Origin of the sequence: Herbaspirillum hiltneri N3, from assembly GCF_001267925.1 — a bacterium.
GTDB classification, from domain to species: domain Bacteria; phylum Pseudomonadota; class Gammaproteobacteria; order Burkholderiales; family Burkholderiaceae_D; genus Herbaspirillum; species Herbaspirillum hiltneri.
In genome coordinates this window covers 3,151,762-3,207,043 of the sequence record NZ_CP011409.1, presented here as the reverse complement: position 1 = coordinate 3,207,043, position 55,282 = coordinate 3,151,762, and the positions used below count along the sequence as shown (strand labels likewise).

The following is a 55,282-nucleotide window of genomic DNA, read 5'->3' as shown; positions in this document are numbered from 1 at the left end:
GCTGATCGACAGATGCATCGACAAATGCAGGAAAGGGTTGTGGCCTTGTTCGACCGAATAATCGGCGGCCAGCGCCTGCTCGACGTCCTTGAGCGCGTCGTCGTATTCGGGATGCTCGATGATCCAGTCGCGGGCGATGGCTTCGAGGGGAGTCAGGATCTCGTTGGCGCGATACTTGCGAAACGCTTCGCAAAAGAAGCGGCGGACATCATGCTGGGACGGGTTGAACATTGCGGCGGCTGGCGAAACGCGGAAAAAGAGTATTGTACGCCGTGTGGGGCAAATCGTCCGGGGCGGCCGGGCTGCCCGGTTCGGTGCAGGCGAAGTGAATTCCGGCCGTGCGCATGAAATTGTCATGCGGTAATATATCTCCGCAAGACGAGCAAACATCGTCACATCTCACGCAATGAGGGGACACCATTCATGAAACTCAGGCTCTGCAGGCGGCAGCTCGCGTTCCTGTTGCCGGCGCTGTCGTCGTCGCTGCTGTTGCTGTCCTTGTTTTCTCTCTCCTCGCACGCCTCGATCACCAAGACAAATCCGGAAGACGACGACGGCCGGATCGTGCTGATCGGCTACGCCGGGCCGTTAAGCGGGACCTCCGCCGCCGTTGGCAAAAGCATGGCCAACGCCGCGCAACTGGCGGTGGACGAAGCCAACAAGCGCGGCCTGCAAATCCAGGGCAAGCAGATGCAATTGAAGCTGCTGACCCAGGACGACCGCACCAATCCGCGCACTGCCGAATTCATCGCTCGCTACCTGGTGCGCAGCGGCGTGGTGGGCGTTATCGGACATTGGAACAGTGCGGCCAGCCTGGCCGCCGCGCCGATTTACAATGCGGGCGGCGTGATCCAGATCTCGCCGGCCAGCATGAGCAATCTCTATACGCAGCAAGGCAATCGTGCCGCCTTTCGCACCATTGGCAACAACGGCAGCGCCGGCAGCTACACCGCCGATTACGCGGTCAAGACCTTGCAGGCCAAACGCTTCCTCGTGGTGGATGACGGCACCCCGTTCGGGCGCGGCTTCGTCGAACAATTCAGCCGCACGGCGCGGGAGCTGGGCGCGCAGATTGTCGGTTCCCACAGTGTCAGCGACAAGACCTCGGATTTCAATGCGGTGCTGGCCGATGCCGCGCGGCTGCGTCCGGACGCGGTGATGTTCGGCGGTCTTGAGTTGCAGGCCTCGACGCTGGCGCGCAGCCTGAAACGGCGCAATCCGGATATTCGCTTCATCGGTTCCAGCGGGACGGTGGGGTTGCCGTTCCTGCGTGCGGCGGGCGCCGACGGCAACGGCAGCATCGTGCTGGAGCCGGGACTGCCGATGGGAAAAATGCCGGGCTGGAAGAATTTTGAAAAGAACTACATGCAGAAATTCGACAGCAACATCGAGCTGTTCGCACCGTTTGCCTATGACGCCACGCAGGTGCTGATCGCGGCGATGCGCCAGGCCAATTCGACGGAACCGAAAAAGATAGCCCAGGCGCTGCATGAAATCCGCTTCAACGGCATGACCGGCATGATCTCGTTCAACCAGGACGGCGATCTCAACAATCCCACCTTCACCATCTACGAGGTGGAGAACCAGAGCTGGGTGGTGAAGAAGGTCATCACCGGCAGCGCCAACTAAGACCCCGGGTCTTTATGAAACGGGTTCTTGGCGCTGTCCAGGCGGCTATACGCCTTTTTCGGGCAGCGGAGTTTTTTGCCTGAACTCGCACAGATCGGCGATGAGGCAGTTCCAGCATTGCGGTTTGCGTGCGATGCAGGTGTAGCGGCCGTGCAGGATCAGCCAGTGATGAGCGTCCTGCAGGAATTCGGGCGCGATGAATTTCATCAGCTTGCGTTCGACTTCGTCCACGTCCTTGCCCGGCGCAATGCCGGTGCGGTTGGAGACGCGGAAGATGTGCGTATCGACGGCGATGGTCGCATGACCGAAAGCCGTGTTCAACACCACATTGGCGGTCTTGCGGCCCACGCCCGGCAGGGCTTCGAGCTCTTCACGCGTTTGCGGCACCTCGCCGCCGTGCTGTTCCAGCAGGATGCGGCAGGTTTCAATGACGTTCTTGGCCTTGGTGCGGAACAGGCCGATGGTCTGGATGTAGGGGATCAGCCCGTCCACGCCCAGTTTATAGATCTTGGCCGGCGTGTTGGCGACCGGGTACAGCTTGCGCATGGCCTTGTTGACCGAGACGTCGGTGGCTTGCGCCGACAGCAGCACGGCGATCAGCAGCTCGAATGGCGTGGTGTATTCCAGTTCGGTGGTCGGCGTCGGATTGGCTTGCCGCAGGCGGTTGAATATCTCTCGGCGCTTTTCGCTGTTCATGGCTGGCGGATTGGCTTGGGGGTTGGTTGATCGTTGGCGAGGGCTTGTTCTTTTTTCAGGCGCGCGCGTTCGATTGCGGCCTGGATGATGGCTTTCTTGCGGTCCTGCTCGGCTTTCTCGGCCGGCGTCAGCGCGTCGGCGGCTTCCACCTCTTTCAACTTGGCTGCGGCTTTGGCGGCCAGACGGTCATCGTTTTCCTGCTTTTCGCGGCGCAGGCGGAAGTTGCGGAAGTCATGCCGTGCGCGGGCGGCGTCGGCCTGTTCCTGCGACCACGCCTGCCAGCCGGTCAGACCCGGCGTGACTTCGACCATGGCGATGCAGTCGACCGGGCAGGGCGCCACGCACAGGTCGCAGCCGGTGCACAGATCGGGCAGCACCGTGTGCATCTGCTTGGCGGCGCCGACGATGGCGTCGACCGGGCAGGCCTGGATGCATAGCGTGCAGCCGATGCAGGCGGCTTCGTCGATGACGGCGCGCGTGCGCGGACGTTCAAGACCGTTGGCCGGGTTCAGCGGCAGCAGCGGCTTGGCCAGCAATTGCGCCAGGCGCGCCACGCCCTCAGCGCCGCCCGGCGGACACTGGTTGTAGCCGGCGCTGCCGTCGGCGACCGCTTCCGCATAGGGCCGGCAGGCGGGATAGCCGCACTTGCCGCACTGGGTTTGCGGCAGCAGGTTTTCGATCTGGTCGGCGAGAGTGAGGACTGCTGAGGAAGACACGTTGGATGGCTGGTAAAAAATGGCTGAACGGCTGGATGGGCGTGTAGCCGTATTATCCCGGAAACCGACGCTGCGTGGAGAGGAGCCGCGGCGCGCAGGCAATAAAAAAGCCTTTGCCTTGTGACGGGCAAAGGCTTGCGGACCCCCGAGGGCAGACCGTTCAGGAATTCGCCTTGATGAATTCGCCGATTTTCGGACAGATCACTTCGCGCCAGCGGCGGCCCGAGAAGATGCCGTAGTGGCCGCATTTGGGGGCGGTGAAGTGTTGCTTGCGCGACTTCGGGATCGACGAGCACAGGTCCTGCGCCGCCTGGGTCTGGCCGGAGCCGGAGATGTCGTCCAGTTCGCCCTCGATGGTGAACAGCGCCACCGACTTGATGTCCTGCGGGCGCACCAGCTTGCCTTCGATATTCCAGGTGCCCTGCGGCAGATCGAAGTCCTGAAACACGATCTTGATGGTTTCCAGGTAGAACTCGGCAGGCATGTCGAGCACGGCATTGTATTCGTCGTAGAACTTGCGATGGCTTTCGGCCGATTCGTCGTCGCCGTCGCGCAGGTGCATGTAGAAGTCCCAATGGCTTTCGGCATGGCGACGCGGGTTCATGGCGACGAAACCGGCGTGCTGCAGGAAGCCGGGGTAGACCTTGCGGCCGAAGCCCGGATAGTTGGCCGGCACGCTGTAGATCACGGTATTTTCAAACCAGCTGAACGGCTTTTCGGTGGCCAGATCATTGACGGCGGTCGGCGATTTGCGCGCGTCGATCGGGCCGCCCATCATGGTCATGCTCTTGGGCAGCTTGGGATCGTTGGCGCTCGCCATCAGGGCGATCGCGGCCAGCACCGGCACGGTCGGCTGACACACGGAGATCACATGCACGTCCGGACCCAGGGTGCGGATGAAATCCTGGATGTAATAGACATAGTCGTGCAGGTGGAATGCGCCCTTTTCGAGCGGCACCATGCGTGCGTCGGTCCAGTCGGTGATGAACACGTCATGGTTCGGCAGCAAGCCGCGCACGGTGTCGCGCAGCAGCGTGGAGTGATGTCCCGACAGCGGCGCGACCAGCAGCACGGTGGGCTGCTTGAGCGCGGCGAATTGCTTGCTGTCGAGGTCCTTGCTGAAATGGATCAGGCGGCAGAAGGGCTTGGTTTCGGCGATTTTTTCGACGATTCCGACGGTCTTGCCGTTGATTTCGGTCGATTCGATCTGGAATTCGGGTTTTTCGTAGTCTTTGCCGAGCCGGTAGAGCAGTTCGTAACCGGCGGCGATACGTTGTGCGAACGGCGCGTGGGCCAGTGGGGAGACGGGGTCGGAAAACAGTTTTGCCGAGGTCTCTGCCCATTGCATCAAGGGGTTGAGAAAGGCGCGGTTTAATTCATGAAGTTGATAAAGCATGGCTGACCTTTACACATATTACGCATGAAGCTGGCTGATTAGTCCATAACGGCATTGTGTGCTGTCAAGACTACAATTCTTGCTATGTTGCAATGCAATATTTTAACACGGTTTGCTTGGCGCCGTAGTACGCCGGGCCATGATAAAAACACGGAATGTCGACAAAGAATTTTCAGGTTGTCGGATAAATTATGTCTTTTTATTCAACGATTTATAGCAACATTATCGGCGTCCGAATGTCGATCTTGAATGAATCTGCACGCCGGACCAAAAGAAAAAGCCCCTGTCCGCGAGGAGGGGGCTTTTTTCTGTGGCCTACGGTGATCGGGATCAATCGAAAACCGGTGTTTCCACGCCGAGGATCTTGTGCAGTTTCGGCGAGGTCGTCGTGTACTGCATGTGGATCTTCTTTTCCGGGAAGATATAAGGCGCTGCGCCGAAGGCGGCCAGCGCGGCTTCGTGGAAGCCCGACAGAATCAGCTTCTTCTTGCCCGGATAGGTGTTGATGTCGCCGACCGCAAAGATGCCCGGCACATTGGTTTCAAACTTCTCGGTGTCGACCACCTTCAGTTGCTTGCGCTCGATGTCCAGGCCCCATTCAGCAATCGGGCCCAGTTTTGGCGACAAACCGAAGAACACCAGCAGCATGTCCAGCGGCAGGCGGCGGGTAACGCCGTCGGCGCCGGTGACCTTGATTTCGGACAGCTTGCCGTCCTTGGCTTCAAAGCCGGTGGCCTGGCCGACGATGAATTGCATCTCGTACTGTTCGCACAGTTCCTTCATCTTGGCCACAGAGGCCGGCGCCGCGCGGAATTCTTCGCGACGGTGCAGCAGCACCACGGATTCGGCCTTGCCGACAAAGTTCAGCGCCCAGTCCAGCGCGGAGTCGCCGCCGCCGCAGATGACGATGTTCTTGCCTTCAAACTGGGCCGGGTCCTTGACGCGGTAGAACAGTTGCGAACCGTCGAAGGCCTCGATGCCGTCGACCTTCAGCGTGCGCGGCTGGAACGAACCGACGCCGGCGGCGATGAAGATGGTCTTGGTGATGAACTTGGTGCCCGCCGAGGTTTCCAGGTCGAAACGCCCGTCTTCGCGCTTTTGCACGACGGTGACTTCCTGGCCCAGATGGAAGGTCGGATCGAACGGTTCGATCTGCTTCAACAGGTTGTCGGTCAGTTCCTGGCCGGTGCAGACGGGCACGGCGGGAATGTCGTAGATCGGCTTGTCCGGATACAGCTCGACGCATTGGCCGCCGACGTTGGCGAGCGAGTCGATGACATGCGCCTTGATTTCCAGCAGGCCGAGTTCGAATACCTGGAACAGGCCGACCGGGCCGGCGCCGACGATGACGGCATCGGTTTCAATCGGCGTTGTCTTGCCGGCATCAGCAGCGGCAATCTTGAAGTTGTCCATAAAAAATCCAATTTCCGTTTCAGTTGAGGGTGTTTCCAGACTCAATTGGCTACCGGCCGGGGCGGGTTTGCATAGCGGCTTGCGCATGCATTCCCGGTCTCGGCTGTATGGCTAGAAGTGAAAGCTGTCTGTTGAAGGAGCGTGCCGGCTGCTTGCCGGCGCCGCTCCGTTGCGGCGCTGTCAGGCGGTGATGCTCAGCGCTGCAGGAACTCCAGCTTGTTCTTGGCGTCTTTCCATTCCTCGGCTTCGGCCAGCGGCGCCTTGGTTTTGGTGATGGAAGGCCAGAAGCGCGCCAGTTGCTCATTGAGCTTGATGAATTCCTGCTGATCGGCCGGGACGTCTTCTTCCGCATAGATCGCATTGACCGGGCACTCCGCCACGCACACGGCGCAATCGATGCACTCGTCGGGATCAATGGCGAGGAAATTCGGGCCTTCGCGGAAGCAATCAACCGGGCATACATCGACGCAGTCCGTATAACGGCAGCGGATGCAGGAGTCGGTCACAACGTGGGTCATAACAGTCCTATCTGTAAAATTTCTTTAAAACCTGGGCAAACTCAGCCGGAATTAGTGGCAATATGGCGCGGTTCAATCGAGGTAAATGACGATTGCCGCCTGAATTCCTGGTTGTTCCCTGATTGCAGCGCGCTTTGCAGGCAGATTTGAGGCAAATCAGCCGCTCGCGCGACAATTCCTATACAACCGGCTGGAAAGCCTTGTATTTTAAGGCAATTCAACTTTTCTCACAAATGAGGCTTATACAGATTACGTATAAGTAAATATGAAATATTCATTCGTCAAAGGACAAGATCAAAAGTGAATGACGAACAAGCAAAGACGGGTTTCATGAAGCACGCTCTGACCGGGCTGGCGGCGGTGCTCGTGCTGGGATTGGGACTTGGCCCGGCGGACGTTGCCGCCCAGGCCGGGAACATCCGCATCGGCGAAATCAACAGCTATACCGGCGTGGCGCAGTCGAGCCAGGCTTACCGCAACGGCGCCGACCTCGCCGTGGCCGAAATCAATGCCGCCGGCGGCTTGCTGGGGCGCAATCTCGAACTGATCTCGCGCGACGACAGCGGCAGTCCCGACGAAGCCGTGCGGCACGCCGAGGCATTGATCAAGACCGATCGCGTCGACGTGCTGACCGGCTCCATGCTGTCGAACGTGGCGCTGGCAGTGGCCAGGACCGCGGCGTCCGAGAAGAAGCTGTTCGTGGTCGGCGATGCCCTGTCGGACGCCATTACGCTGGACAAGGGCAATCGCTATACCTTCCGTCTGCGGCCCTCGACCTATACGCAGGCCGCCATGCTGGCGGAGGCGGCCGCCAAACTGCCGGCACGGCGCTGGGCCATCGTCGCGCCTAATTACGAATACGGACAAAGCGCCGTCGCCAACTTCAAGCTGTTGCTGAAAGAGCGCCGCCCCGACGTTGAGTTCGTCGCCGAGCAATGGCCGGCGCTGGGCAAGATGCGCGCGGAGGTGGTTGTCAAGGCCCTGCGCCAGGCACGTCCCGATGCAATCTTCAACGCCGCCTTCGGCAGCGATCTGCAGCAGTTCGCTGAAGAGGGGAGTCGCCAGGGCCTGTTCGCTGCCAGCACCGTCTTCTCGATGTCCGCCGGCCCGGCGCTGGGCGACGTGCTGGCGCAGTATGAAGGCACCAAAAACTGGGTGGTGCTGGGCTATCCGTCGGAGCAACTCGCCACCCCCGAGCATCAGCGCTTTCGAGAGGCCTACCTGAAGCGCTTCAATGAACGGCCGCTGCTGCAGGCGGTATTCGGCTACAGCACCGTGATGTCGATTGTTGCGGGGATCAAGAAGGCCGGCTCGGTCGATTCTGAAAAACTGGTGACGGCCATGCGCGGGCTGAACGTCGAGACGCCGGTCGGACCGATCACCTTCCGCGCCCACGACCAGCAGTCGAGCATGGGCGCATTCGTGGCGACGCTGGTATGCAAGGATGGCCGCAGCAACATGACCGAATGGCGCTACCTCGACGGTGCGCGCTACATGCCGGACGACGCCTACATCAAGGGACGCCGGCCGGCATCGGCGATGCGCTGAGCGGTTGCAAATCCTTGCGCTGCATGCAAGCGGTTTGCGCCGCCAAGTAACCCCCCACGCAGGCGGGGCACGATCTCCCTTATCCAAGGTAAGATAGTGCCCCTTGTCCTCTCCAGCACACGATCATTCCGAATCGTCAGGCGCCATGATTATTTCTTCCTTGCTCGACACCGACCTCTACAAGTTCACCATGATGCAAGTGGTGCTGCACCACTTTCCGGGGGCGCAGGTCGAGTACCGCTTCAAATGCCGCAACGACAATGTCGATCTGACGCCCTACATCGACGAGATCAAGGCCGAGATCGCTGCGTTGTGCCGCCTGCGTTTCCGCGAGTCGGAGCTGGCCTACCTGCGCAGCTTCCGTTTCATCAAGAGCGATTTCGTCGATTTCCTCGACCTGTTCCATCTCAATGAAAAGTACATCAGCGTTACGCCGTCGCCGGTCGGCAACGGTGAGATCGAGATCCAGGTCAAGGGCCCGTGGCTGCACACCATCCTGTTCGAAGTGCCGGTGCTGGCGATCGTCAATGAAGTGTATTTTCGCGCCACCCAGCGCGATCCGGATTACGAAACCGGCCGCGCGCGCCTGCGCGACAAGATCGCGCTGCTGACCGACAATCCGCTGCTGGACGGCTGCAAGATCGCCGACTACGGCACGCGCCGCCGCTTCTCGCGGAGCTGGCACGCGGAAGTGATCCTGGCGATGAAGGACCACATGGGCAGCCATTTCGCCGGCACTTCCAACGTCCAGTTCGCGATGCAGCACGATCTTACGCCGCTGGGCACGATGGCGCATGAGTATCTGCAAGCTTGTCAGGCGCTCGGTCCGCGCCTGCGCGATTCGCAGATTTACGGCTTTGAAATGTGGGCGCGCGAGTACCGTGGCGACCTCGGTATCGCCTTATCGGACGTGTACGGCATGGATGCTTTCCTGCGCGATTTCGACATGTACTTCTGCAAGCTGTTCGATGGCGCGCGCCATGATTCCGGCGATCCGTTCGAATGGGGCGAGCGCCTGCTGAAGCATTACGACAACAATCGAGTCGACTCCAAGAGCAAGGTGCTGGTGTTCTCCGACGGTCTCGATTTCGACAAGGTGGTGTCGCTATACCTGCGCTTCAAGGATCGCGCCAAGGTGGCTTTCGGCGTCGGCACCAACCTGACCAACGACCTCGGTTACACGCCCTTGCAGGTGGTCATGAAGATGGTGCGCTGCAATGGCCAGCCGGTGGCGAAACTGTCCGATACGCCGGCCAAGAACATGTGCGACGACGAAGCCTACGTCAAGTATTTGCGGCAGGTGTTCGAGATCCAGTAAGTCCTTGCGGCGCTGCTGCCGGCGAGAGGATTTTGCCGATTGAAATTCCGGGTTCGTATCCTTGCCTGAAATCTTTTAATGTGTTCGGATTCCGGCCGTCATGGCCGGTCTTGCTGGTATAGTGTGGCCTCGTTTGTTACGATTTTTTCGTCTTCACAAGGCCACACATTGCGCACAAAACTCCTCACGACATCGGGCTGTCTCGGCCTCGCTTTGATGCTTCCTCAACTGGCTCATGCAGCCGATCTTGACGGCGGCGCCTTGTCTGCGTTGTGGGGTATTCCTTTCATCGGCCTGCTGCTGTCGATTGCGCTGGGGCCGTTGCTGTTCGAGCACTTCTGGCATCACCATTTCGGCAAGATCGCGCTGGCGTGGGGAGCGGCATTCCTGCTGCCGTTTGCGGCGGCCTTCGGTATCCATACGGCCGCCGCCGGCACCGTGCATGCGTTGCTGGCCGAATATATCCCCTTCATCGCTCTGCTGACCGCCTTGTTCGTGGTGGCCGGCGGCATTTGCGTGCGCGGAAATCTGCATGGCACGCCGGCGCTCAATACCGGCCTCCTGGCGCTGGGCACGGTGCTGGCCAGCATCATGGGCACCACCGGCGCATCGATGCTGCTGATTCGTCCGCTGATCCGCGCCAACGACAACCGCAAGCATGCGGTGCACATCGTGGTGTTCTTCATTTTCCTGGTCGCCAATGCTGGCGGCTCGCTGACGCCGCTGGGCGATCCGCCGCTGTTCCTCGGTTTCCTCAAGGGCGTAGACTTTTTCTGGACCATGAAAAACATCTTCCCGGAGACCTTGTTTGTCTGCGTGTCGCTGCTGGCGATCTTTTACCTGCTCGATCGTCACTACTATAAGAACAAGGAAGAAGCCTTGCCGCCGGAGCGCGATCCGACGCCCGACTCCGGTATCAGCTTCGAGGGAAAATTCAATTTCGTGCTGTTGCTGGCGGTGATCGCGCTGGTCCTCATGAGCGGCTTCTGGAAGTCGGGCGTGGCGTTCGACGTGATGGGCACGCCGGTCGAACTGCAGAACCTGCTGCGCGACCTCGCGCTGGTCGCGATCATCGTGATTTCGCTGTGGAGCACGCCGAAATCCGCACGCGCCGGCAATGATTTTTCATGGGGGCCGATTGTCGAAGTGGCCAAGCTGTTCGCCGGCATCTTCATCACCATCATTCCCGTGATCGCGATGCTGCGCGCAGGAGAAGCGGGCGCGTTCGGCGCGGTCGTGCGCGCCGTGACCGGACCGGATGGCCAGCCGGTCGACGCGATGTATTTCTGGATTACCGGGCTGCTGTCGTCCTTCCTCGACAACGCGCCGACGTATCTGGTGTTCTTCAATACCGCGTCGGGGGATGCGCATACGCTGATGACCACGCTGAGCTCGACGCTGGCGGCGATTTCAGCCGGCGCCGTGTTCATGGGCGCCAACAGCTATATCGGCAATGCACCGAACATGATGGTCAAGGCCATCGCTGAAGAGCGCGGCATCAGGATGCCGTCCTTCTTCGGCTACATGGCCTGGTCGCTGGCCATCCTGGTTCCCCTGTTCATCATCATGACCTTCCTGTTTTTTGTTTAACGATAAAAGAGACAAGCATGAAACCAAAGATCTTCGTTGCACGCGCCGTTTTCCCCGAAGTGCTGGAACGCCTGGCGCAGCATTTCGATGTCGAGTCCAATCAGGAAGACCGCATCTTCACGGCCGACGAACTGATTGCCAAGGTGCAGGGCAAGGCCGGTCTGTTCTCGACGCCGAGCGAACCGGTCAGCGCCGCCTTGTTCGCCGCCAATCCGCAATTGAAAGCGGTGTGCAACATGGCGGTCGGCTACAACAACATCGACGTCGCCGCAGCGACCAAGGCCGGGGTGCAAGCCACCAACACGCCTGACGTGCTCAACGAAACCACCGCCGACTTCGGCTGGGCGCTGCTGATGGCGACCGCGCGCCGCGTCACCGAATCGGAACACTGGCTGCGCGCCGGGCATTGGAAAAAGTGGAGCTACGACAGTTTCACCGGACCGGACGTGCATGGTTCGACGCTGGGCATCATCGGCATGGGCCGCATCGGCCAGGCGATCGCGCGGCGTTCGCTGGGCTTCGACATGAACGTGCTGTATCACAACCGCTCGCAACTCGCGCCGGAACTGGAAGCACGCGCCAACAATGCAAAGTATGTCGGCAAGGAAGAACTCCTGCGCACCGCCGATCACGTCATCCTGGTGTTGCCGTATTCGAAAGAATCGCATCACACGATCAAGGCTGCCGACCTGGCCTTGATGAAGCCGCAGGCCACGCTGATCAACCTGGCGCGCGGCGGGATTGTCGACGATGCCGCGCTGATCGCTGCTTTGCGCGACAAGAAGATTGCGGCTGCGGGTCTCGATGTGTTCGAGAACGAGCCGGCCTTCAATCCGGATTTCCTCGGCTTGTCGAACGTCGTGCTGACGCCGCACATTGCAAGCGCCTCGACGCCGACGCGCCTGGCGATGGCCAATTGCGCGGCCGACAACCTGATCGCGGCGCTCTCGGGAAAGACGCCGCCGAACCTGCTCAACCGCGACGTTCAGCCGAAGCCGTAATCGTGCCGGCAGCCGTACGGACATTGTCCTGGAGGCAATAAAAAACCCGCCGAGGCGGGTTTTTTATTTTCCGGATGCCGCCTGCGCGGAAGGGGTCAGCCCTTCAGCTCGGCGATCAGGTCGATGTACTGCTGCTGCGCTTCTTCTTGCGGCAAGCCCTTGAGGGCTTCCCAGGCATCCCATTTGGCGCGGCCGACAAAGTCGGTCATGCCGGGACGATCGCCTTGCACGTCGCCGCTGCTGCCTTGCTTGTACAGGCCGTACATCTTCAGCAAGGTCATGTTGTCGGGACGTTCCGAGAGGTTCTTGGACTCGGCGACGGTCTGTTCAAATTGTTCCTGCAAACTCATGTTTCCTCCTGGGGCCTCAAAACGGCTTAAACAGCCAGCAGTTCGACTTCGAAAATCAGCGTTGCATTCGGTGGAATCACGCCACCGGCGCCGCGTGCGCCATAGCCCAGCGCAGCAGGGATGATCAGCTTGCGGACGCCGCCGACCTTCATGCCCTGGACGCCTTCGTCCCAGCCCTTGATCACATGACCTGCACCCAAAGGGAACGCAAATGGATCGTTGCGGTCTTTACTCGAGTCAAATTTGCTGCCGGCGCTGCCATCCGGGTTTTGCAACCAGCCGGTGTAATGCACGCTGACATGGTTTCCTGCCTTGGCTTCGTCGCCGGCGCCAACCTGGATTTCTTCATATTGCAGTCCAGAGGAGGTAGCGATAGTAGACATTTGGTTCCTTTCAAAGAGTATGTATGTGCCGTGTTTTTAGCCGCGCGTCCGGAAGAAAAAGGCCCTCAAAGGCCCGTCCTCCCTGCGTTTTGCGCATGTATTTCGACATGTCTGTGCTGCGTTGCTGAACGGGTTGGTCGCAGTGTAAACCAAAACACCGGGATCAACATCACTCGTGTCAGCCAAATAGGCATCAGAAGCGTTAGGTACCGTGGGGCGTGCTTTTGTTACGGATTTCATGCACGATAAGATCGCATTTTTTAAAGTAAAGTTCTTCATGCTGCATAGTTTTGCCCGGTTTTCCCGGCTTTCTCTTCTGGCGCTGTGCGCTCTGTCCGCTGTCATCGCTGTGCCGGCATCTGCGAACGTGGTGGTGGTTCTCAATTCCGGCGACGCCACGGTGACTTTGCTGGATCAGTCGACTTACAAGGAAATCAACACCTTCTCGGTCGGCAAGGAGCCGCATCACCTGATGGCGACGCCCGACAACAAGTCGCTCATCGTCGCCAGCGCCACCGGCAACCAACTGATCTTCTTGGACCCGAAGACCGGCGAAGTGCAGCGCCAGCTGCGCGGCATCATCGATCCGTATCAGATCGGCTTCTCCCCCGACCAAAAGTGGTTCATCGCCAACGGCTTGCGCCTGGACCGGGTCGACGTGTATCGCTACGACGGCCATAACCTCGACCTCGCCAAGCGCGTGCGCCTGGCCAAGACGCCCAGCCACATCGCCTTCGACGCCGCCAGCACCACGGCTTTCATCACCCAGCAGGGCAGCAACGAGATCAGCGCCATCGACCTGGCCACCCAGCAAGTCAAATGGACAATGCCGGTCGGCAAGTTGCCTGCCGGCATTTTCATGACGCCGGACAACAAATACCTGCTGGTCGGCATCATGGGCAAGGATTACGTGCAGGTGATCGACTGGCGCACGCAGAAGACCGTCAAGACCATCCGCACCGGCGAAGGCGCGCACAACTTCCGCGCCCACGGTGACAAGCGCTACGTCTATGTCTCCAACCGCGTCTCCAACACCATCAACATCATCGACCTGCAAACACTGGAAAGCGTCGGCGTCATTTCCGTGCCGGGCGGCCCGGACTGCATGGAAGTGACCGAGGACGGCAAGACCATGTGGGTCACGCTGCGCTGGGTCAAGAAGGTTGCCGTGATCGATCTCGCCAGCAAGAAGATCATGAAAATCATCCCGGTCGGTCGTTCGCCGCACGGCATTTACTTCATCAATCGGGCTGCCGACCTCTGATGCGCAGCTTGTCGCAAGCTGGTTCGTCCCGGCTCGGCAGGATCGCCGCCATGAGCGCCATCGCGGCCGTGGCGGCTGCGATCTGGCCGGCGCAGGCGGCGACCGGCGAGAATCCATCGTGCAAGGGCACGATCTATCTCAGCTTCGATACCGGCAGCCAGTCGCAGGCGGAGTTCATCGCCCGGACGCTCAACAAGCATCACATCAAGGCGACGTTCTTCCTCGCCAACGAAAAAACCGTCAACGGCGATTACACGCTTGATCCGGCCTGGGCGCCGTACTGGAAAGCGCGTGTCGCCGAAGGCCATGCGTTCGGCACGCACACCTTCGACCATGTCTACGTGCAGCGCGATTTGCCTGACGGCCGCATTGAAGTGAAGCCGCAATTCGGCGCACACGCCGGCCAGAAACAGGTCTGGAGCCCGGCCCAGTATTGCGGCGAGCTGCAACGCGTGGCTGAGCGTTTCAAGGAACTGACCGGCGCCAGCCTCGATCACCTGTGGCGCGCGCCGGGCGGCAAGCTGACGCCGCAGTTGCTGGCGGCAGGGCGCGCTTGCGGTTATTCTCACGTGGCATGGGCCGAGGCCGGTTTTTCGGGTGACGAGTTGCCCAGCGAGAAATGGCCCAACGCCATGCTGCTGCAACAGTCCTTGCGTAAGCTGAAGGACGGCGACATCGTCATGGCGCATCTGGGCATCTGGTCGCGCAAGGATCCGTGGGCGCCGGCCGTGCTGGAGCCGCTGATTTCAGGACTGGAGCAGAAGGGCTTCTGCTTCGCCACCTTGCGCGAACACCCGGCTTACAAGGCCGCACTCGAGAAGCATCAAACCGCAGTCATCAAATAAGTACTCACCGGCAATCACCAGGCATTCACCAGGCAATCATCATGATGCACATGATCCAGGCATTTTCCGACTTGTTCGCGACCGTCCAGGGATGGCTGTTCGAAACCACCGTCCAGCCGATGGTGTTCAACCTCGGCCTGGGCGAATTCGTCGAAGAAGCCTTCACCGGGACCGAATGGTTCCTGGTCGGCGTGTGCGAGCTGGCGGTGCTGTTCGTCATCCTGCGTCCGCTGGAAGCGTGGATTCCGGTGCACGCCTTCACCGACCGGCGCGCGCGCTGGAACGATTTCATCTATACCGCCCTGCATCGTCTCGGCGCGTTTTCGATCCTGGTATTTTTTCTGCTCGATCCGGCGTTGTCCTATCTCAGCGAACTCCTGCATTGGGAAGGCTGGGGCACCTTCAATCTCGACGACGTCTGGCCCGGCGTGACCGACCAGGCCCTGGTGAGTTTCCTGCTCTACCTGATCGTGCTCGATTTCTGCGACTACTGGTACCACCGCGCGCAACACGGCGTGCGCTGGCTGTGGGCTTTGCACAGCCTGCACCATAGCCAGGAAAACATGAACCTGTGGAGCGACGACCGCAACCACCTGCTCGACGACCTGGTGCGCGACGTCCTGATGGGCGTGGTGGCGCTGGCCATCGGCGTGCAGCCGGGGCAATACATCCTGCTGGTGTCGGCGTCGCGCATGTTGCAAAGCTTGCAACATGCCAATGTGCGCATTCATTTCGGCCGCATCGGCGAGTGGTTGCTGGTGTCGCCGCGCTTTCATCGCCTGCATCACGCGATCGGCATCGGCCATGAGAGCCGCGGCAAGAATTCGCTGGGCGGTCATAACTTCGCGGTCCTGTTCCCGATCTGGGACGTGCTGTTCCGCACCCGCCATGTCGCAGCCGGCTTCGCCATGACCGGCGTGCGGGATCAACTGCCGCCGCCGGCCGGCAAAGGCCGCAACTACGGTCGCGGCTTCTGGGCGCAGCAATGGCTGGGCTTGAAGCGCGTGGTCGAATTTTCCCGCAAGGCGGCGCGCTGATGCGCCTGATGACCGTCTCCTTCGGCCGTGCGCTGCTGTCGCAGCTGCACATCCGCATGCTGCTGCTGACGGTGCTGCCGTTCGTGGTGTCCATCGTTCTCTGGGGCGTGGCGCTGTGGCTGGGCCTGCAGCCGATGATCGACTGGCTGCAGGATTACTTCGTCGGCCACAACGGCTTCGGCGTGGCCGGCTCCATCCTTGGCTGGTTCAACATGGGCGCGCTCAAGACCGTCATCGTGCCGCTGATCGCCATGTGGGCCTTGCTGCCGCTGATGATCCTGACGGCGCTGGTGTTCGTCGGCCTGTGGGCGGTGCCGGCCATCGCCCGCCACGTCGGCGGCCGTCACTATGCTCACCTTGAGCAGCGTCACGGCGGTTCGGTGGCGGGTAGCCTGTGGACCTCGCTATGGTGTTTTGCAGTGTTCGTGTTCGGCTGGATCGTGACGTTGCCGCTGTCGATTTTTCCGCCGCTGGCGTTCGTGATCCATCCCTTGCTGTGGGGCTGGCTGACTTATCGCGTGATGGCTTATGACACGCTGGCCGACTACGCCACGGCGGAGGAGCGCCGCGCCATCCTGCATGCGCATCGCTGGCCGCTGCTGCTGGTCGGCGCCATCGCCGGCACCATGGGCGCCGCGCCGACATTGCTGTGGCTGGGTGGGGCGCTGTCGGTGATTTTCTTTCCGATATTGGCGGCAGGAGCGATCTGGCTGTACGTGCTGGTGTTCGTCTTCACCGGCCTGTGGTTCCAATACTATTGCCTCGAAGCGCTCAGCAGCCTGCGCGCCGCGGCCGGGACTGACACGGTTTCCGTGTCTTCCTCCGCCAACTGACCGGGCGCAGCCGGATTGTCCGGATCAGGGCATAATTCCGGGTTACCACCTGCAGAAGCGAACGGATATTTATGGCTATCGGACTCATCATCATCGGCGACGAAATCCTTTCCGGAAAACGCGTCGACAAACATTTCCCCAAAGTACTTGAACTGCTCTCCGCACGCGGTCTGCAACTGTCCTGGGCGGAGTACGTAGGCGACGATCCCGAACGCATCACCAACACGCTCAGGCGCACCTTCGCCAGCGAAGACATCGTGTTTTGCACCGGCGGCATCGGCGCCACGCCAGACGATCACACGCGCCAGTGCGCAGCGGCGGCGCTGGGTGTCGGACTCGCCCTGCATCCCGACGCCAAGGTCAAAATCCAGGAACGCATCGCCGATACTGCGCGAGAAGCCGGCATCACGCCGGTGTACGACGCGCCGGAAAACCTGCATCGTCTGAAGATGGGCGAGTTTCCGGTCGGCTCCTCGATCATTCCCAATCCGTTCAACAAGATCCCCGGCTTCTTTGTGCCGAACGTCAGCGGCGAGGGCGCGCATTATTTCGCGCCGGGCTTCCCGGTGATGGCGTGGCCGATGTTCGAATGGGTGCTCGATACGCGCTATGCGCATTTGTTCCATCGCGTCGCGCGCGCGGAAAAATCGGTGCTGGTGTTCGAGATGCCGGAGTCGACGCTGACGCCGCTGATGGAAGCCATCGAAGCCGAATTCCCGCTGGTGAAGGTATTCAGCCTGCCGCATGTGGGCGACGACAAGACCCGCCGCCACATCGACCTGGGCGTCAAGGGTGAGCCGTCGCAGGTGGAAGATGCTTTCCGCAAGATGGAAGAAGGCTTGCGCCAGTTGAAGGCAGACTACCAGCACGCCAACTGAACAGGTTCCGGACGAACTGAATCGGAGATGACTGACTCGAAGATGAATCCCGCGGGCAAAAAAATGCCCCGGCTCACCGAGGCATCAGAAACGGTATCTTAGGAGGAAATCAGATACCGAGGAGACAAAGATTGCTCTGAGGCGCTACGGGTAGAACGGGGATACGCCTCATTGCTGAATAACGGGTATTGCACAAGCACTACTTGCAACCACTTGCAGAAAATCTTGCAGCGTTACAACTGTGTCAACAAACCTGTAAAGCAAACCGGGCAGAACAGTCATCATAACGAATATTGTCTGTCCGGGTGTTGTTCAGGTTCGAATTATTCGTTGGGTTTATTTCTTGCTGCCGCGCGTTGTTGCTTTTACGGTCGCTTGCGACAACTGATCGACGGCGCTCGAGACGTTGGCTTCCAGCGCATCGGTCGCCTGCTTGGCGCTCTTGGTGAATTGCTCGTAGCCGGCGTTGAAGTTGCCGATGGTCGTCTTGACAAAGGAAATGGCGTTTTCGGAACCGGCCGGGGCGTTCTTGGAGGCTTCGTCGATCAGCGAAATCACTTTGCGGTTGACTTCAGCCAGTTGCGCTTCGGCGGTCTTGGTCAGTTCGGCTTGCGTGGTCGAGACGATGCCGGCCAGATGGCGGCCGTACGCCAGGCTCTTTTCGACGGTAGGCTGGGCTTGCGCACTCGACAGCGAAAAGAACTCCTGGACATCTTTGGCTGTCAGCAATTTCTGCGTTGCTTCGCGCGTTTCTTCCAGGGACGACTTGGTGGCTTTCAGGTTCAGGTCCACCAGCTTTTCGACGCCCTCGAAGGTCTTGTTGGCGAACTGGGAAAACAGTGCGATTTGCGCTTCGAAGTTCGCTTTGGTTGCGGCGGAGAATTGTTCGGTGAGAGTCGTCATTTTGCGTAGTCCTTTGGTCCGATATCAAGATTGAAGGGAATGGGGCAGGGAAATGCACGCTATTGTTGGACACTCTTTTGTGCGGTGCACAATTCTGATTTTAGGTGAAAACAACGCCATGTCAATAGGGGTGCCGACGATTTTCAAAAAGATTGTGGTCTATTTCCCGCAGACGATACACATACTTCCGAGTCGGTTTTTTTGGGCGTGCCAAGCTGATATTCCAAACTGGTATTTCGCTGTTGAACGCATATTGAAAGTCAGTTGTTGAGAGCTTATTACAGCGACCATTTCGTCTTGCCGCTGCCGGCCGGACATCGTTTTCCGATGATCAAGTATCGTCTCATCCGCGAGGGGGCGGCGCGCGCAGTGGCGGATCTCGAATTCCACGAGGCCCAGGCCGCCAGCGACGGCGTGCTGGCGCTGGCGCATCATCCGCGCTATGTCGATGAGGTCTCGCGCGGCGCATTGCCGGAACAGGTGCAAAAGGACATCGGCTTTCCGTGGTCGCCGGAAATGGTCGAGCGCTCGCGCCGTTCCGCCGGCGCCACCATCGCCGCTTGCCGCAGCGCCATGGAGCAGGGCGTCGCCGTCAATCTGGCCGGCGGCACGCATCACGCCCATGCCGATCGCGGCGCCGGCTTTTGCGTGTTCAACGACGCTGCCGTCGCCGCGCGCCTGATGCAGGCCGAACGGCGCGCCGCACGCGTGGCGATCGTCGACCTTGACGTCCATCAGGGTAACGGCACCGCATCGATTCTGGCCAGCGATGATTCGGTGTTCACCTTGTCGCTGCACGGCGCACGCAACTACCCGTTTGAAAAAGAGCAAGGCGATCTCGATGTCGCCTTGCCCGACGGCGTCGGCGACGCCGACTATCTGGCCGCATTGGAGACCGCGCTGGCGCAACTGATGTCTCGCTTCGATCCGCAACTCATCATCTACCTGGCCGGCGCCGATCCGCACGAAGGCGATCGCCTTGGACGCATGAAGCTGAGCATGGCGGGCCTCGCGGCGCGCGACAGGATGGTGTTCGAGCTGGGCCGTCAGCAAAGAATTCCGATCGCGGTTACGATGGCGGGCGGTTACGGAAAAAACATCGAAGACACCGTCGCCGTCCACATACAAACAATTACGCTTGCCAGTCGATACGCTGCCGACTGGAACTGAGCCTCCGGAGCCAAGACGTTCACCGCACTCCGGCGCAGACTTCCGCAGTGTGTTTTGGATAATTATGACTCGCATCGCCGCCGGCGCCGCCCAGGACCAACGCTCCTGGCATCCCATGCTGCTCAAGCTCGTTCCGCTGGCCTTTGTGCTGATCTGGAGCACCGGTTTCATCGTCGCCAAGTTCGGCCTGCCGTATGCGCCGCCGCTGACCTTCCTGATCCTGCGCTTCGCCGGCGTGCTGATGGTCCTGGTGCCGCTGGTGCTGATCTTGCGCGCGCCGTGGCCGCGAGGACGGCAGGTGGCGCATATTTCCGTGGCCGGCGTGCTGTTGCATGCGGGTTATCTGGCGGGCGTGTGGAGCGCCATCAAGATGGGCATGCCGGCCGGGCTGACCGCGTTGATCGTCGGCATGCAGCCGGTGCTCACCGCATTCGCGGCGCCTTTCGTCGGCGAGCGCGTCAAGGGGCGCCAATGGCTGGGACTGGGCTTGGGGTTGTGCGGCGTCGGGCTGGTCGTGGCCAACAAGATTTCGCTGATCGGCCTGTCGTGGGAGGCGATTTCCCTGTGCCTCGTCGCGCTGGTGGCAATCACCATCGGCACGCTATATCAGAAGCGTTTTTGCCCGCACTTCGACCTGCGCACCGGCACCATCGTGCAGTTCGTGGCGTCATTGCTGGCAGTGCTGCCGTTCGCGATTTTTTTGGAAGGCTTCGATCTGAGTTTGCAGGCGGTCGCGTGGACGCCGCAGTTCATCGGCGCCTTGCTGTGGTCGGTGCTGGCCTTGTCGATCGGGGCCATCTTCCTGCTGTTCGCACTGATCCGGCGTAGCGCGGCCACGGCCGTCACCGGCCTGCTGTACCTGACGCCGCCGACCACCGCCGTGATGGCCTGGCTGATGTTCGGCGAAGTCTTCAGCCTGGTCGGTGTCATCGGCATGGTGGTGGCCGTGATCGGTGTGGCTTTCGTGGTGCGCAAGTAATTCCGCTCAGGCCGGCATCAAAGTGATCAGCTTCAGATCCGGCCGGTTCGCCACGCGGAAATTCACCTGCTGGTAAGTCAGTTCGCCTTGCACCGGATGGCGGAACAGGCGCTTGCCGCCCTCGCGTTCGACCACATCCTGCAGGCTCCAGGTGCGCTTGAACAGCGCACTGCGCGCCGATAATTCTTCCACCATCGCCTTGATTTGCGGGTCGTCCAGGTATTGGCCGCAATCGGCGCGGAATTCCGCGACCAGGCGGCGTGCGCGCTGTTCCCAGTCGGTGATCAGTTCTTGCGAAGCCGCCGTGCAGAACGTGAAAAACAGCAGGTTGTCGTATTCGCTGCCGGCCGTGAGCCAGCCCGTGAACAGCTTGCGCGCCGGTGCGTTGCAGGCCAGCGCATTCCAGTAGCGATCCAGCACGTAGGCCGGCTGGCGGATGCTGCGCACGACCTCGAGGATTTCCGGCGCAATGTTCTCGGTGTGATCGTCCTGATGCACCGGATCCTTTTTTTCCGCCAGTTCAAACAAATAGGTGCGTTTGGCGCGCGGCAGGTGCAGCGCATCGGCGATGCGCGCCAGCGCTTGCGGAGAAATCGAATCGGTGCGGCCCTGTTCTATCCAGGTGTACCAAGTCACGCTGATGCCGCACAGCTGCGCCACTTCTTCGCGCCGCAGTCCCGGCGTACGGCGGCGCGTGCCGCGCGACAGATGGCCAAGCCCGGCCAGCGTCGGCGAGATCTGCTCGCGCTGCGATTTGATGAACTCGCCCAAGGCCTTGCGCTTGATGTCGGGCCTGAGGTTTTTATCCTGTCTGGTGTCGTCTGAGGGCATGGTGGAAAAAGGGCAGGCTGTTGGTATGGGTAATAGTATAAATGGTGAACTTGTACCAGGATACAGAACAACTACACTTGCGTCTCCAGTCACATCAGCCGCTTACAACACGCCGCCGGCAGCGTTGCTGCTTGCCATCGGAATTTTGTCAGCGGCTCTCAACCACATCAACTCAGGGAGCCAGGAATGCGTAGCCACAATGAAGTGATTTCTGAACAATTCGGCACTACCGCCGCCTCGTATCTGACCAGCGCCGTCCATGCGCAGGGGGCGGATCTGCAAGACCTCGCGGCCTATGCCGCAGCTTATCCGCAGGCCCGCGTGCTGGATCTCGGCTGCGGCGGCGGTCACGCCAGTTTCGCGACGGCGCCGGTCGCCGCGCAAGTGGTCGCCTACGACTTGTCGGCGCAGATGCTGGAGGTGGTGCGCGCCGCCGCCGTCGAACGCAAGTTGTCCAATATTGAAGTGCAGCAGGGCAGCGCAGACCGGCTGCCATTCGCCGACGCCTCGTTCGACGTGGTCTGTACCCGCTTCAGCGCGCATCACTGGCGCAATCTGCCGCAAGCCTTGCGGGAAGCCGCGCGTGTGCTGAAGCAGGGCGGCCGCTTTGTGGTCATCGACACCGCAGCGCCGGCCGATGTGCTGGCCGACACCTACGTGCAGGGTATCGAGCTGTTGCGCGACACCTCGCACGTGCGCAACGTCAGCCTGTCCTCGTGGAAAAAACTGATTGCGCAGACCGGCCTGCAGATCGAGTTTTCCAAGAGCTGGAAACTGACGCTGGAGTTTTCCTCCTGGGTCGCACGCATGCGCACCTCGCCGGAACACATCGCCGCCATCAAGTCGCTGTGGCGTGCGGCGCCGGCAGAAGTGCGCACCTACTTCAACGTGGCCGAGGATTACTCCTTCGACATCGATACCGTGCTGGTGGAGGCGATCAAGAAGTGACAGGCAGGCCCGTGTTTCATGAGAGGCACGGGCGTGCCCTGATTGTTTGCATTGACTTTGCCGAGGCTCGTCAACGGGAGCGGGCATACGTTCGTTATACCGCTCAACCAACGCCGTGCGATCAATGTTTTTCAGCAGGGCATCGCAATGCGTTCAACTGGTCCGGGTATTGGCTTCTGTTATCGCGATGGCCTGGATGGGGGAGACGTTACACTGGTATCATGCTGTGGGTTTTATTTTCGTACTGGCGGGTCTGTTTGTAGTAAATCAGAGGTATCGCGACCATTAAAAAAGTCGCACGGGGTTTCCAACAATTAAAAAAGCGCCTTTTTCAAGAAAGTTGTTTAAAAAGTTGCGCTAACTACCTAATTATCTTGCGATTTTCCCTCGGTTTGCTACACTGCCAACAGTTTCTTGTATGTATCAATCAGGGGGAGGTTCACCAATGCTCAAATCTGCGCTAGCTGCCGTCGCTACGGCACTTCTGGTCCTGGTCGGCATATCCTCGGTGCAAGCGCAAACTTCACCTAATTCCAAGAAAACAGTCGTTAAAAAGACCGTAATCAAGAAGAACGTCGTCCATCGTCGTCCAGCTGCCGCGCCTAAGCGCGCCACTCAGGCTTCTCTGGACCGCCGTGAAAAACTGGTCAAGAAGGTCGCCGTCGTCCACGGCAAGCGCCGCGTCGTGTACCAGCGCGTTGCCGCCATGCCGACAGTGCCGGTGGTGCCGCCCGTCATGACCGCCGGCGACATGGCCGGCCTCAACCTGACGCAAGATCCGTTGGCCCTGCGTTCCAACGTCGCTTTGGTGATCGACCAGGCGAGTTCGCAAGTCCTGTTTGAAAAGAATTCCTCCGTCGCCTTGCCGATCGCCTCCGTCACCAAGCTGATGACGTCGCTGGTGGTGGTCGAAGCGCGCCAGAACATGGAAGAAATCCTGACCGTCAGCGATGACGACGTCGATCGCCAGAAGCACAGCAGCTCGCGCCTGCGCGTCGGCGCGCAACTGTCGCGCGACGACATGCTGCACATTGCGCTGATGAGCTCCGAAAATCGTGCCGCATCGGCGCTGGGTCGCAACTATCCGGGCGGCTTGCCGGCTTTCGTCGCGGCGATGAATGCCAAGGCGCGTTCGCTGGGCATGATGGATACGCACTACGTTGATTCGACCGGCCTGTCCAGCAACAACGTCGCCAGCGCGCGCGACCTCGCCAAACTGGTGGTCGCCGCCTATAACTACCCGATCATTCGCCAATACTCGACCGACGCCAAGTACATGGTCGAACCAAGCGGCCACGCCCTGCAATACGCCAGCTCCAACCGCCTGGTCGCCAGCAAGGACTGGGACATCGGCCTGCAAAAGACCGGCTACATCAATGAAGCAGGCCATTGCCTGGTCATGCTGACCAAGATCGAAGGCCGTTCGGTGGTGATGGTGTTCCTTGATTCCAAGGGCAAGCTGTCGCACGTCGGCGATGCCGCACGCATGCGCAAATGGCTGTCCGAGCAGGGTCCGCAAAACCTGACGCGCGTGAACCTGCGCGCACGCGCCGACGAAGGCTGAGCCGGATTCAGTAAATTCCGGATACAAAAAAGGCGAACTTCGGTTCGCCTTTTTTATTGCCCTCTGCCCTATTCGCGGCGTCCGCAAGTTTGCTACGCCACGCCGTCCTGCAGATTCTGCTGGCTTACAAAGCCCAGCGCCGACGAGATCTGCGCCGCCGTCGTGACCAGGTCTTCCACCCAGTCTTCCTGCAGGCGATCAGCCGGCGCCGAAATCGACAGTCCCGCGACCAGCTTGCCGGAGTCGTCGCGGATGCCCGCAGCCATGCAGCGTACACCCAGCTCCAGTTCTTCATTGTCGCGCGCATAGCCGAGCGCCCGCACCATGCTCAGTTCGCGTTCCAGCTTGCTCAGGTCGGTAATCGAATTCTTGTTGTGGCCGGCCAGCCCGGTGCGCGTGGCATACGCGCGCACGGCCTTGGGGTCGTCGATGGAGAGGAACAGCTTACCGGTCGAGGTCAGATGCAGCGGAGCACGGCCGCCGATGGCGCGTACCACCTGCATGCCCGAGCGTTCAGAGAAAGAGCGGTCGATATAGACGATTTCATCGCTCTGGCGCACCGACAGGTTGATGGTCTGATGGGTCTTGCGATGCAGGGCGCGCATGAAGTCGAGCGCGGCTTCGCGTACGCTCAGGCGGCTCTTCACGATGTTGCCGAGTTCCAGCAGGCGCATGCCGAGGCGGTAGGTGCCGGGCTCCGAGCGATCGACGAAACGCTTCACCACCAGATCGTTGAGGATGCGGTGGGCGGTCGACGGATGCAGCTTGGTGGCGGCCGACAATTCCTTCAGGCTGACCGGATCCGGATACATTGCCAGCGCGTCCAGCAGGGACACCATGCGCTCAATGACCTGAATCGATATCGCGCCGGTCTCGTCGTGGGCTTCTTTTTTCATCTCGATGTTTGATGCATTGCAATAGCTTGTTTATACCACATTGTGAAAAGAAGCAGGTGCCACTGTGCCGGAACGAGGCGCTTTCCTGACCCGATGGTAGTTTTACGAGGACCAAAATGAAACGCGTCAGCAGCTCCGGAGCTGCACTTGCATGGTCGCTGACAGTGCTGGCTGCGCCGGCTACGTCATTCCGTCGCAACGGCCGATATTACGATTTCGTAGTCATTCCGGTCCCGTCCATATCTCCAGGCTATATTGCCGCCGGTGATTCCCTTATGCGTATTTGATATGAACAACGCCTGTTCATATTTGGCAGCCTTGTCCTTGCTTATCTGTTTTCTGCATATTGAGAGAAGAAAGTATTCGTTCGTTTTTCCTTGCCGCCTCATTAACCTGTGCTCTCCAGAACAAATCTGAAAACTGAACACAGAGGGATGCAGATCATGTTGAAAAAGCTTATCAAGTCGGTTGCCGTGGCAGCCTTGTTCTCCCAGGTCGTGCCGCTGGCGCACGCGGCGGATATCTCCCTGCTGAACGTCTCCTACGACCCGACCCGCGAACTCTACGCCGACTATAACAAGGCCTTCGCCAAGTACTGGAAAGCCAAGACCGGCGACAACGTGACCATCAAGGCATCCCACGGCGGTTCGGGCAAACAGGGACGCTCCGTCATCGACGGCATCGACGCCGACGTGGTCACGCTGGCGCTGGCTTACGACATCGACGAAATCTCCGAAAAGGCCAAACTGCTGCCGCCCGACTGGCAAAAGCGCCTCGACCACAACAGCTCGCCGTACACCTCGACCATCGTGTTCCTGGTGCGCAAGGGCAATCCGAAGCACATCAAGGATTGGGACGACCTGATCAAGCCGGGCGTGTCCGTGATCACGCCGAATCCGAAGACTTCCGGCGGCGCACGCTGGAACTACCTGGCGGCATGGGCGTACGCGCTGAAGAAGGGCGGCACTGACGCCGCTGCACGCGACTACATCTCGAAGCTGTTCAAGAACGTGCCGGTGCTGGACTCCGGCGCACGCGGCGCCACCATCAGCTTCGTCGAGCGCGGCCTGGGCGACGTCTTGCTGGCATGGGAAAACGAAGCGCTGATTTCGCTCAAGGAATGGGGCCCGGACAAGTTCGACGTCATCACGCCATCGATCTCCATCCTGGCTGAACCGCCGGTCGCACTGGTCGACAAGGTCGCAGATCGCCGCGGCACCCGCAAGGTCGCCGAAGAATACCTCAAGCATCTGTATTCCGACGAAGGCCAGGAAATCATCGCCAAGAACTACTACCGTCCGATCAATCCGAAGATCGCCGCGAAGTACGCATCGCAATATCCCAAGGTCAACCTGATCACCGTCGACAATACGTTCGGCGGCTGGCAGAAGGCCCAGAAGGATCACTTCTCCGACGGCGGCAGCTTCGACCAGTTGTACGTGCCGAACAAGAAGTAAGCCCGTACCCCGGCATCGAACTCCGGAAACCATGCATCATGGCTTCCGGAATCACCACCAGATTCATCTTTTGAGTTGACCATGACGATTCTCTTGCTGGCCGGAAGTCCTTCCGCACCGTCCCGTTCCACCCGCCTGCTGCATCACGTCGGCGAAAAGCTGGCCGCGCTCGGGCACCGTTATTCCAGACTGGACGTACGCGATTTGCCGGGACAAGCGCTGATCCGCGCCGACTTCAATAACCCCGAGATCAAGGCCGCACTGGCCCGCGTCGAAGAGGCCTCGGCCGTGATCGTGGCCACCCCGGTTTACAAGGCGGCCTACAGTGGGGCGCTCAAGGCTTTCCTCGATCTGTTGCCGCAATTCGGCCTGACCGGAAAGCTGGTGTTGCCGCTGGCGACCGGCGGCAGCCAGTCGCACATGCTGGCGCTTGACTACGCATTGCGTCCGGTGCTGTCGTCGCTGGGACCGAAGCATGTCTTGCCGAGCATTTACGCCACCGAAGCACAGGTGATCTGGTCCGAACAGGATGGACTGGTGCTCGACGCCCCCATCGTGGCGCGCGTGCAGGAAGGCGTCGATCAATTGTCGGGCAGTCTGCTGGCCTTGCACAAGGCAGCGCCTGGCGTATTCACCGACGTACCGTTTTCGCAGATCCGATGTAGCGTTTAAACGCAGTTCCGGCTTCGATTCCGATTGATTATCCACGCAAGATCCACGATCCGCTGCAGGAGCGGAGGGGTCCTGCTACGCCAAATTACACAAAACAACCGTTACGGGAAAACAGATGAGTGCACCACAACGCTTCACCAGACGCCGTACCCTCGGACTGCTGTCCGCGCTAACCACGTTTAGTATTGCCGTCGCCGGCCTCGGCCTCGGCAATTTCGCTGCCGCGCAATCCAAGCCGGTGCTGCGCATCGGCTATCAGAAAGCCGCCAGCACGCTGGTGCTGCTCAAGGCGCACGGTGCGCTGGAAAAACGCCTGCAAGCGCAAGGCGTGGAAGTTAAATGGGCGGAATTCGCCGCCGGTCCGCAACTGCTGGAAGCGCTCAATGTCGGCTCGGTCGACTTCGGTTATGTCGGTGAAGCACCGCCGGTGTTTGCCCAGGCCGCAGGCGCAGACTTTGTCTACACCGCGTATGAAATCCCGACGCCGGACGCCGAAGGCCTGCTGGTGAAAAAGGACTCGCCGATCAGGAGCGTGGCCGAACTGAAAGGCAAGAAAATCGCCTTCAACAAGGGTTCCGACGTGCACTGGCTGGTGGTCGCCCTGCTCAAGAAAGCAGGCCTCGATTACAGCGACATCCAGCCGGTCTACCTGGCCCCGGCCGACGCGCGCGCGGCATTTGAAAAAGGCGCCATCGATGCGTGGGCCATCTGGGATCCGTTCCAGGCCGCCGCTGAAAAGCAGATCGGCGCACGTCGCCTGGCTACTGGTGTAGGCGCAGTCAGCCATCACCAGTTCTTCCTGAGCGCGCGTCCGTTCGCGGAAAAGAACGCCGCCGTCCTCAAGGTATTGCTGGAAGAAATCACCAAGGAAGGCCAATGGATCCGCGCCAACACCAAGGAAGCCGCCGCCCAGCTCGCGCCTATCCAGGGGCTGGACACCGACGTCATCGAAGTCAGCCTCAAGCGCTATGAACACATCTTCCGGCCGATCGACGTCAAGGTGCTGGAAGAGCAGCAACGCATCGCCGACGCCTTCTTCGAGCTCAAATTGATCCCGAAAAAACTCAGCGTCAAGGACGCGGTGCTGAAGTAAATACGCAAGAAGGATGCGCCGGCTTTCAACAGACCGGCGCACCGCCGGTCTTGCCTGATACCGATATCGATTGGAGTTTGCAATGAATGTTTTCTGGTTTATCCCCACGCACGGCGACAGCCGCTACCTCGGCACCGCAGAAGGCGGCCGCCTGGTCAGCCATGACTACATGAAGCAGGTCGCGGTCGCCGCCGACACCCTGGGATACGATGGCGTGCTGTTGCCGACCGGACGTTCCTGTGAAGACGCCTGGGTCACCGCCGCCAGCCTGATCGGTGAAACCAGGCAATTGAAATTCCTGATCGCGGTGCGTCCCGGCCTGAGCGCACCGACGCTGTCGGCGCGCATGGCGGCAACCTTCGACCGCCTGTCCGGCGGCCGCCTGCTGGTCAACGTCGTCACCGGCGGCGATCCTGCCGAGCAGGAAAGCGACGGCATCTTCGGCACCCACAAGGAGCGCTATGAAATCTCCGACGAGTTCCTCAAGATCTGGCGCGATGTCCTCGGCAAGACGCACACCGGCGGCGAAACCAATTTCGAAGGCAAGCACCTCAGCGTCAAGGGCGCCAAGGCGCTCTATCCGCCGGTGCAGGCGCCATACCCGCCGCTGTATTTCGGCGGTTCCTCGGACGAGGCGATCGACCTTGCAGCAGAGCAGGTCGACGTCTACCTGACCTGGGGCGAGCCGCCTGCAGCCGTGGCGGAAAAGATCGCCACCGTGCGTGCACGCGCAGCCAAAGCCGGCCGCACCTTGCGTTTCGGCATCCGCCTGCACGTGATCGTGCGCGAAACCACAGAAGCGGCCTGGCGCGCCGCCGACGAGCTCATCAGCAAGCTCGACGACGACACCATCGAAAAGGCGCAGAAGACTTTCGCCAGGATGGATTCCGAAGGACAGCGTCGCATGGCCGCGCTGCATGGCGGCAAACGCGACAAGCTGGAAGTCAGCCCGAATCTCTGGGCCGGCGTCGGCCTGGTCCGTGGCGGCGCCGGCACCGCGCTGGTCGGCGACGGTCCGACCGTGGCGGCACGCCTGAAGGAATACGCCGACCTCGGCATCGACACCTTCATCCTGTCCGGCTACCCGCATCTGGAAGAATCGTATCGCTTCGCCGAACTGGTGTTTCCGCTGTTGCCGCGCAAGCAGAACGAAACGCTGCCCGGTTTCAACCTGACCGGTCCGTTCGGCGAGATCGTCGGCAACACCCACGTGCCGCCGCCGGCCGCCAAGCCGGCCCAGCAGGTTTCGGAGAGTTAAGGAGCCCTCATGAGTGCAAGCATCGCCAGCTCTACCGCCGATACGCCGCGCAAGATCGCTGCCTCAAAGCGCAATGGCAATGGCAACGGCTTCGGCGCCACCCAATTATTGTCCTGGGCCTTGCCGGTCGGCCTGATCGTCGTATGGCAAATCGCCGCGCAACTCGGCTGGTTGTCCAGCCGCATCCTTCCCGAGCCTTGGGCGGTGTTGCGCGCGGCCTGGAACCTGGCGCGGTCGGGCGAGCTGTGGACGCATCTGGGCGTGAGCACCGGACGTGCCGCCTCGGGCTTCGCCGTCGGCGGCGGACTGGGCCTGTTGCTGGGCCTGTTGACCGGCACCTTCCGCCAGGCCGAAGTGCTGCTCGACACCACGCTGCAAATGGTGCGCAACATCCCGGCGCTGGCGCTGATTCCGCTTGTGATCCTGTGGTTCGGCATCGATGAAACCTCCAAGCTGTTCCTGGTGTCGGTCGGCGTGTTCTTCCCGATCTACCTCAATACTTTTCACGGCATCCGCTCGGTCGACAAGGGGCTGCTCGAGATGGCGAAGAGCTACGGCTTGTCAGGCTGGCCGCTGTATCGCGACGTGATCCTGCCCGGCGCATTGCCGTCGATCCTGGTCGGCGTGCGTTTTGCCCTCGGCCTGGTGTGGGTGCTGCTGATCGTGGCGGAAACCATTTCGGCGCAGGCCGGCATCGGCTACATGACCATGAACGCCCGCGAATTCCTGCAAACGGACGTGGTGCTGGTCGGCATCCTGCTGTACGCGCTGCTCGGCAAACTGGCTGACGTGCTCGCGCGCAGCCTGGAAAAATTCTGGTTGCGCTGGCATCCGGGCTATCAATGAACAAGGGCATTGCGATGCAAAACAATCCTGCCGAGAACACGCAAGTGAAGAATGCCGCCGAACGCCGGTCCGCGACGCCGACCCGCGGCGTGCGCGTCGCCATCAACGGCCTGTCGAAATCCTATGCCGGCCGCGAAGTGCTGAAAGCCGTCGCGCTCGACGTCAGGCCGGGTGAATTCGTCGCCATCGTCGGTCGCAGCGGTTGCGGCAAGAGCACTTTGCTGCGCCTGATCGCCAAGCTGGAAACAGCGACCCACGGCGAAGTCGTATTCGGCAAGGACGCCGGCGGACGCCAACCTGGCTTCGCGCCGGAGACCCGCATCATGTTCCAGGATTCGCGCCTGCTGCCGTGGAAGCGCGTGCTCAGCAACGTCGCGCTGGGCCTGCCCAAGGCGGCGTTGCCCTCGGCATCGCAAGCCTTGCGCCAGGTCGGCCTGGAAGAGCGCGCCGGCGAATGGCCGGCCGTGTTGTCCGGCGGCCAGCGGCAACGCGTGGCGTTGGCGCGCGCCTTGGTGCACGACCCCGAACTGCTGCTGCTGGATGAACCGCTGGGCGCGCTTGATGCGTTGACCCGTATCGAGATGCAGCAGCTGATCGAATCGCTGTGGCAAAAGCGCGGCTTCACCGCTGTGCTGGTTACGCATGACGTACAGGAAGCGATCGCGCTGGCCGATCGCGTGGTGCTGATCGAAGACGGCAACATCACACTCGACCAGATCATCGACCTGCCGCGTCCGCGTGCACGCGGCAACCCTGCGTTTGCGCAGATGGAAGAGTACATCCTGTCGCGCGTGCTGCAACATCCGGCCAATGCGCCGGACAGCGCGCTCGGCGATGTCTCGCTGCAGAAGACCGTCAATCAGGTGCAGTGGGCAATTTGATTTTTTTAACGCAGTCCCTTTAGGAGCTCAGCATGACCATTCAAGCCATCAACGTCCGCAATCAATTCAAGGGCAAAGTCAAAGCCATCATCGAAGGCTCCGTCGTCTCCGAAGTCGATGTCGAAACACCTGCCGGTATCGTCACATCGGTCATCACCACACGCTCGGTCAAGGACCTGGGCCTGGTCATCGGCAGCGAAGTCGTCGCATTGGTCAAGGCGACCGAAGTGTCGATCGCCAAGCTCTGATCCGATTGCATTGCGGAGCCATCGATGAAGTATCAAGCCCTGGAAAAATATCTTGCCCGCCTCAATGGGGCTGTGAAGGAGGAGTCCAGGGTCTGGCTGGATGCGGAAGGGCGGGCGCAGGGAAAATATTTCAATACCACGCTCACTTCCGCGTTCCAGCCGATACGCGTATTCGGCAGCGCCGGCACGCCGGACGCCGCCATCGTCGCGCATGAAGGTTTTGCGCGCAGTTATTCCGAAGACGACAGCGGCCTGCATCTGTGGCGCCTGCTTGACCAGGCCGCCAGCGATGACGAGTCGGTCGAATTGGACCGCCTGTGCCGCATGTTGCACTCGATCAATTTCTATCGCCAGGTGGAGGATGACGTCAATCTGCATCTGAGCGTGCATGCACGTTTGCTGGCAGCGGTCGACAGCAATCACGGCATCGCTTTCCGCCGCATCCTCAATCTGCTGGAGCTGCCGCACGACAAGATCGTGCTGCAGATGCCGGTGGTGACGCAGAACCAGGGCTGGCTGCTCAACTACGTGCTGGACAATTACCGGCGCAACGGCTTCCGGCTCGGGATCAGCGCCGCCGACGCGCGCGACGCGCTGGCCTTGCTGGAGAAGGTCAAGCCCGACATGATCAAGGTCGACGCCCGCGAGCTGGCGGATGAAGAGGCCACTGAAACGCTGTTGCGCCAGGCCGGCGCCCACGGTATCCGCGTCGTGTTCAAACGCGTCGAGAATCCGGAAGTATTCGCGCGGCTGCAGGAGTTCGGCGGCAAGCTGGGTACGCCGGTGTATGCTCAGGGTTATCTGTGGGATACGCCGAAATCGAGTTTGGCGCTCCCGCTTCCTGACTCCGAAAGCAAGGTGGCCTGACATGGGCAAGACGACCGCAAAAACTCAAGGCAGCACGGTTGTTGCACGCATCGCGGATTTTCGCGTGCTGGTGGCGCCGGGACTTGACGGCAGCGGTCCCGAGCATTGGCAGTCGCGCTGGCAGCGGCTGTATCCGGCCTTTGAGCGGGTCGGGCAGGATCGCTGGGATGTTGCCGATTTGCCGGTGTGGTCGGCGCGCTTGCAGGAAGTGCTGGCGCAGGACGCCCGGCCAACCGTGATCGTCGCGCATAGCTTCGGTTGCCTGACTACCGTGCATCGTGCGGGCATTGATGCCGGCCATATCGTCGGTGCGCTGCTGGTGGCGCCGGCGGATCCCGAAAAATTCAAGGTGGCTGATGTTGTGCAGGTGCGGCTGCCGTTTCCTTCGGTGGTTGTCGGCAGCACTGACGATCCCTGGATGTCGGCGGAACGTGCGGAACATTGGGCGGGCGTGTGGGGTAGCGAGTTTGTCAATGCGGGTGCGGTGGGGCATATCAATACTGCGTCCGGGTTGGGGGATTGGCTGGCGGGGCAGGAGGTGTTGGCTGAGCTGGTTAGGCGGGTTGGTAACACCAATTCTGTGGCTTCTGCTTAGGCTTGATTGTTAATTTTCTCGTAACTGAATCTTTTCGCTCTTCGGACGACCGTGGTTGCCGGGGGCGGCCCGGCAGCCGCTCACTTTTCTTGCTTCGCCAAGAAAAGTAAGCAAAAGAAGGCGACCGCGATTCGCCGCCCCGCTGCGCGGGGTTCCCGTTGATGCCACGCACAAATCGGGAAGGGAAACAAACTCGCTTCGCTCAGACAAGTTTCCCTTCTTTATCCGATTTATGCGTGGCATCAACGGCAGCTCATAAGCGGAACTTCTTTTTCGGCTCGCTTCGCATTGCCTTGGGTGGCTCGCCTCCGGCATCGCGATTGCTTAAATTCCTTGTCCGCCGGACACTTCAATTCTTTGTGCCGTCACCCAGCGATTGTCCTTCGACAGCAGGCTGGCGATCATCGGGCCGATGTCGTCCGGTACGCCTACGCGGCCTAGTGCTGTCATTCCTGCAAACAGTTTGTTGATGTCCGGGTTGTCGCGTACCGCGCCGCCGCCGAAGTCGGTTTCGATGGCGCCGGGTGCGACCGTGTTGACTGCGATGCCGCGTGCGCCCAGTTCCTTTGCCATGTAGCGCGTGAGCACTTCCACCGCGCCTTTGGCGGCGGCATAGACCGCGTAGCCGGGGAACGAGGTGCGCGTCAGTCCCGACGACAAATTGACGATGCGGCCGCCGTCGGCGATCAGGGGGAGCAGGGTTTGCGTCAGGAAATACACGCCTTTGAAATGTACATTCACCAACCCGTCGAACTGCGCTTCGGTGGTGTCGCCGATCAGGGCATAGTCGCCGTGGCCGGCGTTGTTGACCAAGTGATCAAAGGTGTCGCGTGACCACGTGTCGCGCAAGGCTGCGCGCAGGCGTTCGGCGAAGGCGGCGAAGGCGGCGACGTTGCCGGTGTCCAGTTGCAGGGCGACGGCTTTGCGGCCCAGCGACTGGATTTCGGCGACCACGGCTTGCGCTTCGTCGCTGCGGCTGTGATAGGTGACGACGACGTCGCCGCCGTGGCGGGCGATGCTGAGGGCGGTGTTGCGGCCGAGTCCGCGGCTGGCGCCGGTAACGAGGGTGATGCTGGTCATGAGGTGGCTCCTGTGCTGATGCGTTGATGGAAGCCGCAGTATCGAACGCAGGGGACGGGCCCGGTTACCCGAAACTCGACGTTCCTTGCCTGATCCTCCAGGCCGCGCGCAAGTCGCGTGCAAGACTATCGCCGGCGAGGTAGGCTTGCACCATGACGACCTTGCTCAATACCGTACAGCGCTACGCCGACGCCCATGCCGACCGGGAGGGATTGGCGCGCACCTCCATCGCCGGGCTCACCATCGTGCGGGCGACGGAGGTCAGCGACCTGCTGTATGCGATTTCGCGGCCGCTGGTTTGCCTGGTCTTGCAGGGGAGCAAGCATGTCGCCATGGGGGCGCAGGCCTTCGCGTTCTCGGCCGGCGATTCGCTGCTGATCACGGCCGACGTGCCGACGGTCAGCCAGATCACGCGCGCGAGCCTGGCTGCGCCCTATCTGTCGCTGGTGCTGGAACTCGATCCTGCGGTGATCGCCGATCTGGCGATGCAGATGGAGGCCGCGCCTGCGGCTGCACAGGCTCCCGTGCGCGTCGATCCGACCGATGCCGAAGTCGCCGACGCCGCGCTGCGCCTGATGCGCTTGCTCGATCGTCCGGCCGCGTTGCCGGTGTTGCAGGCACAATTGACGCGCGAGCTGCATTACTGGCTGCTGGCCGGCAAGCATGGCGCCGCGATTCGGAATCTGGGATGGCCGGACAGTCAGGCGCGGCGCGTGGCGCGGGCGGTGGAAGTGTTGCGAAGCGACTTTGCGCAGGCCTTGCCGATAGAGCGCCTGGCGGCGGTGGCGGGCATGAGTCCGTCGTCGTTCCATCAGCATTTCCGCAGCGTGACCTCGTTGTCGCCGCTGCAATTCCAGAAGCAGTTGCGCCTGATCGAGGCCCGGAGGTTGATGCTGGCCGACGGCGTCAGCGCCAGCAGCGCGGCGTTTGCAGTCGGCTATGAGAGCGTGCCGCAGTTTACGCGCGAATACGGCAGGATGTTCGGCCTGCCGCCGGCGAAGGATACCGAAGAGGCGAAGAGCAAGGTGCGCGCTTCCGCTGCCGTCTGATCGCTACACGCCGATTTCTTGCAGCGCCTTCAGCACGCCTTGTTCTTCGATGTCGCGCAGGCATGTCTTCACTGCGGCAACAAATTCCACCCGTTTGGCAAGATCATTACCGAACACGGCTTCCATCGCCAGCAAGGCGTCCACGCACGCGTCAACATCGGCGATGCGTGCCGCCGCCTGCAGGGATTCCGCCAGCGGATCAGAGACCGGATACGCCAGCCCGGCTTCATCCTGTCCGCGCAGGTAACGCATCCATCCCGCTACGGCAAAACACAGTCGCGCGCAAGGCAGTCCCGCATCGAGGCGTGCGCGGATGGTGCCGAGCAGGCGCTGCGGCAATTTTTGCGAACCGTCCATGGCGATCTGCTGCAGGCGATGTTTCAGCGCCGGATTGCGGAAGCGCGCCACCAGTTCGTCGCGATATTCATCCAGGCCGGGGCGTTGCAGCGTCGGCGCGATTTCCTGCGTCATCATCCGTTCGAGGAAGCCGCGCAGGTCATCGTCGCGGATCGCCTGGTCGACGGTTATAAAGCCTGCCAGCGAACCCAGGTAAGCGAGGCTGGAGTGGCTGCCGTTGAGCATGCGCAGCTTGGCGTGCTCGTAGGGTTCGGCTTGCTCCACCAGGGTTGCGCCGGCAGTTTCCCAGGCGGGTCGCGGACCGGCGAAACGGTCTTCGATCACCCACTGAGAGAACGGCTCCGTCACCACCGGCCAGGCGTCGTCGACGCCCAGGCGCGCGGCGATGGCGACGCGATCTTCTTCGGTGGTCTTGGGCACGATGCGGTCCACCATGGAGTTGGGGAAGGCGCCATGCAGGGAAATCCATTTCGACAAGTCCGCATCGACACGCTCGGCAAACGCCAGCACCAGTGCGCGCGAGGTGTTGCCGTTGGATGGCAGGTTGTCGCAGGACAGTACCGTGAACGGCGGCAAGCCTGCGTCGCGTCGCTGGTCGAGCGCACGCACGATGAAGCCGACCGCCGAGCGCGGCGCATCGGCGTGCGCCAGATCGTGGACGATGTCGGGATGATCGAAGCGCAAGGTATTGGACGCCGGATCGTGGCAATAGCCTTTTTCCGTCACGGTCAGGCTGACGACGTGGCAATGCGGATGGCGCATCGCCGCCAGCACGGCGGCAGGCGATTCCGGCGCCACCAGGCTGTCGACCAGCGAGCCGATGACGCGCAATTGTTCGCCTTCCGTGCCCCTGATGGCGAGCGTATAGAGATGGTCCTGCGGCGCCAGCGCATCGCGCGTTTCAGCGCTGCGCAGCGAGACGCCGACGATGCCCCAGCGCAGATCGCCTTGCGCCAGCACCGTGTCGGTGTAGACCGCCTGGTGCGCGCGATGGAAGGCCCCCAGCCCGAGGTGCACGATGCCCGGCAGCAGGGCGGCGCTGTCATACGCTGGCAGCGCTGCCTGCTTGCCTGTCTGCGGCAGTGTTTGCTTGTTCAGCTTCATTGTTTTCCTGCGTCAGGTTTGCGGATGTTCTTTGACGCGCGACACCAGTTGCGTCGGGCTGACAAAACGCATGGCGATCAGCAGCCAGATCAATGTGACGATCATGTACACCATCGCCATCGCATCGATCGATTGCGAAGCGCGCACGCCCGCCGCGAACACCGAGTAGTACAGCGCCACCACCAGCGTCTGCGTATCCGCGCCGGCGGTCAGGAAGGTCAGTTCGAACATCGCAATCGTGCGCACCAGCACCAGCAGCGAAGCGGCCAGGATGCCCGGCGCCAGCAGCGGCACCAGGACATGGCGGAACATCGTGAAGGTGCGCGCACCGAACACGCGTGCGGCCGACTCCAGGTTCGGATCGATCTGCTCGATGAACGGCGTCATCACCAGGATCACGAACGGCAGCGCCGGCAGCAGGTTGGCGATGATCACGCCGGGCAGGGTGCCGGCCAGGTGCAATTCATACATCAGCGTCGCCAGCGGGATGCCGTAGGTGATCGGCGGGATCATCAGCGGCAGCAGGAACAGCCCGGTCAGCAGTTTCTTGCCGCGGAAATTGCGCCGCGCCAGCGTATAAGCGGCCGGCACCCCGATCAGTATCGACAGCACCACCACCGACAGCACCACCTGCACCGTCACCAGCAGTACGTCGCCGAGCTGGAATTCCTGCCAGGCGGCGGAATACCATTCCAGCGTCCAGCCATTCGGCAGCCAGGTCCCGAGCCAGCGCTTTGCCACCGAATTGGTGGCGACCGAAGCGATCATCAGGCCGACATTGATCAGGAAGAAGGTCATCAGGCCGACCACCAGCCCGCTCCAGGCGCGGCTGGCCCAGTGTGTGCGGCGTTTCGGCGCCGGCTGTCGCGAGATCGATTGCGAAGTCATCATGGGAGAAGTAGTTGTAGCTTGTGTCATGGTTAGCCTTTGCCGCCGGTGACCGGTCCGCGATAGAACAGATTGCGCGCGCCGAGCACGATCACCACCACGCCCAGTTGCACCGCACCCATGATCATCGCCACTGCCGACGCCATGGAATAGTCATAGTTTTCAAACGCTGCTTCATACGCCGCAATCGAAATCACGCGCGTCGCCCCGGCCGGCGATCCCAGCAGTACCGCCGACGGGAACACCGAGAACGCCTGCACGAACGACAGGCAGAACGCCATCGCCAGGCCCGGCAGGATCAGCGGCAAGATCACGTAACGGAACTGGTTGAACGGATTGGCGCCCAGCGTCGCCGCCGCGCGCGGCAGCACCGGATCGATGCCGGTGATGTAGGACAGGATCAGCAGGAAGGCGAACGGGAAGCCCGAGATCACCAGCGAGATCAGCACGCCCGCATAATTGTGCGTCAGGCGGATCGCGCCTTCATAGATATGCAGCGTCTGCAGGATCTGCGCGAACCAGCCCTTGGGGCCGAAGTAGGTCAGCATGCCTTCGGCGATCAGCACCGTGCCCAGCGTGATCGGGATCACCAGGATGGTGGTGGCGATCTTTTGATACGGCGTCTTGTGGCGCAAGCGATAGGCCACGGGAACGGCGATGAGAATATTGATCAGCGTCGCCGGCAAGGCCAGCTTGAGCGTCACGCCGATGGTCATCCACAGGTTGTCGGTGTTGAAGAACTTGATGTAGTTCGACAGCATGCCGCCGCCTTCGAGCGGCTGGAACGACAGGATCAGGCCGTGGATAAACGGATAGACGAACACCGCCAGCATGAAGATCACCGCCGGCGCCGCCATCCACATGGCCGGGTCGCGCCAGCGCGCACCGGCAGTTTGCGAGGACGTCAGCATCATGCCACCTGTTCGGAAGGATAGGCCAGCACGCGATCGGCTGCGACCGCGACGCGAATGGTTTCGCCTGGAGAGGCTTTGCCTTCGGCGCGCACATAGAGGCGCGTATTGTCCTGTGTGCGCAGCATGAACAGCGACTCGCGGCCGTAGTATTCAACAGACTCCACGCGCGCGCTGATGCTGTTGGAAGGATTGCTGCCGTCGGCGCAGATGCTGAATTCTTCCGGGCGGATCGATACCGCGGCGCGGGCGTTCAGGCGCATTTTCGGAATGCCGACCAGATTGATGCCGGGGCCGGCCAAAGACACTGCCTGCCCATCCTGCGCAACCACGTCCAGAATCAACTCGTTGCGATAGCCCATGAAGCGCGCTACGGCGAGATTCGACGGCTGGCCGTAGACTTCCGGCGGCGTGCCGATCTGCTGGACCTTGCCGTCCTTCATGACGACGATGCGATCGGCCAGCGACAGGGCTTCATCCTGGTCATGCGTGACGTACAGTGTGGTGCGGCCGAGTTCGCCGTGGATGCGGCGGATCTCGGAGCGCATTTCCAGGCGCAGTTTGGCGTCGAGATTGGACAGCGGCTCATCCATCAGGATCAGCGGCGGTTCGATGACGATGGCGCGGGCAATCGCCACGCGTTGTTGCTGGCCGCCGGACAACTGGCCGGGCAGCTTGTTCATGTGTTGGGCCAGTTGCACCAGGTCGAGCGCACGCTTGACGCGGGTCTGGATCTCGGCGGCAGGCGTGCCGCGCATGAGCAGGCCGAAACCGACGTTCCTGGCGACCGTCATGTGCGGGAACAGGGCGTAATTCTGGAACACCATGCCGAAGCCGCGCTGTTCGGGCGGCAAGGTGTCGATGCGGTGATCGTCAAGATAGATGCCGCCGTCCGACAAGGGCAGCAGGCCGGCGATGCAGTTCAGTGCGGTCGACTTGCCGCAGCCGGAAGGGCCGAGCAGGGCGATGAACTCGCCGCGCGCAATATCCATCTGCAAACCGTCCAGCGCGGCGATCTGCGGCGCATCGGTAGTTTTAGCCGGGCCGCCAAAGCGACGTGTCACGCGATCCAGTCGCAATGTCTTGAAGTCAGGTTTCATGCTTGCCTCTAATTGATCGTAATGAGCCGGGCGGCGCGGAACTGCTGGTCGCCGCCCGGCTTGTCTCTGCTTTTGTTCTGCTGCGGTTGCGTTTCCAAACCTGTTCATGACCTCGCAGTAAGATCATGAGCAGGTTTTATTTAAACTTCTGTGCGCCGACTTGCTCATCCCAGATACGGAATGCCTTCACCATCACCTGTGCATCCAGCGGTTGCACGTGCGGGAATTTGGCGATCCAGTCGGCGTACTCGGCGCGGCCGAATTCCTTGAGCGTGTCCTGACTGGCCTGCGGCGCCATCGTCACCGGCACGTTCTTGATTGCTGGGCCGGGATAGAAGTAGCCCTTGTCATAGGTCTGCGCCTGTTGCTTCGGTTGCAGCAGGTAGGCCATCACGTCCAGCACCACGGCTTGCTTGGCCGGAGCCAGGCCCTTCGGCACGATCATGTAATGAGTGTCGTTGACCCAGGTCATGTTCTTGAAGGCGCCGACCTTGAATTCCTTTGGCACCACACCCAGTGCGCGCGGGTTGATGTCCCAGCCGGTCACGGTGACCGTCATGTCGCGCGAACCTTCGCCGAGTTCCTTCATCACGGCGCCGGTGCCGCCGGGGTAGTACTCGATGCAGGTGTTGAGTTCCTTCAGGTAAGCCCAGGTCTTGTCCCAGCCCTTGACCGGATCTTTCGGATCCTTGTCGCCGAGCAGGTAAGGCAGGCCCATCAGGAAGGTGCGGCCGGGGCCGGAATTGGCCGGGCGGGCGTAAATCAGCTTGTTCGGATTCGCCTTGCACCATGCCAGCAGTTCCTGCGGCGTACCCGGCACTTGCTTGACCTTGTCGGGGTTGTATTCCAGCAGCGGACCGGCCGGCATGAAGGCGACGGCCAGGCCCTGGTTATGCGCCAGCTCCTGCATCTTCTTCACTTCCGGCAGGTAGTTCTCGGTCAGCGGCGCGAACTTGGCGTTGTTCTCGGGCAGCAGCGTGACCCACAGATTCTGTTCGATGCCGGCAGCGAGAATATCGGTGCCGCCGAGGACCAGGTCGATGTCGCTGCGCTTGGCGTTTTGCATCGCCTTCAGCTTGCTCGGCAGTTCCGGCGCCGGTGCTTTGGTGAAAGTGAATTTGACGTTGGGATGCGTGGTCTTGTAAGACTCGATGGCCTCCTGCAGCAGCGCGAGCGAACCGGCGACGTCGACCACGTTGATGGTGACCGCAGCCTGTGCGTGCGCAGCCGGGCTGCCGGCCATGGCAGCCATGCCGAAGCCGATGGCGGCGGCCAGGACGGTGCGGCGCGTCGCCTTGTGCAGGGTATTCAAAACCTGTTTCATTGTTGTCTCCTCCTAAAAGTTATCTGTGGGGTATCGGGATAAAGCTGACGTCTTGTGACGCTCTGATGAATCTTCAAACCGTACTGCTATTGCGATGGCTCTCTTTCAAAAACGGTGTTCGGAACTTGGCGGCGAATGCGTTGAATGCGTTACAAGCGGTAGGCCCGCTTGGCCAGCCGGTAAGTCAGGTCATGGGCCAGCTCGAGCGCTTCGTCTTCCTGCAGCCGATGTTCGGCGACGAGCCGCGCCAGGTAGCCGCAATCGATGCGGCGGCTGACGTCGTGGCGAGCCGGGATCGACAGGAAGGCGCGGGTGTCGTCGTTGAAGCCGACCGTGTTGGCGAAGCCGGCGGTCTCGGTGGTCAGCTCGCGGAAGCGGCGCATGCCTTCCGGCGCATCGAAGAACCACCATGCCGGACCCAGCTTCAAGGCCGGATACACGCCGGCCAGCGGCGCCAGTTCGCGCGAATAACTGGTTTCGTCGAGCGTGAACAGAATCACCGACAGGCGCGAATCGAGGCCGAAGCGATCCAGCAGCGGCTTGAGTGCGCCGACGTATTCGGTCTGCATCGGGATGTCGAAACCCTTGTCGCGGCCGAAGCGCGCCAGCATCGCCGGACTATGGCTGCGCCAGCAGCCGGGGTGTATCTGCAGGACCAGGCCGTCGTCGATGCTCATCGCCGCCATCTCGGTCAGCATCTGGGCGCGGAACAGCTCGGCTTCGTCGCGGCTGATCTTGCCCGAGAGCGCCTTGTCGAACAGCGCCTTGCATTCGGCCAGAGGCAGGTCGGCGGTGCGTGCGCTCGGATGGCCATGGTCGGTCGAGGTGGCGCCGTGCTCCTTGAAGAAGGCGCGGCGCACGCGATGCGCTTGCAGGTAGCCTTCCCAGGTGCGGGTGTTTTCGCCGGTCAGTGCGCCGAAGCGTTCGACGTTGGCGGTGAAACCTTCAAATTCCGGATCAACCACCGGATCGGGACGGTAGGCCGTCACGACGCGGGCGCGGCCCTTGGCCGTCTGCCAGGGATCATTCTTCAGCTTGCCGTGATGCGCCAGCGGGTCGAGCGGCGACTCGGTGGTGGCGATGACGTCGATGTTGAAACGCTCGAACAGGGCGCGCGGACGAAACTCGGGACGCTGCAGGCAGGCGTCGATGTGATCATAGAGACGGTCGGCATTGGCCTCGGTCAGGCCTTCTTCGAGGCCGAACACTTCCTCGAACACGTGATCGAGCCACATGCGCGACGGCGTACCGCGAAACAGCGGCCAGTGTCTGGCCAGGATGCGCCAGATGCGGCGCGGATCGGCTTCGACCGCGCTGCCGTCTCGGGCCGGGATGCCGAGATCTTCCAGCTTGACGCCCTGGCTGAACAGCATGCGGAAAACATAATGATCAGGCTGGATCAGCAGCGCCGAAGGATTGGGAAAGGCGGCATTGTCGGCGAACCAGGCCGGATCGGTGTGGCCGTGCGGGCTGACGATGGGCGCATCCTTGATCTCTTGATAGAGACGGCGCGCGATCGAACGCGTATCGGCGTCGGCGGGGAACAGTCGGTCTGGGTGCAGCAATGGCATGTCGTCTCCTGATTTGCTGATTTCTTCAATCTGGCTTCATCGCTACAGCATCCTCGGCTCTGTCTGACCGGCCTCTGGCGGATGTGCTGCGGTTTTCAATCCTGCGCCTACTCCTGGTGATGCGGCATGTAAGCCTTGCCGCCGCCCCAGCCACGCGAGAACTCGGTGGTCACACGTTCAAGGTGGGCGTGCATGGCCTTGCGCGCTCCTTCGGGATCGCGGTCGACGATGGCCTCGAGGATGCGGCGATGGTCGACCAGCGTCTGCTGGCGCAATTCTTCGGTATGGAAATGTTCTTCCATCTTGATCCACAGGCGGCCGCGCTGGTCCCACAGGTTTTCGATCACGCTGACCAGCGCGCTGTTGCCGGTAGCGCGGGCGATCGAGAGGTGGAAAGTGCGGTCGGCTTCTTCATTGTTGGGCCGGTCGTGATAGAAGCGCTCCATGTCGTTGAGCGCGCGCAGGATGGCGTCGAGGGCGCCGTCGGTGGCCATGCGCGCCGCGATCGCCGCGACTTCGCCTTCGATCATGCAGCGCGCCGACAGGATCTCGAACGGACCCGGGCCGATTTCCTGGATGGCCGGCGCCGCGCCTTTCTTTTCAATCACGTAGATGCCGGAGCCGCCGCGCACTTCGATCACGCCGGTCAGTTCCAATGCGATTAGCGCTTCACGCACCGAGGCGCGGCTGACCTTGAGTTGCGCCGCCAGGTCGCGTTCCGACGGCAGGCGACCGCCGGCCGTCATATGTTCGTCACGGATGTACGCCTGAATGCGATCGGCGACCACGCGATACAGGCGCGTTTCGGGCGCGCTGAGTTCGGCAAGGGCTGTGACGACTTTGAGCATGGCAGGCGGAGGGAAGGCCCCCTTGAAAATTGGTCAGGCCATTCTAGTTTGGCCTGACCAATATTGCAATATGGTCTGGCCGATTTATTTTGTGGTGTGCCGAAGCCTTGTTTTATATGGCTTACAGGCCTGTAAGAAATGGATTTTGCCTATTGTAAAGTGGTCAACCACTTATTGATTTTCTTAGTGGTCAGTCGTCGGATGACTATGTCTGAAGCGACTTTTGAGCAGGTGAGAGGGGGGCGCTTTTATCCTTCGGACGTCAAAACGAGACGCTCTTCCTTATGCGTAAAGTTTCTATAGACATGCAAAAAAATTCCTTCTGTTTATAACAATGCAGTGCGAATATCGTCGCTCATTAGTCGTATTTGTAATAAAGGATTCTCCGGCTGTTGTTGCTCTGACAGGTATTTGTGTGTGCCGCAGCCATCCGGGGAAGACAATAAAAAGGAAGTGCAAGCGTGACCGTCTCCATTGCCACGAACAAGAAAGCGCCGTTCCGGGTGTTGCCGGGCTTCCGCCTGTCGCTCGGTTTCACGCTGTTCTATCTCACCCTGATCGTATTGATCCCGTTGTCGGCGGTTTTCCTCAAGACCTTCACGATGACCTGGGATGCTTTCGTCAGCGCCGTGACCTCGCCGCGCGTGATGGCGTCGTATCGCCTGACGTTCGGCGCTTCGCTGCTGGCGGCGCTATTGAATGTGATTTTTGGCGGCATCGTGGCCTGGGTGCTGGTGCGCTATAAATTCCCCGGCAAGCGCATCATCGATGCGCTGGTCGATTTGCCGTTTGCGCTGCCGACCGCGGTGGCGGGCATTGCATTGACCACGCTGTATTCGCAGAACGGCTGGATTGGCCGTTACCTGGTTCCGCTCGGCATCAAGGTCGCGTTCACGCCGCTGGGCGTGCTGGTGGCGCTGACCTTCATCGGTTTGCCGTTCGTGGTGCGCACCGTGCAACCGGTGCTGGAAGACGCCGAGCGCGAGCTCGAAGAGGCTGCCGCCAGCCTGGGCGCTTCGCGCCTGCAGACTTTTGCGCGCGTGATTTTCCCAACGGTCTTTCCTGCGTTATTGACCGGCTTTGCGCTGGCCTTCGCACGCGCCACCGGCGAATACGGCTCGGTCGTTTTCATCGCCGGCAACATGCCGATGGTGTCGGAAATCACGCCGCTGTTCATCATCACCAAGCTGGAGCAATACGACTACACCGGCGCGACCGCCATCGCCGTGGTCATGCTGATCGTGTCGTTCGCCTTGCTGCTGACCATCAACCTGTTGCAAGCCTGGGTGCGCAAGCGCGGCCAGGCCGAGAAAGTCTGACATGAGCACCGTCATTACTCCGGGCATTGCCGCGTCCGCCGCCGCAGTAGCACCGCGCGGCGAACCCGCCTATACGCCGGCCGCCACGCTGGAGCCGCTGTGGGTGCGCATCGTGCTGATCGGGATCGCCTTCGCCTTCCTGACCCTGTTCCTGTTCGTGCCGCTGGTGGCCGTATTTTATGAAGGCCTGAAAAAAGGCTGGGACGTCTACATCGACAACATCATCGAACCGGACGCCTGGTCGGCTATCAAGCTGACCCTCCTGACCGCCGTCATCGCCGTGCCGCTGAACCTGGTGTTCGGCGTGACGGCGGCGTGGTCGATCGCCAAATTCGAATTCCGCGGCAAGAACATCCTGCTGACGCTGATCGACCTGCCATTCTCGGTGTCGCCGGTGATCTCGGGTCTGATCTACGTGCTGCTGTTTGGCCTGCAGGGATACTTCGGTCCGTGGCTGCGTGAGCACGACATCAAGATTCTGTTTGCGGTGCCGGGCATCGTGCTGGCGACGGTGTTCGTGACTTTCCCGTTCGTGGCGCGCGAACTGATCCCGCTGATGCAGTCGCAGGGCAGCGAAGAAGAAGAGGCCGCGCTGGTGCTGGGCGCCTCCGGTTGGAAGACCTTCTGGCATGTCACGCTGCCGAATATCAAATGGGGTCTGCTGTACGGCGTGATCCTGTGCAACGCCCGCGCCATGGGCGAGTTCGGCGCGGTGTCGGTGGTGTCCGGCCATATCCGCGGCGAGACCAACACGATCCCGCTGCAGGTGGAAATCCTCTACAACGAATTCAATATCGTCGGCGCATTTGCGGTGGCTTCGCTGTTGGCCTTCCTGGCATTGGTGACGCTGGCGATCAAGAGCTTTATCGAGTGGCGTCTGCATAAGCAGTTGACCGCACACGTCGCCCACCCCGGCGCAGATCTGGAATAAATCAGGAGCTGAGCATGAGCATCGAAGTCAAAGACATCAACAAGCGCTTCGGCAATTTCGTCGCGCTCAACAACGTATCGCTGAATTTTCCCGCAGGCGAACTGACTGCCTTGCTGGGACCGTCCGGCTGCGGCAAGACCACGCTGCTGCGCATCATCGCCGGGCTGGAGTCGCCCGATGCCGGCCAGGTTCTGCTCGACGGCGACGATGCCTCGGCGCGCCATGTGCGCGAGCGCCAGGTCGGTTTCGTGTTCCAGCACTATGCCTTGTTCAAACACATGACCGTGTTTGAAAACATCGCCTTCGGCCTGCGCGTGAAACCGCGCGCCCAGCGTCCGTCGGAAGCACAGATCCGCGACAAGGTCACCAGCCTGCTGGAGCTGGTGCAGCTCGACTGGCTGGCCGATCGCTATCCGCCGCAACTCTCCGGCGGCCAGCGCCAGCGCATCGCCCTGGCGCGCGCATTGGCGGTGGAGCCGCGCGTGCTGCTGCTGGACGAGCCGTTCGGCGCGCTCGATGCCAAGGTCCGCAAGGAACTGCGCCGCTGGCTGCGCCGCCTGCATGACGAGCTGCATGTCACCAGTATTTTCGTCACCCACGATCAGGAAGAAGCATTGGAAGTCGCCGACCAGATCGTGCTGATGAACAAGGGCAACGTCGAACAGATCGGCTCGCCCGGCGAGGTCTACAACCATCCGGCGTCGCCGTTCGTCTACGGCTTCCTCGGCAACGTCAACCTGTTCCGCGGCCGCGTGCACGAGGGTGTGCTGGAAGCCGGCGGCGTCACCTTCGACGCGCCCGATCATGCCCAGGCACAGGACGAAAAAGGCATCGGATACGTACGTCCGCACGACCTCGAAGTCGATCGCTACGCACCCGGCGCCGAAGGCATCGTGGCGCAGCTCAGGCGTTCGCATGCGATCGGTCCGCTGGCGCAACTGGAACTGGAGCGCAACGACAATGCAGAACTGATCGAGGCCGTCATTTCCAATGAACGCTTTGCCCAACTGAATCTGAAAGACGGCGAAACGCTGGTGGTGCGACCGCGCCGCTTGCATGTCTTTGTAGATAAGTTCGTCGACAATGCGGCCTCTGCCGAGGTCGCCCGGAATAAGGATGCACGATGAATTTCCAACAACTGCGCTCGATCCGCGAAGCCGCCCGCTGCGGTTTCAACCTGACGGAAGTCGCCAACGTACTGTTCACCTCGCAACCAGGCGTGAGCCGCCAGATCCGCGAGCTGGAAGAAGAACTCGGCGTCGAAATCTTCGAACGCAACGGCAAGCGCCTGACCGGACTGACCGAGCCTGGCAAGGGTATCCTGCACATCATCGAGCGGCTGTTGCTGGAAGCGGAAAACCTGCGCCAGGCCAGCCAGGAATACGCCGGCGAACAAAGCGGCACGCTGACCATCGCCACCACCCACACGCAGGCGCGCTATGTGCTGCCGCGCGTGGTGCAGGCGTTCCGTGCGGCGTTCCCGCAAGTGCGCATCGCGCTGCAACAGAGCGCGCCGGAACATATCGCGGAATGGGTCATGTCGGGCAAGGCCGATGTCGGTATTGCGACCGAAGGCCTGAGCCAGTTCAAGGACCTGGTGTCCTTTCCTTGCTACACTTGGCATCACGTCATCGTGGTGCCGCAAGGCCATCCGCTGCTGGCGCTCAAGCATCCGATCACGCTGGAAGAGCTGGCGGCGCATTCGCTGATTACCTATGACGTCGGCTTCACCGGTCGCGGCCACATCGACGACGCCTTCCGCAAGGCAGGCATCGAGAAGGACATTGTGCTAACCGCAATGGACTCGGACGTGATCCAGCAATACGTCGCCCTTGGCCTGGGCGTCGGCATCGTCGCCTCGATGGCGATAGAGCAGGGCAAACATCACGGCCTGCAGGCGATCGAAGCCTCGCATCTGTTCGCGCCCAACATCACACGCCTGGCAGTGCGCCGCGGCGCCTACTTGCGCGCCTACACTTACGACTTCATCCTGCAATTCGCACCGGAACTCAAGCGCGCCGACATCGTGGCAGCGCTTAATGAGCCGAGTTCGCATTGAGATTCAACGCGACCGTCTTCCTCCGACGGCGGTCGCATTCATGCCGCGCGCGGCCGGACGTCGGCTTGCACCGGCAGGCAGCCTAGTCCTCGCAAGGTAGCGCGCACGGCTTCATCAAGCGGCGTGTGCGGTTCTTCCCCAAGCGCCTGCAGCAGGCGTGTATTTTCCATGCGCACCGGCTGTTGCCAGAGATAGCGCATCTCCTTCATTTCGCGGAACAGCGGTACGAACGGCGCGGCCGGACCGAGCAGCCACCACGGGAAGCTGCGCACCGGCAGCCGCGCGTTGCCGAGCACGCGGCGGATCGCGTCTACCATCCGGGTGCCGTCGGGATCCCAGTGGCCGTTCATGTGGAAGCGCGCGAAGGTCTCCAGCGACGCTTCTTGTTCCAGCAGGCGCGAGATGGTTTCGGCGAGGTCGGGCAGGTAGGTCCATTGATGGCCGATGCCGGTCTTGCCTGGATAGGTGATGGCTGCCGGTGTCTTGCCCGGCTTCACCAAGCCCTGTGAAAACCAGTTGTTGCCGGCATGCGGGCCGAAGAAATCGCCGGCACGCACGATCAGGCTGCGCAGGCCGGCGGCCGCTGCGGTCTGCAGGCGCTGTTCCATCTGTACGCGAATGGCGCCCTTGCGCGTGACCGGATGCTGCGGCGAATCGACGTGCAGCTCGGGCAGGGCGTCCGGACCGTAGTTGTAGACCGTGCCCGGCAGCACGATGCGCGCACCGAAGGTCTGGGCGGCGGCGATGCTGTTGTCCATCATCGGCAGCACCAGTTCGGCCCAGCGCCGGTAACCGGGCGGATTGACTGCATGCACGATCACGTCCGCGCCGCGCGCGGCGGCCACCACGTCGGCGCGCTGCATGGCGTCGCCGCTGATCCAGTCGAATTTATGCATGCCGGGCCGCAGGGCGATCTGCTGAGCCTGGCGATGCAACGCGCGGACATGCCAGCCGCGTGCATGCAGGCGGTGCGCCATTTCACCGCCGATGCCGCCGGTGGCGCCGAGGACCAGTACATTTTTTCCGTTTGCCATCATTCACTCCTGGTTGTTTTCTGCGATTTGCTGCGATCGGATTGCGATGAGGCAGTGTCGGATAAATGCAGGTTAAATGGAATTGGTTAAAAGGATGGTGGTGTTATACTTATTTGTATGGATAAAAAGACCGTCGCCGACCCCGGTTGGGAGTTGTACCGCTCTTTCCTGGCAGTGTTGCAGGAAGGCTCGCTGTCTGCCGCCGCGCGTTCGCTCGGGCTGACGCAGCCGACTATCGGCCGTCACGTCGATGCGCTGGAGCAGGCGGTCGGTTTTGCCTTGTTCACGCGGTCGCAGCATGGCTTCATGCCGACCGAGGCGGCGCTCAGCCTGCAGCCGTACGCCGAAAGCCTCGCCGCCACGACAGCGGCGCTGATGCGCGCGGCCTCAGAGCATGGCGGCGCCGGGGAACAGGTGCGCGGGACCGTGCGCATCACCGCCAGCGAAGTGATTGGCGTGGAAGTGCTGCCCCCTATCTTGCTGGCGCTCAAACGCAGCCATCCCGAATTGGTGATCGAACTGGCCCTGTCGAGCCGCATCGAGGACTTGCTCAGGCGGGAAGCCGACATCGCCGTGCGCATGGTGCAGCCGACCCAGGAGGTGCTGGTCGCGCGCCGCATCGGGGCGATCGAACTGGGCCTGCACGCGCACAAGGATTACCTGGCGCTGCACGGCACTCCGAAAGATCTCGCGCAGCTGGATCGGCACGCTGTCATCGGCTTCGATAAGGAAACCGCTTTCATCCGCAGCGCCGCCAAACACATGCCGGCCTTGCGCCGCAGTCAGTTCGCGCTGCGCACCAGCAGCGACATCGCGCAGCTGGCGATGATCCGCGCCGGTTACGGCATCGGCTTTTGCCAGACACCGCTGGCGCGACGCGATGCCAACCTGGTGCGCGTGCTGGCCAGGCAGTTTTCGTTCAAGCTCGATACCTGGGTGGTGATGCACGAAGACCTGCGCAACAGCGCGCGCGTGCGCGTGGCTTTCGATGCGCTGGCGTCGGGCTTGCAGGAGTACATCAGGTAATGGACGCCGGTTCCGTATCCAAACGCGCCATGTGCGGACGTTGCCTGCGTGCACAGAGCAATTGCATCTGCAGCTGGATCCGGCCGGTGACGCCGGCTGCCCGGGTATTGATCCTGCAGCACCCGCTGGAAATCGCCCAGGCCAAGGGCAGCGGACGCCTGCTGCACCTGAGCGTGGCGGGCAGCGTGCTGGCGCACGGCGAGCGATTCGATGACGAGCTGTTGCGGGATTTGCTGTTCGGCGGGGGATTTCAGCCGGTATTGCTGTATCCGCACACGCCGGGCGAACCCGCCGGCGCCTTGCCCGATTTGTCCGCGCCGGAGCGGCTGCGGCTGGTGATCCTCGACGCCACCTGGCGCAAGAGCCGCAAGATGCTGCATTTGCATCCCTTGCTGCGGGCCTTGCCGCGGCTGCCGCTGATTGATCCGCCGGCCTCGCAATACCGCATCCGCAAGGCGCATCGCGCCGATCAGCTGTCGACGCTGGAAGCTGCCTGCCTTGCGCTGGGGCAGCTTGAAGATGACCACTCTCGATTCCTGCCGCTGCTGCAGGCTTTCGACGGTTTTGTGGCGCAGCAGGGGGCCTATGTTCCCGGCGGCATGCTCAATGGTGATCGAGTTTGATAGGCAGCCCCGACAGCGGTTTGACCTCTTCCAGGCAAATCATCGAGCGCAGCCCGGCCACGCCCGGCACCTGCATCAGCCGGTCGGTCAGGAAATGCGACAGGCTCTTGAGGTCGTGCGAGACCACCTTCAGCAGATAGTCGAAGTCGCCTGAAATCGTGTAGCACTCGACGATTTCAGGAAATGCGCGGATCACGCTTTCCACCTCGCGCACCTGCTTGAACTGGGCGCGGTCGAGCGATAGCGCGACAAACGCCGTGACGTCGAGCCCCACCGCAGACGGCGCCACCAGCGCGGCGTAGCGCCGGATCACCCCTTGTTCTTCCAGTACGCGAACGCGGCGCAGACATTGCGGCGGCGACAGGTGGATGTTTTCCGAGATGTCGACATTGCTCATGCGACCGTCCTGTTGCAGCAATTCAAGGATCTTGACGTCAAGTTTGTCCATGGAATCTCCCGTTTAGCTCGAACTATGAAATAAAACTGCATAAGCATGTCTTTATTTATAGGATAAAGAAAGCAAATTTCCAATGTTCATCTGTAAAATTTCTTTCATCACAGCAAGAGCGGCGTCAAGCCGCACCGTTCATCATGGTCAAGTACATCGGAACCCGGGAATTGCAGTCTTTCCTCGCCACGCGCCCGCTTGAGCAAGTCATCGAAGGGCTCTCGGCTTATATCAAGGCAGACTACCTGCGCTGGCAACAGTTCGACAAAACTGCGCGTCTGGCCAGTCATTCGGCCGTGGGCGTGATTGAACTGATGCCGATTTCGGACGGGCGGCTGTATTCCTTCAAATATGTGAACGGACATCCGCGCAACACGTCACATGGTTTGCTGACGGTGACCGCCTTCGGCGTACTGGCCGACGTCGGCAGCGGCTATCCGCGTTTGCTGAGCGAATTGACATTGACCACCGCCTTGCGCACGGCGGCGACCTCGGTGCTGGCGGCGCGGCACATGGCGCGGCCTGACAGCCGTGTCATGGCGCTGATCGGCAACGGCGCGCAGAGCGAATTCCAGGCGATCGCCTTCCATCGCCTGCTCGGCATCACCGAATTGCGCGTGTTCGACGTCGATGCGGAAGCCACCGACAAGCTGTGCCGCAACCTGCACGCGTATCCGCAATTGCGCATCGTGCGCGCCGGCAGCGTCGCCGCAGCAGTGCGCGGCGCCGACATCGTCACCACGGTCACAGCGGACAAGCGCCGGGCGGTGATCGTCACTGCCGACATGGTGGAAGCGGGCATGCACCTCAACGCCGTGGGCGGTGATTGTCCGGGCAAGACGGAGTTGCAGCGCGAAGTCCTGAGCAAGGCGCGCGTGGTGGTGGAGTTCGAGCCGCAATCGCGCATCGAGGGCGAGTTGCAGCAGATGCCGGCGGAGTTCGCCGTGACCGAGCTGTGGCAGGTGCTGGCGGGCGCGGCCAGCGGGCGCGCCGGCGATGAAGAAGTGACGGTGTTCGACTCGGTGGGTTTTGCGCTGCAGGATTTTTCGGCGCTGCGCTATCTGGACGAACAACTGGACGGACGATTCACGCAGCAGATTGACCTGGTGCCGGACCTGGCCGATCCCAAGGATTTGTACGGCGCCGCCGTGGACGGCGCGCCGACGGAAACACTCACTGCAGCACTGAACCTGCTGCATGCCTGAACCATGAAAACTGAAGGAAACAAATGACAGAACTCCATAGCAAGGAAAGCAGGGAAATCCGCCTGATCGGCGCTCCCACCGATATCGGCGCCGGTCGTCGCGGCGCCTCGATGGGGCCTGAAGCGCTGCGCGTGGCGAACCTGCAGCAAGCCTTGCAGCAGCACGGTCTCGCCGTGACCGACGGCGGCGATGTCAGCGGCCCGCCCAATCCGCAGCAAGGCCCGGTGCAGGGTTTCCGCCATCTGGAACAAGTGGTGGCCTGGAACCGTGCGGTGCATGAAGCGGTGCACGGCGCCTTGCATCACGGCCAGGTACCGGTGCTGCTGGGCGGCGACCACGCGCTGGCGATCGGTTCGATTGCTGCGGTGGCGCAACATTGCCGCGAGCAGGGCAAGAAACTGCTGGTGCTCTGGCTGGATGCGCATGCCGACGCCAACACCAGCGACTCGACGCCGACCGGCAACATCCACGGCATGCCGGTGGCCTGTCTGCTGGGCGACGGCCCGGACGTGCTCACGCACATCGGCGGCCAGACGCCCGCGCTGCAACCGGACGCCATCCGCCAGATCGGCATTCGCAGCGTCGACCGCGACGAAAAACGCCACCTGCGCGAACTCGGCCTGCGCGTCTACGACATGCGCCACATCGACGAGCACGGCATGCGCGTGACGATGGAGCAGGCCCTGGCCGGCATTGATGCCGACACCCATTTGCACGTGAGCTTCGACATCGACTTCCTCGATCCGGCGGTGGCGCCCGGGGTGGGTACGGCGGTGCCGGGCGGACCGACCTACCGCGAAACCCAGCTGTGCATGGAAATGATCGCCGATACCGGCCGGCTTGCATCGCTCGACGTCATGGAGCTCAATCCGGCCTGCGACGTGCGCAACCAGACGGCCGAGCTGGTGGTGGAGCTGGTGGAGAGCCTGTTCGGAAAATCGACATTGATTCGATAAAAAAGTGATAAAAAATTAATAAATTGGCTGTTGACTGATCGCCGCATACCCCGGATCATGTCGGGTTCCGCGTTCCGGGCGGGTTTGCGGCGATTTGCGCAAATGCGGGTCCAGTCTCGAAATGCAAGCAGAATTCATCAACAGGCATTATCAACAAGCATCAACAACAAGCTTACTCAGGGAGAAAAACAATGTCGCTCAAGAAACTCGTCCTGCTCGCAGGCAGCGTGCTGGCTATGTCGCTGACCGCCGTCTCGGCCCAGGCAGCAGACCAGACTTATGTCGTCGGCGCAGGCGGCACTTACCGTCCGTTTGAATTCGAAACACCGAAGAAGGAACTGGTCGGTTTCGACATCGACATCATCAAGGCCATCGCCAAGGCGTCGGGCTTCCAGATCAAGCTGGTCAGCACGCCATGGGAAGGCATCTTCGCCACCCTGGGCCAGGGCGACCGCGACATCATCATTTCCGGCATCACCATCACTGAAAAGCGCGCCCAGATGGTCGACTTTTCGCTGCCGTACTTCCCGGCTGAACAAGTCATCATCACCGGCGCCGGCAACAAGGTGGCGGCACTGGCGGACCTGAAGAAACTGCAGGTCGGCGTGGTCAATTCCACCGCAGGCGACATCGTCATTTCGGAAGAAATCGGCAAGTCGAGCACCGCGATCCATCGTTTCGACAATACCCCGCTGATGCTCGAAGAGCTGTATCGCGGCGGCGTTGATGCGGCCATCGGCGACGTCGGCGTGATCAAGTTCTACATCAAGAGCCATCCCGAGAAGCAATTCAAGGTGGTCAGCGACGCCAAGTTCACCCGTCAATATTTCGGCATCGCCGTCAAGAAGGGTAACAAGGAACTGCAGGACAAGATCAACGCCGGCCTGAAGAAGATCGTCGCCGACGGCACCTACGCCAAGATCTACAAGGAATGGTTCGACGCCAACGTGCCGACGCTGCCGTTGCAATAATCCCGTCTGACATCATCACCACTCTGCCCACGAACCTGAACCTTCAGGGCGTGGGCAGATTCTTATCCGGATTGCATTCATGAATTCTTTCTTCCAATGGGAAATCATCGGCGAGTACCTGCCCTTGTTCGTCGAGGGTACGTGGATGACCATCAAGGTCGCGCTGATCTGCGTGATTTCCGGTACCTGCTGGGGCCTGGTGTTGGGCGTCGGCCGGCTGGCCGAGGCGCGCCATGGTTTCTGGAAATATTTCCTGCGTTACGCGGTGCAGTTGCCGGTGCGTTTTTATGTCAGCTTCCTGCGCGGCACGCCGCTGTTTGTGCAGATCCTGCTGATCCATTTCGCGCTGATGCCGATGCTGATCAATCCGAGCGGCGGTCTGATCCTGAGCGGCGACATTGCGCGTGAGATCCGTTCACAGTACGGCGCGTTCGCGTCGGCGGTGCTGGCAATCACGCTCAACTCCGGCGCCTATGTGTCGGAAATCTTCCGCGCCGGCATCCAGTCGATCGACCGCGGCCAGAGCGAAGCCTCGCGCTCGCTCGGCATGACTTACATGCAGACGCTGCGCAAGGTGGTGCTGCCGCAGGCGTTCCGGCGCATGCTGCCGCCGCTGGGCAACAACGCCATCGCCATCGTCAAGGATTCGTCGCTGGCCTCGGCCATCGGCCTGGCCGAGCTGGCCTATGCCGCGCGCACGGTCTCCGGTGCGTATGCGCGCTACTGGGAGCCGTACCTGACCATTTCGCTGGTCTACTGGGCGATTACCTTGCTGTTGTCGGCATTTGTCCGCCACCTCGAAACACGCTACGGCAAAGGAGATGCACGATGATCAGCGTCAAGCAATTGCAAAAGCAGTATGGCGAGGCGCACATCCTGCGCGGCATCGACTGCGAGATCAGGGAGAGCGAAGTGGTGTGCGTGATCGGACCTTCCGGTTCCGGCAAGAGCACTTTCCTGCGCTGCCTCAACGGTCTGGAAGAAGCGACCGACGGCGAGATCTTCATCGACGGCGTCAAGGTCAACGATCCGCACGTCAACCTGAACACGCTGCGTGCCGGCCTCGGCATGGTGTTCCAGCGCTTCAACCTGTTCCCGCACATGTCGGTGCTGGAAAATCTGATCATGGCGCCGATGCAGGTGAAGAAGTTGTCGCGCCGCGAGGCTGTGCTGGTGGCCGAAAAGCTGTTGCAGAAGGTCGGCCTGCTGGAAAAGATCGACGCGTTTCCGAACCAGTTGTCCGGCGGTCAGCAGCAGCGGGTGGCAATCGCCCGCGCGCTGGCGATGGAGCCCAAGGTCATGCTGTTCGACGAGCCGACCTCGGCGCTCGATCCGGAACTGGTGGGCGAAGTGCTGACCGTGATGAAGACGCTGGCCGAAGAGGGCATGACCATGGTGGTGGTCACGCATGAAATGGGCTTCGCGCGCGAAGTGTCGGACCGCGTGCTGTTCATCGACCAGGGCGTGATCATGGAAGAAGGTCCGCCGCAGCAGGTGCTGGGTGAGCCGAAGAATGAGCGCACCCGGGACTTCCTGCGCAAGGTACTGTAAGACTTACAGTCAACGCGCAATAAAAAACCGCCGTTGCATTTGCATGCAACGGCGGTTTTTTTATGCCGGACCGGTTCAGCGCAAGGCGTCCGCGCATTCCTTGACCAGCGCCGGGCCACGGTAGATCAGGCCTGAATACAACTGCACCATGGAGGCGCCGGCTTCCATCTTGGCCTTGGCGTTGCTGCCGCTGAGGATGCCGCCGACGCCGATGATCGGCAGTGCATCGCCGAGTTCGGCCTTGAGGCCGCGCACCACCTGGTTCGACAATTCGAACACCGGCGCTCCTGACAGGCCGCCGGCT

At 61.3% G+C, this 55,282-nt stretch carries 58 protein-coding genes (2 of these 58 running past the window's edge); 36 read left to right on the top strand and 22 right to left on the bottom strand.

Annotation, left to right across the window (positions count from 1 at the left end):
* Positions 1 to 231, bottom strand: partial view of a DUF1841 family protein gene (locus tag F506_RS14595; RefSeq protein WP_053198562.1) — the 5' portion only. It extends 189 nt beyond the left edge of the window; the window shows 231 of its 420 coding nt (coding positions 1–231); the start codon lies at positions 229 to 231; the stop codon falls past the left edge of the window.
* Between the two features lie 192 nt (positions 232 to 423).
* Between F506_RS14595 and F506_RS14590 the strand changes: the two genes are divergently transcribed.
* The gene (locus F506_RS14590) at positions 424 to 1,629 is read left to right on the top strand and encodes a branched-chain amino acid ABC transporter substrate-binding protein (protein ID WP_053198561.1); all 1,206 of its coding nucleotides are present in this window, start codon (positions 424 to 426) and stop codon (positions 1,627 to 1,629) included.
* Between the two features lie 45 nt (positions 1,630 to 1,674).
* Here the strand turns inward: F506_RS14590 and nth are convergent, their stop codons facing one another.
* From nth to fdxA, 5 genes are all read right to left on the bottom strand, one after another.
* Complete coding sequence (gene nth, locus F506_RS14585) at positions 1,675 to 2,325, bottom strand: endonuclease III (RefSeq protein ID WP_053198558.1); 651 nt, start codon at positions 2,323 to 2,325, stop codon at positions 1,675 to 1,677.
* The gene (gene rsxB, locus F506_RS14580) at positions 2,322 to 3,041 is read right to left on the bottom strand and encodes an electron transport complex subunit RsxB (RefSeq protein ID WP_083457905.1); all 720 of its coding nucleotides are present in this window, start codon (positions 3,039 to 3,041) and stop codon (positions 2,322 to 2,324) included. The genes nth and rsxB overlap by 4 nt, the downstream gene beginning before the upstream one ends.
* A gap of 160 nt (positions 3,042 to 3,201) precedes the next feature.
* Positions 3,202 to 4,437, bottom strand: coding sequence for a polyhydroxyalkanoate depolymerase (locus tag F506_RS14575; RefSeq protein WP_053198556.1), 1,236 nt, complete (start codon positions 4,435 to 4,437; stop codon positions 3,202 to 3,204).
* 330 nt (positions 4,438 to 4,767) lie between these two features.
* Positions 4,768 to 5,850, bottom strand: a complete 1,083-nt coding sequence (locus F506_RS14570) for an NAD(P)/FAD-dependent oxidoreductase (protein WP_053198554.1) — start codon at positions 5,848 to 5,850, stop codon at positions 4,768 to 4,770.
* Between the two features lie 194 nt (positions 5,851 to 6,044).
* The gene (fdxA, locus tag F506_RS14565; RefSeq protein ID WP_053198552.1) at positions 6,045 to 6,368 is read right to left on the bottom strand and encodes a ferredoxin FdxA; all 324 of its coding nucleotides are present in this window, start codon (positions 6,366 to 6,368) and stop codon (positions 6,045 to 6,047) included.
* 330 nt (positions 6,369 to 6,698) lie between these two features.
* Here fdxA and F506_RS14560 point away from each other — a divergent pair, with 330 nt between their 5' ends.
* From F506_RS14560 to F506_RS14545, 4 genes are all read left to right on the top strand, one after another.
* Positions 6,699 to 7,916 carry an ABC transporter substrate-binding protein gene (locus tag F506_RS14560; protein ID WP_235471161.1) on the top strand — a complete coding sequence of 406 codons (1,218 nt, stop codon included), beginning with the start codon at positions 6,699 to 6,701 and terminating at the stop codon, positions 7,914 to 7,916.
* 145 nt (positions 7,917 to 8,061) lie between these two features.
* Complete coding sequence (gene pncB / locus F506_RS14555) at positions 8,062 to 9,234, top strand: nicotinate phosphoribosyltransferase (protein ID WP_053198550.1); 1,173 nt, start codon at positions 8,062 to 8,064, stop codon at positions 9,232 to 9,234.
* Positions 9,235 to 9,450: 216 nt separating this feature from the next.
* The gene (locus F506_RS14550) at positions 9,451 to 10,824 is read left to right on the top strand and encodes a sodium:proton antiporter (RefSeq protein ID WP_053198548.1); all 1,374 of its coding nucleotides are present in this window, start codon (positions 9,451 to 9,453) and stop codon (positions 10,822 to 10,824) included.
* Between the two features lie 17 nt (positions 10,825 to 10,841).
* A complete protein-coding gene (locus F506_RS14545; protein ID WP_053198546.1) occupies positions 10,842 to 11,825 on the top strand; it encodes a 2-hydroxyacid dehydrogenase in 984 nt (327 codons plus the stop codon).
* Positions 11,826 to 11,920: 95 nt separating this feature from the next.
* Here F506_RS14545 and F506_RS14540 read toward each other — a convergent pair whose 3' ends face one another.
* Both F506_RS14540 and F506_RS14535 read right to left on the bottom strand, forming a co-directional pair.
* Positions 11,921 to 12,175, bottom strand: a complete 255-nt coding sequence (locus F506_RS14540; protein WP_016835605.1) for an acyl-CoA-binding protein — start codon at positions 12,173 to 12,175, stop codon at positions 11,921 to 11,923.
* Between the two features lie 26 nt (positions 12,176 to 12,201).
* Entirely contained in the window at positions 12,202 to 12,558 is a 357-nt protein-coding gene (locus F506_RS14535; RefSeq protein WP_016835606.1) for an FKBP-type peptidyl-prolyl cis-trans isomerase, read from the bottom strand.
* 277 nt (positions 12,559 to 12,835) lie between these two features.
* On the opposite strand from F506_RS14535, the gene F506_RS14530 reads away from it, so the two are divergent.
* The 5 genes from F506_RS14530 to F506_RS14510 all read left to right on the top strand — a co-directional run bounded on the left by F506_RS14530 (position 12,836) and on the right by F506_RS14510 (position 17,415).
* A complete protein-coding gene (locus F506_RS14530) occupies positions 12,836 to 13,822 on the top strand; it encodes a YVTN family beta-propeller repeat protein (RefSeq protein ID WP_053198544.1) in 987 nt (328 codons plus the stop codon).
* A gap of 50 nt (positions 13,823 to 13,872) precedes the next feature.
* Positions 13,873 to 14,667, top strand: a complete 795-nt coding sequence (locus tag F506_RS14525; RefSeq protein WP_235471160.1) for a polysaccharide deacetylase family protein — start codon at positions 13,873 to 13,875, stop codon at positions 14,665 to 14,667.
* Between the two features lie 50 nt (positions 14,668 to 14,717).
* The gene (locus F506_RS14520; protein ID WP_053201651.1) at positions 14,718 to 15,704 is read left to right on the top strand and encodes a sterol desaturase family protein; all 987 of its coding nucleotides are present in this window, start codon (positions 14,718 to 14,720) and stop codon (positions 15,702 to 15,704) included.
* A complete protein-coding gene (locus F506_RS14515; RefSeq protein ID WP_053198539.1) occupies positions 15,704 to 16,537 on the top strand; it encodes an EI24 domain-containing protein in 834 nt (277 codons plus the stop codon). Before F506_RS14520 ends, F506_RS14515 begins: the two co-directional genes overlap by 1 nt.
* Before the next feature lie 71 nt (positions 16,538 to 16,608).
* A complete protein-coding gene (locus F506_RS14510) occupies positions 16,609 to 17,415 on the top strand; it encodes a competence/damage-inducible protein A (RefSeq protein ID WP_053198537.1) in 807 nt (268 codons plus the stop codon).
* Positions 17,416 to 17,751: 336 nt separating this feature from the next.
* Here the strand turns inward: F506_RS14510 and F506_RS14505 are convergent, their stop codons facing one another.
* The gene (locus F506_RS14505) at positions 17,752 to 18,318 is read right to left on the bottom strand and encodes a phasin family protein (protein ID WP_053198535.1); all 567 of its coding nucleotides are present in this window, start codon (positions 18,316 to 18,318) and stop codon (positions 17,752 to 17,754) included.
* Between the two features lie 267 nt (positions 18,319 to 18,585).
* Here F506_RS14505 and F506_RS14500 point away from each other — a divergent pair, with 267 nt between their 5' ends.
* Complete coding sequence (locus F506_RS14500; RefSeq protein WP_053201649.1) at positions 18,586 to 19,488, top strand: histone deacetylase family protein; 903 nt, start codon at positions 18,586 to 18,588, stop codon at positions 19,486 to 19,488.
* Between the two features lie 64 nt (positions 19,489 to 19,552).
* Positions 19,553 to 20,467: a DMT family transporter gene (locus F506_RS14495; RefSeq protein ID WP_053198533.1), complete on the top strand. Its 915-nt coding sequence runs from the start codon at positions 19,553 to 19,555 to the stop codon at positions 20,465 to 20,467.
* Positions 20,468 to 20,473: 6 nt separating this feature from the next.
* On the opposite strand, the gene F506_RS14490 is transcribed toward F506_RS14495, so the two are convergent.
* Positions 20,474 to 21,298: a helix-turn-helix transcriptional regulator gene (locus F506_RS14490; RefSeq protein WP_053198531.1), complete on the bottom strand. Its 825-nt coding sequence runs from the start codon at positions 21,296 to 21,298 to the stop codon at positions 20,474 to 20,476.
* A gap of 186 nt (positions 21,299 to 21,484) precedes the next feature.
* Between F506_RS14490 and F506_RS14485 the strand changes: the two genes are divergently transcribed.
* From F506_RS14485 to pbpG, 3 genes are all read left to right on the top strand, one after another.
* Positions 21,485 to 22,246 (top strand): class I SAM-dependent methyltransferase, encoded by a 762-nt coding sequence (locus tag F506_RS14485; RefSeq protein WP_053198529.1) that lies wholly within the window; start codon positions 21,485 to 21,487, stop codon positions 22,244 to 22,246.
* Positions 22,247 to 22,370: 124 nt separating this feature from the next.
* Positions 22,371 to 22,535, top strand: a complete 165-nt coding sequence (locus F506_RS23855; RefSeq protein ID WP_144424062.1) for an EamA family transporter — start codon at positions 22,371 to 22,373, stop codon at positions 22,533 to 22,535.
* 156 nt (positions 22,536 to 22,691) lie between these two features.
* The gene (pbpG, locus tag F506_RS14480) at positions 22,692 to 23,810 is read left to right on the top strand and encodes a D-alanyl-D-alanine endopeptidase (RefSeq protein WP_053198527.1); all 1,119 of its coding nucleotides are present in this window, start codon (positions 22,692 to 22,694) and stop codon (positions 23,808 to 23,810) included.
* 92 nt (positions 23,811 to 23,902) lie between these two features.
* Here pbpG and F506_RS14475 read toward each other — a convergent pair whose 3' ends face one another.
* Complete coding sequence (locus tag F506_RS14475; protein WP_053198525.1) at positions 23,903 to 24,706, bottom strand: IclR family transcriptional regulator; 804 nt, start codon at positions 24,704 to 24,706, stop codon at positions 23,903 to 23,905.
* Between the two features lie 443 nt (positions 24,707 to 25,149).
* On the opposite strand from F506_RS14475, the gene F506_RS14465 reads away from it, so the two are divergent.
* The 9 genes from F506_RS14465 to F506_RS14425 all read left to right on the top strand — a co-directional run bounded on the left by F506_RS14465 (position 25,150) and on the right by F506_RS14425 (position 32,623).
* Positions 25,150 to 26,163, top strand: coding sequence for a sulfate ABC transporter substrate-binding protein (locus tag F506_RS14465; RefSeq protein ID WP_053201648.1), 1,014 nt, complete (start codon positions 25,150 to 25,152; stop codon positions 26,161 to 26,163).
* Positions 26,164 to 26,244: 81 nt separating this feature from the next.
* On the top strand, positions 26,245 to 26,835 hold the full coding sequence (ssuE, locus tag F506_RS14460; protein ID WP_053198521.1) for an NADPH-dependent FMN reductase: 591 nt from the start codon (positions 26,245 to 26,247) through the stop codon (positions 26,833 to 26,835).
* A gap of 115 nt (positions 26,836 to 26,950) precedes the next feature.
* Complete coding sequence (locus F506_RS14455) at positions 26,951 to 27,928, top strand: sulfonate ABC transporter substrate-binding protein (RefSeq protein ID WP_053198519.1); 978 nt, start codon at positions 26,951 to 26,953, stop codon at positions 27,926 to 27,928.
* An 82-nt stretch (positions 27,929 to 28,010) separates the two neighbouring features.
* Positions 28,011 to 29,186, top strand: a complete 1,176-nt coding sequence (ssuD, locus tag F506_RS14450; RefSeq protein ID WP_053198517.1) for an FMNH2-dependent alkanesulfonate monooxygenase — start codon at positions 28,011 to 28,013, stop codon at positions 29,184 to 29,186.
* 9 nt (positions 29,187 to 29,195) lie between these two features.
* A complete protein-coding gene (gene ssuC / locus F506_RS14445; RefSeq protein ID WP_083457899.1) occupies positions 29,196 to 30,032 on the top strand; it encodes an aliphatic sulfonate ABC transporter permease SsuC in 837 nt (278 codons plus the stop codon).
* Between the two features lie 14 nt (positions 30,033 to 30,046).
* Positions 30,047 to 30,913 carry an ATP-binding cassette domain-containing protein gene (locus F506_RS14440; protein ID WP_053201644.1) on the top strand — a complete coding sequence of 289 codons (867 nt, stop codon included), beginning with the start codon at positions 30,047 to 30,049 and terminating at the stop codon, positions 30,911 to 30,913.
* 32 nt (positions 30,914 to 30,945) lie between these two features.
* A complete protein-coding gene (locus tag F506_RS14435) occupies positions 30,946 to 31,161 on the top strand; it encodes a TOBE domain-containing protein (protein WP_007884497.1) in 216 nt (71 codons plus the stop codon).
* A gap of 24 nt (positions 31,162 to 31,185) precedes the next feature.
* Positions 31,186 to 32,028 carry an EAL domain-containing protein gene (locus F506_RS14430; RefSeq protein WP_053198515.1) on the top strand — a complete coding sequence of 281 codons (843 nt, stop codon included), beginning with the start codon at positions 31,186 to 31,188 and terminating at the stop codon, positions 32,026 to 32,028.
* Between the two features lies 1 nt (position 32,029).
* Entirely contained in the window at positions 32,030 to 32,623 is a 594-nt protein-coding gene (locus F506_RS14425) for an RBBP9/YdeN family alpha/beta hydrolase (RefSeq protein ID WP_053198513.1), read from the top strand.
* 324 nt (positions 32,624 to 32,947) lie between these two features.
* Here F506_RS14425 and F506_RS14420 read toward each other — a convergent pair whose 3' ends face one another.
* On the bottom strand, positions 32,948 to 33,703 hold the full coding sequence (locus tag F506_RS14420) for an SDR family NAD(P)-dependent oxidoreductase (RefSeq protein ID WP_053198511.1): 756 nt from the start codon (positions 33,701 to 33,703) through the stop codon (positions 32,948 to 32,950).
* A 152-nt stretch (positions 33,704 to 33,855) separates the two neighbouring features.
* Between F506_RS14420 and F506_RS14415 the strand changes: the two genes are divergently transcribed.
* The gene (locus F506_RS14415; RefSeq protein WP_053198510.1) at positions 33,856 to 34,752 is read left to right on the top strand and encodes an AraC family transcriptional regulator; all 897 of its coding nucleotides are present in this window, start codon (positions 33,856 to 33,858) and stop codon (positions 34,750 to 34,752) included.
* Between the two features lie 3 nt (positions 34,753 to 34,755).
* Here F506_RS14415 and F506_RS14410 read toward each other — a convergent pair whose 3' ends face one another.
* From F506_RS14410 to F506_RS14380, 7 genes are all read right to left on the bottom strand, one after another.
* Positions 34,756 to 36,213 carry a mannitol dehydrogenase family protein gene (locus F506_RS14410; RefSeq protein ID WP_053198508.1) on the bottom strand — a complete coding sequence of 486 codons (1,458 nt, stop codon included), beginning with the start codon at positions 36,211 to 36,213 and terminating at the stop codon, positions 34,756 to 34,758.
* Between the two features lie 12 nt (positions 36,214 to 36,225).
* Complete coding sequence (locus tag F506_RS14405) at positions 36,226 to 37,104, bottom strand: ABC transporter permease (RefSeq protein WP_186447152.1); 879 nt, start codon at positions 37,102 to 37,104, stop codon at positions 36,226 to 36,228.
* 29 nt (positions 37,105 to 37,133) lie between these two features.
* Complete coding sequence (locus tag F506_RS14400; protein ID WP_083457896.1) at positions 37,134 to 38,015, bottom strand: ABC transporter permease; 882 nt, start codon at positions 38,013 to 38,015, stop codon at positions 37,134 to 37,136.
* A complete protein-coding gene (locus F506_RS14395; RefSeq protein ID WP_053198506.1) occupies positions 38,012 to 39,112 on the bottom strand; it encodes an ABC transporter ATP-binding protein in 1,101 nt (366 codons plus the stop codon). Before F506_RS14395 ends, F506_RS14400 begins: the two co-directional genes overlap by 4 nt.
* A 136-nt stretch (positions 39,113 to 39,248) precedes the next feature.
* Complete coding sequence (locus F506_RS14390) at positions 39,249 to 40,424, bottom strand: extracellular solute-binding protein (RefSeq protein ID WP_407638244.1); 1,176 nt, start codon at positions 40,422 to 40,424, stop codon at positions 39,249 to 39,251.
* A gap of 161 nt (positions 40,425 to 40,585) precedes the next feature.
* Positions 40,586 to 42,007: a glucuronate isomerase gene (uxaC, locus tag F506_RS14385; RefSeq protein WP_053198502.1), complete on the bottom strand. Its 1,422-nt coding sequence runs from the start codon at positions 42,005 to 42,007 to the stop codon at positions 40,586 to 40,588.
* A 107-nt stretch (positions 42,008 to 42,114) separates the two neighbouring features.
* On the bottom strand, positions 42,115 to 42,855 hold the full coding sequence (locus F506_RS14380) for a FadR/GntR family transcriptional regulator (protein ID WP_053198499.1): 741 nt from the start codon (positions 42,853 to 42,855) through the stop codon (positions 42,115 to 42,117).
* A gap of 461 nt (positions 42,856 to 43,316) precedes the next feature.
* On the opposite strand from F506_RS14380, the gene cysT reads away from it, so the two are divergent.
* The 4 genes from cysT to F506_RS14360 are packed head-to-tail and all read left to right on the top strand — an operon-like array spanning position 43,317 to position 47,164.
* A complete protein-coding gene (cysT, locus tag F506_RS14375; RefSeq protein WP_053198498.1) occupies positions 43,317 to 44,174 on the top strand; it encodes a sulfate ABC transporter permease subunit CysT in 858 nt (285 codons plus the stop codon).
* Position 44,175: 1 nt separating this feature from the next.
* Positions 44,176 to 45,105: a sulfate ABC transporter permease subunit CysW gene (gene cysW, locus F506_RS14370; RefSeq protein WP_053198495.1), complete on the top strand. Its 930-nt coding sequence runs from the start codon at positions 44,176 to 44,178 to the stop codon at positions 45,103 to 45,105.
* 14 nt (positions 45,106 to 45,119) lie between these two features.
* On the top strand, positions 45,120 to 46,232 hold the full coding sequence (locus tag F506_RS14365) for a sulfate/molybdate ABC transporter ATP-binding protein (RefSeq protein WP_053198493.1): 1,113 nt from the start codon (positions 45,120 to 45,122) through the stop codon (positions 46,230 to 46,232).
* Positions 46,229 to 47,164 carry a CysB family HTH-type transcriptional regulator gene (locus tag F506_RS14360; protein WP_053198492.1) on the top strand — a complete coding sequence of 312 codons (936 nt, stop codon included), beginning with the start codon at positions 46,229 to 46,231 and terminating at the stop codon, positions 47,162 to 47,164. Before F506_RS14365 ends, F506_RS14360 begins: the two co-directional genes overlap by 4 nt.
* Positions 47,165 to 47,202: 38 nt before the next feature.
* On the opposite strand, the gene F506_RS14355 is transcribed toward F506_RS14360, so the two are convergent.
* The gene (locus F506_RS14355) at positions 47,203 to 48,198 is read right to left on the bottom strand and encodes an SDR family NAD(P)-dependent oxidoreductase (protein WP_144424060.1); all 996 of its coding nucleotides are present in this window, start codon (positions 48,196 to 48,198) and stop codon (positions 47,203 to 47,205) included.
* 117 nt (positions 48,199 to 48,315) lie between these two features.
* Here F506_RS14355 and F506_RS14350 point away from each other — a divergent pair, with 117 nt between their 5' ends.
* On the top strand, positions 48,316 to 49,224 hold the full coding sequence (locus F506_RS14350) for a LysR family transcriptional regulator (RefSeq protein ID WP_053198487.1): 909 nt from the start codon (positions 48,316 to 48,318) through the stop codon (positions 49,222 to 49,224).
* Positions 49,224 to 49,847, top strand: coding sequence for a tRNA-uridine aminocarboxypropyltransferase (locus F506_RS14345; RefSeq protein ID WP_053198485.1), 624 nt, complete (start codon positions 49,224 to 49,226; stop codon positions 49,845 to 49,847). Before F506_RS14350 ends, F506_RS14345 begins: the two co-directional genes overlap by 1 nt.
* On the opposite strand, the gene F506_RS14340 is transcribed toward F506_RS14345, so the two are convergent.
* On the bottom strand, positions 49,828 to 50,295 hold the full coding sequence (locus tag F506_RS14340; protein WP_053198483.1) for an Lrp/AsnC family transcriptional regulator: 468 nt from the start codon (positions 50,293 to 50,295) through the stop codon (positions 49,828 to 49,830). The genes F506_RS14345 and F506_RS14340 overlap by 20 nt on opposite strands.
* Positions 50,296 to 50,438: 143 nt before the next feature.
* Between F506_RS14340 and F506_RS14335 the strand changes: the two genes are divergently transcribed.
* The 5 genes from F506_RS14335 (at position 50,439) to F506_RS14315 (ending at position 54,978) form a co-directional block, all read left to right on the top strand.
* Positions 50,439 to 51,500 carry an ornithine cyclodeaminase gene (locus F506_RS14335; protein WP_053198482.1) on the top strand — a complete coding sequence of 354 codons (1,062 nt, stop codon included), beginning with the start codon at positions 50,439 to 50,441 and terminating at the stop codon, positions 51,498 to 51,500.
* Positions 51,501 to 51,523: 23 nt separating this feature from the next.
* Positions 51,524 to 52,456 carry an arginase gene (gene rocF, locus F506_RS14330; protein WP_053198480.1) on the top strand — a complete coding sequence of 311 codons (933 nt, stop codon included), beginning with the start codon at positions 51,524 to 51,526 and terminating at the stop codon, positions 52,454 to 52,456.
* A 191-nt stretch (positions 52,457 to 52,647) separates the two neighbouring features.
* Positions 52,648 to 53,427 carry a basic amino acid ABC transporter substrate-binding protein gene (locus F506_RS14325; protein ID WP_053198478.1) on the top strand — a complete coding sequence of 260 codons (780 nt, stop codon included), beginning with the start codon at positions 52,648 to 52,650 and terminating at the stop codon, positions 53,425 to 53,427.
* A 79-nt stretch (positions 53,428 to 53,506) separates the two neighbouring features.
* Positions 53,507 to 54,259, top strand: coding sequence for an amino acid ABC transporter permease (locus F506_RS14320; RefSeq protein WP_053198475.1), 753 nt, complete (start codon positions 53,507 to 53,509; stop codon positions 54,257 to 54,259).
* Positions 54,256 to 54,978, top strand: coding sequence for an amino acid ABC transporter ATP-binding protein (locus tag F506_RS14315; RefSeq protein ID WP_053198474.1), 723 nt, complete (start codon positions 54,256 to 54,258; stop codon positions 54,976 to 54,978). Before F506_RS14320 ends, F506_RS14315 begins: the two co-directional genes overlap by 4 nt.
* Before the next feature lie 75 nt (positions 54,979 to 55,053).
* Here the strand turns inward: F506_RS14315 and F506_RS14310 are convergent, their stop codons facing one another.
* Positions 55,054 to 55,282, bottom strand: partial view of a quinone-dependent dihydroorotate dehydrogenase gene (locus F506_RS14310; protein ID WP_053201639.1) — the 3' end only. The gene runs 806 nt beyond the window's last position; 229 of the gene's 1,035 nt are visible here — the last part of the coding sequence; its start codon lies off the right edge, out of view; the stop codon is at positions 55,054 to 55,056.

Coding starts and splice junctions, on each gene's coding strand:
- F506_RS14345 (WP_053198485.1), top strand. CDS start 49,224: ATGGACGCCGGTTCCGTATCCAAACGCGCCATGTGCGGACGTTGCCTG.
- F506_RS14420 (WP_053198511.1), bottom strand. CDS start 33,703: ATGACCAGCATCACCCTCGTTACCGGCGCCAGCCGCGGACTCGGCCGC.
- F506_RS14465 (WP_053201648.1), top strand. CDS start 25,150: ATGTTGAAAAAGCTTATCAAGTCGGTTGCCGTGGCAGCCTTGTTCTCC.
- F506_RS14535 (WP_016835606.1), bottom strand. CDS start 12,558: ATGTCTACTATCGCTACCTCCTCTGGACTGCAATATGAAGAAATCCAG.
- F506_RS14380 (WP_053198499.1), bottom strand. CDS start 42,855: ATGCTCAAAGTCGTCACAGCCCTTGCCGAACTCAGCGCGCCCGAAACG.
- F506_RS14550 (WP_053198548.1), top strand. CDS start 9,451: ATGCTTCCTCAACTGGCTCATGCAGCCGATCTTGACGGCGGCGCCTTG.
- F506_RS14485 (WP_053198529.1), top strand. CDS start 21,485: ATGCGTAGCCACAATGAAGTGATTTCTGAACAATTCGGCACTACCGCC.
- F506_RS14525 (WP_235471160.1), top strand. CDS start 13,873: ATGAGCGCCATCGCGGCCGTGGCGGCTGCGATCTGGCCGGCGCAGGCG.
- F506_RS14365 (WP_053198493.1), top strand. CDS start 45,120: ATGAGCATCGAAGTCAAAGACATCAACAAGCGCTTCGGCAATTTCGTC.
- nth (WP_053198558.1), bottom strand. CDS start 2,325: ATGAACAGCGAAAAGCGCCGAGAGATATTCAACCGCCTGCGGCAAGCC.
- F506_RS14355 (WP_144424060.1), bottom strand. CDS start 48,198: ATGGCAAACGGAAAAAATGTACTGGTCCTCGGCGCCACCGGCGGCATC.
- F506_RS14335 (WP_053198482.1), top strand. CDS start 50,439: ATGGTCAAGTACATCGGAACCCGGGAATTGCAGTCTTTCCTCGCCACG.
- F506_RS14425 (WP_053198513.1), top strand. CDS start 32,030: ATGGGCAAGACGACCGCAAAAACTCAAGGCAGCACGGTTGTTGCACGC.
- F506_RS14530 (WP_053198544.1), top strand. CDS start 12,836: ATGCTGCATAGTTTTGCCCGGTTTTCCCGGCTTTCTCTTCTGGCGCTG.
- F506_RS14340 (WP_053198483.1), bottom strand. CDS start 50,295: ATGGACAAACTTGACGTCAAGATCCTTGAATTGCTGCAACAGGACGGT.
- F506_RS14505 (WP_053198535.1), bottom strand. CDS start 18,318: ATGACGACTCTCACCGAACAATTCTCCGCCGCAACCAAAGCGAACTTC.
- F506_RS14575 (WP_053198556.1), bottom strand. CDS start 4,437: ATGCTTTATCAACTTCATGAATTAAACCGCGCCTTTCTCAACCCCTTG.
- pbpG (WP_053198527.1), top strand. CDS start 22,692: ATGCTCAAATCTGCGCTAGCTGCCGTCGCTACGGCACTTCTGGTCCTG.
- F506_RS14410 (WP_053198508.1), bottom strand. CDS start 36,213: ATGAAGCTGAACAAGCAAACACTGCCGCAGACAGGCAAGCAGGCAGCG.
- ssuD (WP_053198517.1), top strand. CDS start 28,011: ATGAATGTTTTCTGGTTTATCCCCACGCACGGCGACAGCCGCTACCTC.
- F506_RS14560 (WP_235471161.1), top strand. CDS start 6,699: ATGAAGCACGCTCTGACCGGGCTGGCGGCGGTGCTCGTGCTGGGATTG.
- F506_RS14350 (WP_053198487.1), top strand. CDS start 48,316: ATGGATAAAAAGACCGTCGCCGACCCCGGTTGGGAGTTGTACCGCTCT.
- F506_RS14475 (WP_053198525.1), bottom strand. CDS start 24,706: ATGAAAAAAGAAGCCCACGACGAGACCGGCGCGATATCGATTCAGGTC.
- F506_RS14325 (WP_053198478.1), top strand. CDS start 52,648: ATGTCGCTCAAGAAACTCGTCCTGCTCGCAGGCAGCGTGCTGGCTATG.
- F506_RS14400 (WP_083457896.1), bottom strand. CDS start 38,015: ATGATGCTGACGTCCTCGCAAACTGCCGGTGCGCGCTGGCGCGACCCG.
- F506_RS14545 (WP_053198546.1), top strand. CDS start 10,842: ATGAAACCAAAGATCTTCGTTGCACGCGCCGTTTTCCCCGAAGTGCTG.
- F506_RS14520 (WP_053201651.1), top strand. CDS start 14,718: ATGATCCAGGCATTTTCCGACTTGTTCGCGACCGTCCAGGGATGGCTG.
- ssuE (WP_053198521.1), top strand. CDS start 26,245: ATGACGATTCTCTTGCTGGCCGGAAGTCCTTCCGCACCGTCCCGTTCC.
- F506_RS14430 (WP_053198515.1), top strand. CDS start 31,186: ATGAAGTATCAAGCCCTGGAAAAATATCTTGCCCGCCTCAATGGGGCT.
- F506_RS14515 (WP_053198539.1), top strand. CDS start 15,704: ATGCGCCTGATGACCGTCTCCTTCGGCCGTGCGCTGCTGTCGCAGCTG.
- F506_RS14315 (WP_053198474.1), top strand. CDS start 54,256: ATGATCAGCGTCAAGCAATTGCAAAAGCAGTATGGCGAGGCGCACATC.
- F506_RS14540 (WP_016835605.1), bottom strand. CDS start 12,175: ATGAGTTTGCAGGAACAATTTGAACAGACCGTCGCCGAGTCCAAGAAC.
- F506_RS14495 (WP_053198533.1), top strand. CDS start 19,553: ATGACTCGCATCGCCGCCGGCGCCGCCCAGGACCAACGCTCCTGGCAT.
- F506_RS14490 (WP_053198531.1), bottom strand. CDS start 21,298: ATGCCCTCAGACGACACCAGACAGGATAAAAACCTCAGGCCCGACATC.
- F506_RS23855 (WP_144424062.1), top strand. CDS start 22,371: ATGTTTTTCAGCAGGGCATCGCAATGCGTTCAACTGGTCCGGGTATTG.
- fdxA (WP_053198552.1), bottom strand. CDS start 6,368: ATGACCCACGTTGTGACCGACTCCTGCATCCGCTGCCGTTATACGGAC.
- cysW (WP_053198495.1), top strand. CDS start 44,176: ATGAGCACCGTCATTACTCCGGGCATTGCCGCGTCCGCCGCCGCAGTA.
- uxaC (WP_053198502.1), bottom strand. CDS start 42,007: ATGCCATTGCTGCACCCAGACCGACTGTTCCCCGCCGACGCCGATACG.
- F506_RS14440 (WP_053201644.1), top strand. CDS start 30,047: ATGCAAAACAATCCTGCCGAGAACACGCAAGTGAAGAATGCCGCCGAA.
- F506_RS14405 (WP_186447152.1), bottom strand. CDS start 37,104: ATGATGACTTCGCAATCGATCTCGCGACAGCCGGCGCCGAAACGCCGC.
- F506_RS14590 (WP_053198561.1), top strand. CDS start 424: ATGAAACTCAGGCTCTGCAGGCGGCAGCTCGCGTTCCTGTTGCCGGCG.
- rocF (WP_053198480.1), top strand. CDS start 51,524: ATGACAGAACTCCATAGCAAGGAAAGCAGGGAAATCCGCCTGATCGGC.
- F506_RS14435 (WP_007884497.1), top strand. CDS start 30,946: ATGACCATTCAAGCCATCAACGTCCGCAATCAATTCAAGGGCAAAGTC.
- F506_RS14320 (WP_053198475.1), top strand. CDS start 53,507: ATGAATTCTTTCTTCCAATGGGAAATCATCGGCGAGTACCTGCCCTTG.
- pncB (WP_053198550.1), top strand. CDS start 8,062: ATGATTATTTCTTCCTTGCTCGACACCGACCTCTACAAGTTCACCATG.
- F506_RS14395 (WP_053198506.1), bottom strand. CDS start 39,112: ATGAAACCTGACTTCAAGACATTGCGACTGGATCGCGTGACACGTCGC.
- F506_RS14510 (WP_053198537.1), top strand. CDS start 16,609: ATGGCTATCGGACTCATCATCATCGGCGACGAAATCCTTTCCGGAAAA.
- F506_RS14570 (WP_053198554.1), bottom strand. CDS start 5,850: ATGGACAACTTCAAGATTGCCGCTGCTGATGCCGGCAAGACAACGCCG.
- F506_RS14415 (WP_053198510.1), top strand. CDS start 33,856: ATGACGACCTTGCTCAATACCGTACAGCGCTACGCCGACGCCCATGCC.
- F506_RS14455 (WP_053198519.1), top strand. CDS start 26,951: ATGAGTGCACCACAACGCTTCACCAGACGCCGTACCCTCGGACTGCTG.
- ssuC (WP_083457899.1), top strand. CDS start 29,196: ATGAGTGCAAGCATCGCCAGCTCTACCGCCGATACGCCGCGCAAGATC.
- F506_RS14360 (WP_053198492.1), top strand. CDS start 46,229: ATGAATTTCCAACAACTGCGCTCGATCCGCGAAGCCGCCCGCTGCGGT.